We start from the raw sequence: 57,671 nt of genomic DNA, 5'->3' as shown, positions 1-57,671 counted from the left end.
CAAGGTAAAGACAAAGACAGACCATCTATATATTAAGAAGGTTTTGTTAACGTTTACATTTATATCAGGCAAAGGATGCCGCGCCAACTGGTTGCTTCTCATTCAAAAATATCTCTTGGAACGTGATTCAGGAGAACACATGATATGATGCCGTCAGCGTTAGATCAAACATTTATCGCTTAAATTTTTCAGGGCTGCCACTGTTTCCGGAATTGAACGATATAGTCTCAGAGATATGAGCACGGCATGTTCCGGTGTGAAGCCTTATTCCACCGGCATGCGGCCGGCCGGTTCGTTCTTTTCCGCGTCCGTCAGGATGGAATAGCCGAGCGCCCGGATATCTTTATTGAACCCCTTGACTGTATCCAGCGAGACCTGTTCGAGCGGTTTGCCGACCTTCTTCAGTTTTTCGATAATGGCCGGCGTGCAGGTGATGATATCGACGCCGAGCCGGTCCGCCTCATAGACGTTGAACAGTTCACGCGAGCTGGCCCAGAGCAGATTCGCTCCCTTTTTCGTCCGGCAGATCCCGACGGACTTTTTCATGTATGGAATCGGATCGCGCCCCGTATCGGCAATGCGGCCGGCAAAGACGGACACGATGTTCTCAACCTCCGGATTGAGTGCTTCGACGGCCGCCTCGACCTGTTCCGTCGTCAGAATCGCCGTGATATTCAGCGAATAGCCCTTGTCGTCCAGCCTGCGGATCAGCGGCACGGACGATTCGCCCTTCGTATTCGTAATCGGAATCTTGATGAAGACATTCGGACCGAAAGTGTGGATTTTCTCCGCCTCTTTTTCAATCGACGCAAACTAGTCGGCAAACACTTCAAAAGACAGCGGCAGATCGGGAATCTTTTCAACGACTTCTTTGGCAAAGGCCACATAATCCTGAACGCCCGCCTTTTTCATCAGGCTCGGATTGGTCGTAAACCCGGAAACAAAACCGGCCCGATAGGCGGAAAGCATATCGTCCAGCACGGCTCCGTCCGCGTAAATTTTCACTTTCAGATCATTGTCCATGATCAGTTCCTCCCAAAATAAAGTTTCTATTGGAAAAAAAGCAGAATTTGTATGGTGAAAACCAATCGCCGTTTATTCGACGTTGGTGTGCATTTTGGCGGCGTCTTCCTCGGACGTATGATCGCGCCGGCTCAGCTTCAGGCAAAGCGCGTCAAGCGTAATGTGAACTGCCTGATCAAAAAGCGAGCTGAGCAGCTGGATCGATTTTCGGTCCCGGTCGTTTTTCGTTGCACCGGGAACAACGATCGTACAGTCGGCCAGTTCGGCAAGCGGAGAATCCGGCTTGCTTGTCGCAGCGATGATCGTCAGGCCTTTTGCTTTCGCCGCTTTTGTGTCATTGACAATGTTTTTCGTCTTCCCGGAACCGGAAACCGCAAAGTAAACATCTCCCTTCGCGATGGCGGGTGAAATCGTCTCACCGATTGCGTATGAGGTATAGCCGATGTGCATCAGCCTCATCGCGAATCCCTTGGCCTGGAATCCGCTCCGGCCGGAGCCGTCGACAAAAATCCGCCTGTTCTTATTCAGAAAAGTCATTGCCCGCTCTAATTGGCTTTCATCCACCTGACGAATCACATCTTTAATTTCATTCACAATTAAATCAAGCGTTCTCAATTTTATGCCATCGCCTTTCTGAAATTTTGTGCGGCTAAAGCCATATCACCGGCCTTCGTGATCCCCGAACCGACAATCACGATTTCGGGAGAAGACTCCCTCATTTTTTCGATGCCCTCTAAATTAATGCCTCCGGCAATCGCAATTCTCCGGATAGACGGAAAATGCTTTTTAAAAGCCAGAATGTCTCCGTTCGGATCGGCAGTTGCGCCTTTATCCACCGAAGCGTGCAGACAGTAAATCGCATTTGGAAAATCGGTGATCCGATCGATCGTTTCAGGCGCACACTCGAGAAGATCGATCATCATTTCATGGCCGGTCTGCTCTGCAACCCGATAACATTTTTCAATTGTCGCGACTGATGACGCTCCCATCACGGTCAGGATATCCGCACCGCTTTGATAGCCCCGGTAAAATTCATAGTCGCCTTCGTCAATCGTCTTCATGTCTCCCAGCAAGGGGGTACCCGGCGCCGCCTTTTTCAGCACGGCAAGCGCCTGAACACCATAGTCCTTGATTAAAGAGGTCCCGGCTTCAAGAATATCTGAATAGGGGGCCAGTTTTTTAATCAATGATTCAGCCTGATCAAGGGAAACGCGGTCAATTGCAACTTGTAGTTTCAACGGTCTTTCACCTTCTCTACACATGTCATGGTTTTTCCTGACGAAGCCAGTTTCAGATAACGTCAAAGGTCTCCTCGTCGTTTGATTTTACGGGTATGATAGATTTTGTCACGTTTCCCTTTATGAATCTGTCAAGCTGCCCGCGGTCTGGAAGTCCCTCATTATCACTGATATGCTGCACCTGAATCGCACCGATCGCATTGCTGCGCTGCAAAAGTTCGCGGTCCGGGAGATGTTCGAGCAGCCCGGTAATCACGCCAACCGCAAATCCATCGCCCGCGCCGACTGTGTCAACAACGTGATCGATTTTAAAACTCGGGACAATGGTTTCAGCGAATGCGCCGTCCCGATGTCTCTTTTTGCGGTACGAGCCGGAATCCCCCAGCTTGATAATCACATCTTTGGTCCCCTTTTTTAGATAAAAATCGGCAATTTCCTCTTTTGTCTTTTTTCCGGTGAGCCGTTTGCCTTCTCTGAATCCCGGAAGAACGACGTCGCATAGACCGGCCAGCTGATTGATTCTCGCCGTCATGGCCGCTTCGCCTTTCCAAAGGGCCGGGCGAAGGTTTGGGTCAAACGTGGTCAGCAGGTGATATTCACGCGCTTTTTGGATCAGCTCCAGAGCGGCCTCGAAGGTTTCAGGGCTGAGAGCCGGAAAGATGCCCGTCATATGAAGCACTTTTACTCCCGAAAAGTCAATTCGATCAATGTCATCTGGAGACATTCCTGAGGCGGCTGATCCTTTTCTGAAATAGACGACTTCCGGATCCCCGGCATCGTTCTTGCTTTTTAACTGAAATCCCGTCGGACGGCCGGAGAGAACCGAAACTTCCCCAGTTCCGACACCTTCATGTTTCAAGAAAGACCTGATATATCGGCCGAACGGATCATCACCGACCCGGCTGATCAGCGACACACTGTGTCTAAGCCGTGAAACACCGATTGCTACATTGACTTCGGCGCCTGCGATATATCTCGTATAATGCTGTACCTCGCTCAACTCGCCCTTCTGATCCGCAACAAACATAACCATCGGTTCACCGATCGTGATTACTTCACTCATGTTTTTGCCTCCTCACAGATTAAAGCATTTAGTACTTTATTAAACTCCCTTCTAATAACCTCGGCACCGTCTATCGGGTACTCCATAACCAGCGGAATGTCTTCCGGACATGCGCGTATTGCCCGGCGCCAGTCAATCTCGCCGTCATCCAGAGGTACGGTATGCGGGCCGTCTGATGAGGATACATTTTTCAGATGGAAAACAGTCGCCCGAGCACCGACTTTTTTTAAAGCATTCTGCGGATCTTCATGCAGCCAGAGCCAGTTTCCGAGATCAAAAGTATAGCCGACAGGTATGCTTAACTTGTGTAAGAGTTCAAGAGTATCCGAAACAAAATTCAGTCGTCCGTTTGCCAACGTCTGATCATTTTCAATAGTCAGTTCTATCCGATATGAATCAACCAGACGTGCGATCTCACAGGCACCATTCTTGTCAATTCCGTCAGGTTCGCCGATGTTCAGCTTTACGCTCCGTGCGCCGATCATTCCGCCTTCCTGTAAGTATTTCTCCAGGTCCGGTGAAACGCTGCCGTCTATAAACAGTTTTTCAGGAACGGAATAGAGCACGCTCAGTCCGGTCTGCACCGCTTGCTTCCCGCATCGCTGTATATCTTCAGGTTTAACGTTTTCTGAAAAATACTCTCTGCGGCATTCAATGCCGGACGCACCGAGCCTTTTTACATCCGCAAACAGTTCAGATTGCTTTTTCGCACCGGTGTCCAGCAGTTTCTTATAAACGAGTGTATTGACGTAGAGATCTCTCACCTGGAATCCTCCTTCATGTGTATCGATTAACGAAATCGGTTTCAAAAAATGACAAAAATTAATTTGTCATTCCGTCGACCCCCTGATCACTAAATTGGCCGGAAGTTCGAACAATTCAGGCGCTCCGGTTCGTTTGCCTTCCAGGCGGTCAATCAGCAGTTCCGCCGATTTTCTGCCCATCTCGTAAGGATCCTGTTGAATGACCGTGATGCCCGGCGGAATCAATTCACCCCATCCCCAGTCATCGTAACCGTAGATGCCGATTTCTTCCGGAACGGACCAGCGAAGTTCGTGCAGAATCTGCAGGAGAATGAGCAGCACCTGTCCGTTCACCGCAAACAGTGCCATCTTTTCATCCGGATAAAGCCTTTTCAGCCGCATTAATTTTTCTTTTATTGCAGGACGATTATTTTTATCAATAATCAGCGTACTGTCGCCGCTCTGATGCAGCGCATCCTCAACCGCCCGTTGACGGATCGACCGGGTGCTGATGCTGTTAATAGCTTCGGAGACAAAAAATATCCGTGTGTAATGATTTTTTATCAGATAGGCCGTCGCCTGGAAAGTTACATCGTAGTTGTTCGACGTCACGCAATCAAACAAAAATTCCTCAATCTGACGGTCGATGAGCACAACCGGTATCCCTTCTTTATTCATTTCAGTATAAATCGTGCTGGAATAACCAGTCGGATTGATCAACAGCGCATCCACATTATGATCAATCAATGACAGAATACCCTCTTCCTCCTCTTGCTGACTGTTATCCGTGTTCAGAATCAATATGTGGTAATCGCGCTGCTTACAAATGTCATTAACACCCTTCATTAAAATAGACGAAAAGGGGTTCTCGATATCTGCCACAACGACACCAAGGAGGTTCGTCCTCTTAGATTTCAGGCCTCTGGCGATGCTGCTGGGCCGGTAGTTCAGCTCATCAATAACCTGCCCGATTCGTTTTTTTGTTTTCAGCGACATGTATTCATACTTTTTATTCAAGTATCGTGACACCGTCGTTGTTGAGACACCCGCCGCTTCGGCTACAGCGGATATGGTTGCATGTTTTGCTATTTCATTTTTCTTCATCGGCGACCACCTGGCGTCTTTCTTCAATTTCCAGAACCTTGTTAATCGATTGCTAATGTAATCATTATAGCGCTTTCATTAGTAAAATCAAGCCAATTACATCATTTTCATCATTCCCTATTTCATATTTTGCGCGTCTTCCTGCTGCCGAGCGTCTGAAATCTGCAACTGCCGGATTTTCCGGACCCTCCCCAAGGGTTAATCAATTAACACTTTGAACATCTTCATTCTGAATTATTTATTGTTCATTCTGGAATCCCTTTCATAAAAATAATTGTAACAAAAAATGACGATACACCGCATCGAAAGTATCCACTTCTGATTTTGTGATTTTAATACCATTCAAGATAAATAAGGCAGAAGCTTGCCTGCCCTTAAAAAATGTTTTCACTCCGCGGAAATTTTCCCAGTGAAAAAGCCCGGAATAAAGCATGTTTTTGAGTAGGGTTCTATTTCGCTCCCAATCAGCCTAAAAATTTTTTTGAATTTCCTCTTGCATATTTCTTCATAACTGGGTATAATATTTCTTGTTCTGATTCATTACCCCATGGCCAAACGGTAAGGCAGCGGTTTCTGGGGCCGCGATGTTCTGGTTCGAATCCAGATGGGGTAATCACACAAGGGTCCGTAATCCTAACTGTATTAAGGATTACGGGCCCTTTCTCTATAAGAATGTCACGGGCTGTGTCACGCGTGTGTCACCGTTCGTTTTTTCAGCCGGCTGCTTCAGAGTGAACTGTGGGTGATTCTTCACCTGAGTTGCCCGCTTTTTGTGACGATTTTTCATCGGGTTACAGATTCTCTTCCTTTGTTTCACCAGCTGACAACTGGACCAGTCCGTCCAGATCCTGCGCCACCTCCTGATCGCGGTTCGGATACAGGTGCCCGTAAATGCCCAGCGTGATCTTCACATCGGAATGCCCGAGTCGGTCTCGGATAAGCAGGGAATCGGCCTTTCGATGGATCAAAAGGCTCGAATGGGAATGACGAAGGTCATGAACTCGAATGCGCGGTACCCTCACCTCCTCGGCCTTGCACCGGATCTAAACTGGAGGAAATGCTGATGGACTAATGAACCCCGATACCCGATGAGAGAGGTTCATGAAAATCCATTTAGATACCCCGGAATCAGTTATAATGGGGATAACAGTTGTATTGCATAGTTGACTGAAGAGATTTTCTGCTACGATCCGGAAAATAGGGTAAGGCACAGGATGGCTGATGGAGAAGTTGATCAAGATCGCTAGGCCGTGAAGAAGCTCCATCTGGCTTAGACCTATGGTCTGATCTATCGGGACCCAAATCCATCCGACAGCTCAAGAATTTCGATGATAGATCGATCAGGACCGGCACCGGTTTACCGAGCAAATTCACTTTTTGTAAGTGTGGCAGGAAATGGGAAATAGACTAAAAAACTGTCCTAAAACGAAGTGAATCTATATGCACGGTTAATTCCTGACACAGCTAAAGTATTAAAACAATTTTATAATAATTGTAATCTTTTTTAAGTGATATTATTTTGTTAGGTCATTCACGGTTCTCTCATGCGAGCCTGATATACTTATTGCTTTGGACTCCTAATAGAGTAGGACAAGCCGAAAGACTATTATGCTAACGCTGTGCAGGGTTAATTGTTTATTATAAGCCTTGAAAAATGGCGAAGAAAAAATAGTTCATATACGGAGACAATAACATTGAATTATCATTTGGGGTTTTCATTTAAAGGCTTCGTGGTTTTTTTATTACCAATGATACCAAATATATTTTATTTTCTAATTCCTACATCAGGTGCATCGAGAAGTAATATTAATAGTCATATCATTTTAGATGTTTTGGAACACGGAAGCCAGGCATTGTTTTTCTTTATGATAATATTTGTAATAAGGAAACAGATATATAAGAATATATGTCCTTATACAGTTGGTATGGCAATCATGCTATTGTTTTATTATGTATTTTGGATTTTCTGTTTTACTGGTGAATCAAATATAATTATTCTATTGGCAATGGCAGTTCTGCCAGTAATATATTTTACATTTGCAGAGATATGGCTTAATAATTATCTGTCTATTATACCAACTGCACTTTTTGGTATCATTCATGTCATTATTACATATTTGGATTTTAGTTAAGACAAAACAATAATGATTTGATATGGAACTAAGTTAATTCACAATCTACTTAAAATACGAATTATAGAACCCTGAAACTTTAAGGTTCCATTAAAAATTATTCAAGTCATTATTTCTATTTTAATGCTAAATTGCAATAATAATTTAGCAAAATAATTGCTTCGATTTTAATGGAATAATACTTATTCTACTGTGTGAATACCATATGATCTTCAAAGAAAAGAGACGGATCAGGTATGCTGCTCATCATTTGAACCGCCTCGACAGTTAATCAAAGCTTAATGATTCGTGTGTTTAATTTAAGAAATACCTGCATTTAATCCTTGAAGAAAGGGATTGGTGAACCTCTTCTGGTGTCCTCATCCCCCCCTCGATAACTCGATGCCAGACGTATTGGGATCTGAAAGAAAATGGCCGGATATTAAGGGCTTAGGGAGAAAAGCACAACGTGAAGGCCTGTTCATGAACATTTATAAACATGGAGACAGATCGCTGAAAAATCGATAAAATGCAGATGAGCTGATGAACCACGATACTCAAACAAAAAGGTTCATGAAAAACTCATTCAGGTACCCCGGAATCAGTTATAATGGGAAAAATAGTTCTGTTGCGCCGTTGACGGGTACCATGCAACCGTCGATCGGATTTAGGAGGCTGCACCCAATCAAAAAAAGTAGAGTCGGAACTGAGAAAAACTTATCAGTCGCACCGAATCGGGTTTGAGTCGCACCGAAATGAGGGAAAGCCGCACCGAATGCAGCTGAACTTGCACCGAAAAAGAGCGGTTGCTCTGAATCAGGCCTAACTCGCACCGAATCGGGTTTGAGTCGCACCTAAATGGGAGAAAGCCGCACCGAATACAGCTGAACTTGCACCGAAACGTTAAACAGCCGGTTTCAGGAATGTGTATCGGTCAACATATCCGGTTTATCGGTCGGCGCAGTAACTTTATCGGTCGACATGCCTCGTTTATCGGTCTTTACGGCAATTTTATCGGTCAATGTACCTCGTTTATCGGTCGGCGTGTCCAAATGGCGCCGGACTCACCCTGAATCCGGCTGAATCAGCATGGCAAAAATTCATTTGTTCCACATTTTAACAGATTTTCGCTTCATTCCTATTGATGTTGCGCAGTACGACGCTACTCCGCAACAAGGTTTTTGATCTGTTGAAAATGATAGATATTCCCCCTCTGTGTGTCAGTAGGGAGGGTGAACTTTATAAGGGACGTCTTGGAACGCTTGTACCGGCAGTTTTATTTGATACCCCAGCAACACCGTACACGTTCAGCGGATTGAAGAAAATTGCCAAACGCTCGTTCAACATTTAGACAAGGAAGATCTGAAAAGGATGCGTCACATCTTAGATGAAAAGGATCTGCGCTTAAGCGAAGTCTCGCTGGATAGTTTCATTCGAGGATTTCAACTGGGGTCGGCCTTATTTTATCAAATGAGGGATTATGAAGGATTTTCTGATGAGCGTTCAAAGTGCTCAGAAAAATGGGTTCCCCTTTTCATCCAAATGAGTCATGATAATCTTTGAAATGAACCGTCTGTCCATCAATGGAGTGGCTGAATACTTAAACGATTCATAGGTATCCATTCTCGGTGGGGCGGCCGCCCCCCGCCCCAAGTGGCGTCCCTCCTCCCGGAGTGTTTGCCTCCCCCAACCTCTTTTACACAATAATTACTGTTACAACTACAGCGACTGCCATGGACGAGAAAATAAAGTCCTAGACTGTCGCTGTTTTCATTGAACTAACATTACTCGTTAGTTCAATCATATCGTTGTGCTGCAGCCCCTATCAGGATAGCGCTCGCGATAATACTGAAGAGATGCTCAGCTCGTGGGGCGGACGAGGGCTGGTTGCTGAGCCACGCAAGCGCAGCAGCTAGTGAGAACAGGTCATCACCATCCATGTCGGTACGCGCCAGACCCTCGGCCTGAGCGCGAGCGAGAAGTCGCGTGCCTGCCATGCGCATCGTGACGCATGAAGCGTGGAGTGCGGACTCCGTGTCATCCTTGGCTGCCATCATCGCGTCCACAACACCTTGATAGTTGCCCGTGAATGCAACGACGTCGCGCAGCCACGACACGAGTGCATCATCGGGTGAACCCGCAGTTTCGAGCTCACGTGCCTTTGTCGTAAACTCGTCGAAATTTGCGCGGAGCAAAGCTTCGAGCAGCGCCTCTCTCGTCGGGAAATGACGATACAGTGTGCCAAGCCCGACACCAGCTTTGCGAGCAATTTCGCGCAGCGATGCATCGACGCCGTGCTCAGCTACAACGACGCTCGCGACTGCGAGTATGTGCTCATAGTTTTTCTTCGCATCAGCCCGCATAAAATTCCTCCTTGACATATGGAGCGGTGCTCCGTATAATGATAAGCGGAACAGTGATCCGATTAAGCGAAGCACTGCTCCGATAAGTATAACTCATTTGCATGAAAGGAGAAAGTAAGATGTCTACAGATACAATGAAGGCGATTCGTCTGCATGAATTCGGCGGCCCTGAGGTAATGCGTTACGAGGAGGCGCCGATTCCCGTGCTGAAGCCAGGTGAGGTGCTTGTCCGCGTTCACGCGGTTGGCATCAACCCCCCCGACTGGTACCTGCGCGAGGGGTATAAGGATCTCCCTCCTGAGTGGCGGCCGCCGGTGCCCTTTCCCGTCATTCTGGGCTCGGACGTGGCGGGCGTCGTCGTGGCGGTAGCTGCGGATGTGCAAGGTTTCTCCGTCGGCGATGAAGTTTATGGCATGGTTCGCTTCCCTAGCTTTGGGGAGAGCGCTGCTTATGCCGAGTACGTCGCCGCGCCAGCTTCGGACCTTGCAATCAAGCCGGCTAGTATCGATTATGTGCACGCCGCTGGGGCGCCGATGGCAAGCCTCACCGCGTGGCAGTTCCTGATCGAACTGGGGCACAATGAACCGAATCCGCTTCAACCGGAGATGCATCGTCCGGTGCCGCTCAACGGCAAGACGGTGCTCGTCAATGGTGCCGCGGGTGGCGTGGGGCACTTCGCGGTGCAACTGGCTAAATGGAGGGGGGCGCACGTCATTGCGGTGGCATCGGGCACGCATGAGTCGTTTCTGAGCGGGCTCGGTGTCGACGAATTCATCGACTACACCAAGAGTCCTCCCGAGGACGTCGCCCATGACGTTGATCTCGTCCTCGATGCCCTCGGCGGTCCTACTACCGGTCGTTTCTTGCGTACGCTCAAGCGTGGCGGCGCCTTATTCCCAGTGTTCTTAGGCTTCTCCGACGCCGAGGAGGCCGCGAAGCTGGGCGTCACGGTATCGATGACCCAAGTGCGCTCAAACGGCCCGCAGCTGGCGGAATTAGGCCGCTTGCTTGATGCCGGGACGGTTCGCGTCGCCATCGACAGCACGTTTCCACTTTCCAATGCTCGCAAGGCCCATGAACGAGCCGCCAGTGGACACATTCAAGGCAAGATTGTGCTCACGGTCGTGTAGGACGACAGCATGAATGATTATCGCAGTCCTCTTGAAACACAAATGAGTTTTGAAGAAATTTGCTAACTTAATTAAGAAAAAAAGGATGAACAACAATGATTAATACTTATGAGTTATGTTCACCTAAATCCGTCTGATGTGAATGAGTTCACTGCAGACGTTCAGGCCGTCGCTTCCAGCACGAGAGCGGAAAAGGGACGCCTCTTTTATGCCTTTACTTCGGAAGACGCGCATGATACGGTAATCAAATCTGATTAAGAGCTTGATAGTGGCAAAATTCTATTTTATAAAATAATAGCACAGCCATCCGTGATAATAATATTGGCTGCATTTATTAAAAACTATATCTTTTGTGATCACTTGTGTGTACTCACCGTTTTTATCGTTGCTCATAAAATAATTAAGTTTCACTTTTTCACAAGCGATTATCACTTGTCCATTGTACTTTAAAACACGATAGATCTCCTCTAACCCACGTACATATGAAGGCCAATGGAAGTGGGTTTGAAATGCCGTGACTAAGTCAAAACTATTATCTGGAAATGACATTTTCTCTACACTCATCACTGAAAAGGAGATATCATCGGCAGCATTATTCTTTCTTGCCATTGTTATTGCTGTTTCAGAAATATCAATACCCGTTACAAGACTTGAAGGTGCTCTCTGAGAAAGATATTTTGTTGTCAATCCATTCCCTACACCTACATCAAGTATCGTTCCGTTTTGAGGTATATTGGCAAACCCAAGGCCCCATTTAACCATTGGAAAATAAGCTTTATTCCAAAGTTTCATCATTACCTTTCCCAGCCATCCCTCAGGTTTTTTAGACTGAGCTAATAGTGTTGAGAGCAGCAATAAAATCTCCTCCATGTAAGATTCATCTCGGAGTAGTATAATTTCAATTTATTATAAGATAATTAACTTCTGTTTAATACTTCAACTTCAATTTTCCAAATAAAATCAGTAGAGCTTTCTGAACAAATTTCTTGAGGATTCTAGGCGAGACGAATAATTCTTCAGAAAGGCGTTCTGTTCAAGGTTTTCAGTGAATCCAGAAGAAATAAGCTTGGTGGCAGATCGGGAGGAAAGGGCTGGAGGGTGAAAAGGCCAGCGTGAAGGCCTGTGTGTGAACATTAATACGATAGAAAACAAAGCGATGAAATCCTGATGAGTCAATGCAATATCCAAATGGAAAGAACGATGAGAAATTGCGTCAGATCACTCGGAATTAGCTATAATGAAGAAAATGATTTTGTTGCAAAAATAACGGATACTGCGGAGCGGTTCAATTGGATCCATAAGTCGATCCGAAATGCCAGAAAGCTAAACGGAGTTTTAAAAGCAGGCTAGATAAAAAACTTTAAAAGGGGATTTTTACATTGGCATCTATTTCTTTGAGCCGCTCGGCTTATGGAGAACATCCGTCACAATTCGGAGTACTGCGGATGCCTAAGTCGGCTGATAGTTGTCCGGTAGTTGTGACGATTCATGGCGGGTTTTGGAAAGCGAAGTACGGCCTTGAGGAAATGGATCCGCTTAATGAAGATTTGGTTCGCCGTGGTTACGCCGCCTGGAATATCGAATACCGCCGTGTCGGAGAAGATGGAGGAGGGTGGCCGGGGACCTTTCATGATGTTATAGATGCCGTTAATCACTTGTCTGAACTCGGGAAATATTTTCCGCTTGATCTTTCTCGTGTAGTGATTCTCGGGCATTCGGCGGGTGGGCATTTGGCTCTCTGGTTAGCTTCCCGTTTCAAAGATCAAACGGATGAAATGGGCAGTCCATTGGCAATACATGTACGGGGTATTCTAAGCCTGGCCGGTGTTTCCGATTTGCAAAAGATGTGGGAAATTGATCTTGAAAAAGGAATGAGCAGTCCAGTTGAATCTTTTCTAGGTGGAACACCGCGGGAAGTTCCGGCTCGTTACCATTTAGCTTCACCCAGTGAATGGTTGCCTTTGTATGTTGAGCAAATTTTAATCCATGGAGACCGTGACTGTGATGTTCCGATCGAATTGAGTGTTGCATATCATCGTCGGGCGATGGCACTGGAGGATAAAGTCAGATTGATTGTTCTCCCGGGAATAGAGCATTTTAAACTCATCGATCCGTCGTCTTCAGCATGGAAATCAGTGACGAATTCACTGGAAGTTTTATTGGCGTAAAGGCCGCTCATGGTTTTGAACCCCAACAAGCTGCTGTCGTATGGGAACAAATGGATAGATTCAATTGAAATTCCATTTTCAACATGAATCTTTCATTATACAGTTCTGCTGAGAAAAAGGTTATTTGATCCGTTGAAAATGATAGATATCCCCCCTCTCCTCTGGTACTGTGTGTCGTTGAGAAAGGTGAACGTTATGAAAGACGTCCTCGAAACGCTGTACCAGTGTTTCTATTTCATACCCCGGCACACCATACGGGCCAAAAACGAACGGATTTTGAAAGGACAGCTGAATAAGGAAGATTTCGTCCACATTCTCCGCTTGACGGATGCAGCGAATCTTCAGTTAAGGGAAGTCTCGTTGGATAGCTTCCTTCGGGGCTTTTAACACGAGCATTTTTTTGTCAAAAAAGATAAAACAATGTTGACATTTTGTTTTACTTTTTATATATTTAGCCCTGACATTGAACTAGTAAAGGAGAAGATGTCATGGCCTTTCTCGAATTACAAGCCATTCACAAGTCGTACTTTTTAGGAAAAGAAGAATTTCCCGTCCTGAAAGGCATTGATCTTCGATTGGAGCGGGGCGAATTTGTCTCGATCCTGGGAGAATCAGGGGGCGGCAAATCAACCCTGATGAATATTATTGGCGGACTGGATCGTGAATTCACCGGTCAGGTCATGGTCGACGGGCATCCGCTCGACCATACCCGGCAGAAGCAGCTGGATGACTACCGCCGCAGTACCATTGGCTACATTTATCAATCGTATAATTTAATCAGCCATCTGAACATCGTTGAAAATGTTCTGGCCTCTCTGGACATGACGACGCTTACCGGGAGCCAGCGAAAAGAACGGGCCGTCGCGTTACTTAAAAAGGTCGGTCTCGGCGATCAATTAAAGAAACGCCCGAATCAACTCTCCGGCGGGCAAAAACAACGGGTAGCAATTGCACGGGCGCTGGCCGGCAATCCTGAAATCATCCTTGCCGATGAACCGACAGGCGCTCTGGACTCCGGGAACACCGCAGAGGTTCTCAAACTTCTGGAGGAGATCGCAGCAGAGGGTAAACTGGTGATCGCCGTCACCCATTCCCAGGAAGTCGCCAACCACGGAACACGGATTGTCCATCTTACGGATGGAAAAATTGATGGCGACACTCGGATTAAGCAAGCCTACCCAATGCCGCAGGATACCGCGAAGGACTTTCGGGCAAAGCCGCTTTCCGCCGGAGCAAGTTACAAGAATGCGTTCAAGCACCTCACCTTTAATTTCTGGCGCAATTCGATCATTATGCTCGGAACGGCCATCGGACTTTTTGCCGTCCTGCTCTTCAGCGGACTGGGTAACGGTATCAATGCCTTCATCCAGAATCAAATCAACTCGATGGTCAACCCCGATTCGATTACGGTATTAAAGAATCCCAGCGGCAAAAAAATGAGCAGCACAGAACTGCAGCAGTCGATGCAGCAGTTCGCCAATGATCCATCCAGGCTGCTGCTCACCAGCAGCCAGGTGGACCGCCTGCGCGGCCTGAAGCACGTCAACAGAGTGGAACCAGGTTACCAGTTAAGCACATACACAGTGTCTTATAACAAGAAAAACTCTAACGGGACAGGCATCCAGACCTGGACGAAAGCGTTCTCCGGCAACACAATTAAAACCGGCCATGCACCGGGGGATAACGAGATTGTCATTAACAAGAACCAGGCGATCGCTCTGATGAGTGCCAAAACCTACAAACAGCTTCAGGGGAAAACGATAACACTGACCCTGCCATGGATCAATAAGCAAAACCAGCCGATTCAGATGACCGGTAAGTATAAAGTTGTCGGATTTTCAGACAGCGCCCAGGTCCTCCCGGCAGCAACAAACTACAATACTATGCATCAGCTGATCGAGAAATATCACGGCATTGCGGGCGCAAACTTTGTCTCCGTCAACGTCACCGGACCCACTTACGTCAAACAGGTTGCGAACACCATTCAGGGACTAAAGGATCATGGTAAATACAGCTACGGGGCCATCACGGTCGGCGATATTCTGGATACGGTCAATCAGTACGTCCAGGTTGCATCGATTGTTCTCGCAGCGATCGCCGGCATATCGATCATGGTTTCCGCCTTGATGATCATCGTGACTATGTACATGTCAGTATCTGAACGGACTAAAGAAATCGGCATCCTGCGTGCGCTGGGTGAACGAAGGAAGGATATACGCCGGCTATTTACCGCCGAGTCGATCCTGATCGGCCTATTTTCGGCAGCACTCGCTCTTATTCTGGCTTACGGCTCAAGCGTACTGCTCAATCATGTGCTGTATAAAATCGTCAAGTTTAACATCGTCCAGATTACACCGGCCAACATCATATCAACAGTAATCATCGCTCTGGCGATCTCATTTCTTGCCGCTCTTCTACCGGCAAGACGGGCTTCACGGCTTAATCCGATTGACGCTCTGTCCGCTGACTAATTTTCGGATTAAGAAACATAAAAAAAGAAAAGGCTCTTTGCCGGCATTGTCCGGCAGAGAGCCTTTAATAAATGCCGAAATCCGGTAACACAAAATCTTTTTCCTTTAAGTTCATATAGCCGGGACGGAAAAATTAAGGAAAGAATGAGATTACCTGTCAACAATAAAGATGTTTTTTATCCTATTAAAATATTGCTCAAAATACTGCAATCAGATGGAAGAAGGAATAATTAATTGAGGAAAAATATAGAAGAAAATTTACCCATCAGAATCAGATATAGATTTAAAATCATAAGAGCCAGACGATTTTAGGCCACTAGATGATCATGAATATAATAAAATTTTCATAAAAGTCAATTATTCAAGGGCCATCTTCATATTCAACGGCGATAGCGTGCAGAACCGATGACTGGATAAACCAGTTTCAGATTTGAGCAGGCATCTCTAATATCTCCCTGCCCGTCACATTCGTATGTACCACACTGTTTTTCCGTTTCTCCATGATTCGGACTCTCCCTGAACATTCTTTTGCTAGTTTAACGGACAAATTATCCACAAGCCGATATTTTATAATTTCCTAAACAATAAGAAAAGAAGAAAGACGGGACTTTTGTCCCGCCTTCTTCCTGAGGTTAAGGTGGCAATCTGATGATTTCAAACGGAATTTATTTTTTATTGATAGACTTGCCCGCAACTATTTTCTTATCGTTACTTATTAATATCTTGCCAAACTCTCATTTGACCGTTTTTTCTATTTGACCAGGCGTAATACGGAATAAATTTCATTGAAGATGGTTTCCACGAAACATTCTTATCTTCAAAATAAAGCTCTTCACTATCGTCTTCGGCTTTCTCCGCATCATTCGTTTCGAGCGATACAACACCATCTAGAAGACCAGATTCAAACTTGCTGTTAAACCTTGGAATAGCATTTAGTCTGTATGCCCACAGGGATGCGGAATTATCTGCTTCTTCGGTACAATAAATAATCGGCCCTCTTTGAATAGCGACCTTGCCCATATCATCACGAACTCTCGTATTAGCACGCATAATGTGGGTTGACATGGATAGGCTAAGTTCAACATGTGTTGTTCCTTTGGCAATGTCAATATAGACGAAGCCATCAACTTCTTTTGCCGTTATCTTTTTACCATTAATTGATAAAGTAAAACGACCTTGTGACCATGAAGGAATTCGGATACCCAACTGTGTATCTGTATCACTATCCGAATGGAGGGTATACTCAATGTCGCCTTCCCATGGGAAGTTACTTTCTTGTTTAACAGATATTCCGTTATTAAATTCAGCTTCATTTGAAATAAATTGATGCGAAAGGATCTTATTATCAATCACATTATAAATATACTGGTCAATTGAAGCTATTAATCTTGCTAGATTAGCTGGACAACATGCACACCCAAACCAATCAGCACGATGGGTTAAAACATGCGCTTCAGCCGGATTATATTTGCTAAGTTTTGGGTCAGCTTCCAGTGGGTTAACATAGAAGAAATGTTTGCCGTCAAGAGACATGCCGCTTAACGCACCATTGAATAATTCCTTTTCAATCACATCAGCATACTCGCCTTTTGCTTCTACGTCCAAAAGCTGTCGAGCAAAGAAAACCATTGATACTGCCGCACAGGTTTCGCCATAAACTGTGTCGTTTGGTAAATCATAATCGAATGTGTAAGACTCACGTAATGCATTGGATCCTACGGCGCCAGTAATATACATTCTTCTCTTAACAATATCTCGCCAAAGCCGCTTCCCGGCTTCCATAAGCGCTTCGTCATGAGTTAAACGGGCCACATGAGTGACACCTGTTAGCATATAGCCTACACGCACAGCATGACCCTCAGCGGTTTTTTGATCAACGATAGGCTCGGCCGCCTGCCAGAATGTCAGCGGGTAGGTTCGGAACCGATCTATAAGATCGTGTTCATCATCATCGCCATCTTTTGCAATTTGTTTGTTGAAGAATTGGGGATCCTGACCCCGTTCCAGAAGGAAATAATGCGCAAGATCTAAATAACGTTTTTCTTTTGTAATTTCGTACAAACGAGCCAATGCTAATTCAATTTCAGGGTGACCATCATAACCATGAATCTTTCCATCTTGAGGCCCAAAATTATTATCAATACAATCTGCCATTTTCCTGGCAATGTTTAACGCCTTTTGATTTCCAGTTGCTTTATAGTAGGCCACTCCAGCTTCGATGTAGTGTCCCATGGTATAAAGTTCATGGGACTGTTGAAGTCGCTTAAATTTTCGATCTGGCATATCAATTTGAAAAAGCGTATCCAGATACCCATCAGGATCCTGCGCATCAGCTATTAAATCAATAACACTATCTGTAATTTGTTTTAATTTTTCATCAGGATGATAATTAAATGAGTAAGCAGCAGCTTCTAGCCATTTGTAAACATCGGAATCTTGGAAGGGATAGCCGTAATGGTGTCCTTCCATCTTTCCTGCAGCAATCTTAAGATTTGCAACTGCATGACTCTCCTTATTAACACCACCTGCTTGTGGATCTTCGGCAATGTTAATATCCGCTTTATCATTCATAACCTTCCACTGATATGGCAATACTTCTTTAACGATCAGTTCACGATATTTATTCCAAAATGGTGATGTAATCTTTATCTTGCCAAGCGATAAATCTGAGTTATTAACTGTACTATCCATAAATAAAACCTCCAGAATTTATTGGTATTATTAATTGTTCGCACGACGACTATCAAGATCAACTTTAATTTGTTGTTCCATCTTTTCATACTTCGGGTAAAGTGCCATAATTGCGGCAACTACTACATAAACAATAACCGGTAACCAAATAAAGCAGAACTGGATGGCGCTAAGCGAACTCGCCGATTGCGTCTTATTTGCAACGAACCCTGCGGCAGCCATAATCTTTGAAGGAATAAAGCTTCCAAGCCCTGACCCAACCTGGATACAGAAAGCAGCGCCTACAGCCGTCAAGAAACCTGAAGCCCGAATCCCTGTCTTCCATTCACCAAAATCAACAGTATCCGCCAACATGGCAAACGGCATAGCGATAGCAATTGATGAACCAAATACACCAACGCCCCAAGCGATAATAACCAAAACAAAGTTTCCACCAACAAAAGCCATTGAAGCCTGACCAATAGCGGCGATGAGTAAACCAATCATCATGGTATGTGTCTTATTGGTAATCTTAACCAAGAAAGGAATCAGCACGGTTCCGATAATACCAACAATTTGAAGAACCTGAAAAATTGAAGTTAATTGTTCATTGCCGAGATTGTATTTAGCATAGTAGATAGACATCGTCATTCGATCAGCCTGTGAAATCCAAAAGATAACGAAGGCAACAACCAAAATGTACCAGGGTCGATTCCCAACAGTGGCTTTTAAACTATCTTTGAAAGGCACCGCTTCTGTGACCTGTGTACGTTCGTGAACATTAAAGAATGCTGTAAAAAGCAATACAATGGCAATAAGGCCAAAGATTCCTAGTGTCCACATAAAACCAACCTTGTCATTTCCTTTTCCAAAGAAAGCAACTAAAGGCAGACAAAATGTACTGGTTAAAATTGAACCAACCAAACCACCAATCATTCGAAATGAATTTGCATTAATCCGTTCCGTATGATCCGTTGTTAAGTTAGGAAGGATAGCCGTAATTGGAGTTTGAATTCCAGTATAAACAATACCAGCAGCCAAGACATAAGTAATTCCAGCATACCAAACCTTACCTGTTGACGATAAATTAGGTGCTAAGAATGCGACAAACACGGCGAGCGCAAAGGGAATCGCCAACCACAGGAAATATGGCCTGCTTTGGCCCCATTTAGTATGGGTATGATCAACGATTGACCCCCATATAGGGGCACTAACACCATCAAAGACACGAGCCACAAGTAAAATTAATCCCGCACTCGCAACCGAAATCGTTGCGACATCAGTATAGAAGTACATAATAAAGGTCGAAATTGTAACGTATAGCAAGTTACCAGCTAAATCAGTGAACGAATAGGCCACCTTTTCAAAGACTGGTAATTTCATACTTTTAGCAGATTGTCCAACATTTGCATGAGAATCAGTATGTCCCATTGTGTTCAACCTCTCTTTCGATAAGTAAATAGCAACAACAAATGTTCCAAAAGAAGTAACAGATTTTTGCATGCTCAATCAATTACAAGTTATATAGTAAGCGTTTCCATTATCAGAAAAAAGGCCTATAATGATAGAAGAGGTATCATTTTGCAACTTTAAATTTTTTTAACTAAAGGGATTGGGCCCAAAATCAGGAGATTTGGTACCGATTTGCCACTTTTACATTCAGACCTATATTTCAAATATGGAGGTCATAATATGCGCTTTTATTCGTTCACACTCGAAAAGCCAGTTATGTATTTTATGGGGGGAGAATTTACTACTTCTAACGCTTGGCAACACCATGCAAGATATCATAAAGGGGATTATGAAATAATTTTTTGCTTAAAAGGACCTATTTTTCTACAAGTGGGTTCAGAAAAATATGTTGTAAAACCGAACCAGATGATTATCATTCCGCCATTCAAACATCTGATTGGATATCAAAAATCCGAGGAAAATATTGACTTTTATTGGTTGCATTTTTTCCCGCAATCCACAGTTTCTTCCTTTGAGGCCGATGAAAAAGAGATTGTTAATAAGTTAAAATACAATAATTATGGGACTAATGATATTATTACATTGCCAATGTTGTTCAATATCGATAATTATAAAGACATGACCATTGCTTTTCATCGATTATTATCAGTGGGCGGCAAATTAAATCGTTTGGAAAAAAGAGATTTTTTAACCTCGGCGTTACTTATTGAAATCTTTGAAGCATATGTAAAACAACAAGACAGCTCCAGTGGACACGCAAAAATTGAGCATCTCAAAGAATGGATCAAGTCTAATATGTCAAATACACTGACGGTTAATGAAATTGCCGAAAACGTTCATTTAAATCGGAACTATCTTACTAAAATTTTTAAGCACGACACGGATATGACTACTCTTCAATATATAAACAAGATTAAAATTGAACTTGCCACACTTCTATTACTAAGAACTGAAATGTCTATTAAAGAAATTTCATATGCTGCTTATTTCACTACGCCCAAAATGTTTATGCGGAGATTTAAAATTGAAACTGATTTGTCGCCAACCGAATACAGAAATAAATATAATACCATTCTTAAAAACAATTCACATATAGATCCATTTATTCCTGTTCCTTCTCGTATTTCTGATTCAATAAATGATGGTGTTAGTGAGAATGTTGCCGGAGTTAAAGACTCTAAAGAAGAGACAATCAAGCCATAACAAATTACCTGATAAAACGATGACTTTATAAAAACCGCTCAGCTGTATTTTCAACGGTTGACCTGTTACCATCCAAACTCAGCCGTTCTGCCGGCTGAGTCAACGTGATAAAAAACATCCATTTTATATTTTTTCGGCTCTTAACTTCATTGCTATCGATTTAATGCATAATACAACGCCGCTGCGCGATAAAATCATTGATTATTTCACTCAAAAATGATCGATATCCCCTTTCTGTTGCGGTACTGTGCGCCGCAAAGAATTTTCATAGTAAGATGTTCCCTTATCTATTATTTCAAACGATACTCGACACCAAGTACTTTCTCTTTTTCAAGCTTTTTCCGGTTCCCGGCTTCGCTGAAACCAGCCGGAAACAAGGATGAGCAGCAGAGCGCCAAGGCCGATCCAGCAAAGGATAAAGATCATTCGTTCAAAATCCGACCCGCTGCTGAAATAGAGCACATCCTTGATCGACTCCATTCCAAAACGGACCGCTACCCAACTGCAGATCAAATTGCGGAAAAAAACTGTTGAGCAGCCTACTTGTGTGTTTCACCCACTCTTTTGTCATTAACTATTCCTGAAACTTTCTCTTTTAGATTCACAAATATTTTTAAGATCTTTATTCATTGCCTCAAACCCCGCCTGAGTGCCTTGATCAAGTGCATTTTTAAGAAAGGGTAACAATATACCGTAAAATTTTTCTTGCTGAATAAAAAGAGTCATATTGTCCGGTGCGGTTTTTAGTTCAAATGTATGCTCACCGTCAAATAAACCGGGGATCACGACATGTCCCAGCCAGGTAAATTCTTTGCACCTTTGATATTTCAGCACCTTTGGTTTGAAAACCATACCTTTTGACTCAGGCGGAACCATTTTTACTTCTATCCTTGCCCCTTCCGCCGGTGTTCCTTTTAAATATTTAATAAACGGGTTCCAGTCAGGATAATGGGCGAAGTCCGTCAGCACTTCCCATACCCTATCTGCGGGCGCTTCAATTTTTATTTCTGTCCTTATTTCCCTCAACACACTTACCTCCCCGTATCCGGCTATCTTGTGTTTAAAACTGCCCGATGGTGCAGCCGCCATTTAGCCGGGAGCCGGCTCTCGGTATCATCGATTTTAGCCGCCGCCGCACGGATCGCTTGCTGCACATGATGTTCTCTGTCATAAATCGAGTGATTAAAATCAACGGTTCGTTGCTTATAACTTTTGAAACATCGTGATTTCTCCTTCAACAATGCTATTATTGAACCTCATCGGCCGAATAGCCAGAGTTAAAAACAGGATGAATGGCACATAAGTCACATTTATAGTACAATACGAACCATAAGCGACACATTGTTCAATGGTGTCAAAGGAGCTTTCCAATGAACCCATCAGATTTACGGGTGATTAAAACCAAACGGCTGCTGAGCGAAACCATGATCACTTTGCTGCAGCGAGAAAGCTTTAAGGATGTGACGATTCAGCAGTTATGTGATGAATCGCTGACTTCCCGCAGCACTTTCTACCGGCATTATCCGGATAAATACGCATTAATTGAAGAAATGGTGAAACACTGTGCCGATGATTTCGAAAAATATATTGCCGAACGGATGCATCAGAAAAATATCATTGCCGTTGTCCGGCAGCTCGCCCACCACTTAGTGAATAACCGGAAAGCTATTTTGCCTTTACTCGATGTACACGAACAGCGTGCGGATTTAGGCAAAGCATTCCGTACCATTTTAGGAAAAAGTATCTTACAATTAATCAATGAACAGCAGCTGGAAGGCCGGATTCAAGTGCCTGCTCAGTATTTGACTGATCTTTATGTTTCCAATGCGATGACTTTTATCACATGGACATTGGTCAACGGCAAAGATGATCAGATTGTGCAGTTCATGAATCAGATTCAAAACAGCTTAATAGCCAGTCAATAAAGGAAATATCTGCTCGCAGCAATGACAGGAAAAAGACTTTTCTGTGACATCGCTCAGGCAGATTTTTATTGAACCTGATCTGATTGAAGAGGAGTGTTTCTTGATGACCGATAGGAGAATGAATTCTAAAGTTGATGAATTTCTAAGCAAAGCTAAAAAATGGAGGGCGGAATATGAAAAGCTGAGAATGATCGTTCTCGACTGCGGGTTGACCGAAGAATTCAAGTGGATGCACCCTTGTTACACCTTTGAGAAGAAAAACATCGTTTTAATACATGGATTTAAAGAATATTGTGCGCTTCTGTTTCCAAAAGGCGCCTTGTTGCAGGATACCCATGGGATTCTGACCCAGCAAACGGAACATGTACAAGCGGCGCGCCAGATCCGTTTCACCCATGTTCAGGAAATCACTGAATTGGAAAACACCCTGAAAGCCTATATTTATGAAGCGATCAAGGTTGAAAAAGCCGGTTTGGAAGTGAATTTTAAAAAGCATACAGAATACGCCCTTCCTGAAGAACTTCAAAACAAATTCGATGCAATGCCTGCTTTGAAAACTGCTTTTGAAGCCTTGACACCGGGACGGCAGAGAGCGTACATTCTTTATTTTTCTAGCGCAAAAAAATCCCAGACCCGCGAGTCAAGAATTGAAAAATATATGCAGCAAATTCTTAATGGAAAGGGATTAAATGATTAAGTATGTTAGCTTTAAGCCAGGCTCCCGGCCGTTTTTGACTGCTCCTTTGATAACTTTTATGCAGGCCATACTGAGCCGCAAATGTTTTCACCGATTTCCCGGATCCCCCCTGCCGCGTTTGCATGATTGGTTTGGTCTATAACTCTTTTGAACGAAAGGAACTGATTCACTAGGCCGGGAAAAAAGACCCGTGAAGCACAAATAAAAGCCTCTTGGAACTGGGAAGCGGAAAATCACGAACGCAAACGGTATATGTCCAAAAAGTCAACGGCTAAGTCGTTTACAAGGATCAAGGCCAGTCAGGAAGATCTTGACGAATTAAAAGATCTGATCCGCGAGAAAGAGGAAAGTTTCAAGTCACATCATGACGAGTAAATTGTTAGCGGCTGCTCCCCTTCCTATTAAAGCATAGAGGGTATTTTTTACTCCTGTGCCACTTTTCTCTGCCATCTTATGTCCTACCCTCCGCTTTTTCAGCGAACTGCTGATGATTCGTTGTGTGCCTTTGTTGCCGTCTTTTTTTGACTGCTTTTTGTCTGATCCGACGATTGAATCGTTTTTTGCTCATCGGACATCGGCAATAATGCTAACTCTCTGATCCAGAAGATTTTCTTATCCCGTTATGGATGCCGTAAATCCCCAGCGTGATCTTTCACATTTGAATGCCCGAACCGGTCGTCATTCAGAAACGGATCATTATGAAAAACACCCGTCTCAAAGCCGTTTTCTTTTTTTCTTAGCTGACCGGCCTCGAATTCAGGGACATTCACCTGGTCCCACGGATTTGATCTGTTTCATTGCAGATAACCGACAATCGTGCCGTTTACTTCCACCTGATAAGGATTCGGCGTATTTGCAAAGATCTTACTGATCGTCGCTGCAGTCAAACTTGTTTTAACCGGCGTCGAGGCGTCTGAAGACACATAAAGGATGCCGTTGGTCGCAATCTTTGTGCCGACTGTTCTTCCCGTAATTGAACCGGCTGAAGATGATGATGAGGCCGAGGCAAATCGCAGATAGCCGACAATCACTCCGTTAATTTCAACCTGATATTTATTCAGCGCAGAGGGGAAAATCTTGCTGACCTGCACTTTGGTCAGGTACGTGATCAGCGGTGCAGTTGATGTGGAAGACAGATAGATGACTCCATTTGTATTCACTGTTGTGCCGACTTTTACGGCAGAAGAACTGGACTGAGATGTCGCCGAAGATGTGGCCGCTGCCGTTCCCGAGCCGGACGAGGATAATGTCCGTAAGTAGCCGACGATCACTCCATTGTGGCTGACCTGATATTTATTCGCTGCCGATGAATAAATTCTGCTGATCGTCACCGTGGTCAGGCTCGTTTTGACCGGCGTCGAGGCGTCCGACGAGGCGTAGAGAATCCCATTCGTCGAGACCGTCGAACCTACCGTACCCGTTGTCGAAGCGGACGCAGACGAACCTGTTGAACTGCTGCCGTTCGTGCCCGACAATGACAGCGTCCGCAGATAGCCGACGATCACTCCGTTGCGGCTGACCTGATATTTATTCACTGCCGACGAATAGATTCTGCTGATCGTCACCGTGGTCAGGCTCGTTTTGACCGGCGTCGAGGCGTCCGACGAGGCGTAAAGGATTCCGTTCGTTGAAACCGTCGAACCTACTGTACCCGTTGTCGAAGCGGACGCAGACGAGCCTGTTGAACTGCTGCCGCTCGTGCCCGATGCTGACAGCGTCCGCAGATAGCCGACAATCACTCCATTGTGGCTGACCTGATATTTATTTACTGCCGATGAATAAATTCTGCTGATCGTCACCGTGGTCAGGCTCGTTTTGACCGGCGTCGAGGCGTCCGAAGAAACGTAGAGAATCCCATTCGTCGAGACCGTCGAACCTACTTTCCCCGTTGTAGTGGTTGAAGCAGAGGAGCTCGTTGTACTGCCGCTCGTGCCCGACGACAGTGTCCGCAGATAGCCGACGATCACTCCATTGTGGCTGACCTGATATTTATTCACTGCCGACGAATAGATTCTGCTGATCGTCACCGTGGTCAGGCTCGTTTTGACCGGCGTCGAGGCATCCGACGAGGCGTAAAGGATTCCGTTCGTTGAAACCGTCGAACCTACCGTACCCGTTGTCGAAGTGGAAGCGGACGAGCCTGTTGAGCTGCTGCCGCTCGTGCCCGATGATGACAGCGTCCGCAGATAGCCGACAATCACTCCATTGTGGCTGACCTGATATTTATTTACTGCCGATGAATAAATTCTGCTGATCGTCACCGTGGTCAGGCTCGTTTTGACCGGCGTCGAGGCATCCGATGAGACGTAGAGGATTCCGTTCGTTGAAACCGTCGAACCTACCGTACCCGTTGTCGAAGCGGAAGCGGACGAACCTGTTGAACTGCTGCCGGTTGAGCTTGTCGATGAGGTCGATCCGGACGCGGAGGAGCCGGAAGTACCCGATGCTGAAGAGTTGCTATCATATTTTGTCAGATCGTATTCCGAGATCAGTGCATCAAGCTTGGAAGCGTACGTTGGATCGGTGGCATACGTTCCCTGCAGCGCCTGAGTCGCATCCTGATAAGTCGGCGCATTGGACTTCCAGACCTTGGCATAATAACTCGAATTGTAGGACAGACCGTTTTTCAAGAGACTGGCATAATCCTCGAGCGACGCGGAAAGCGACGGGTATTTTCTGAAATACGCCGCAACTTCCACATACTGGCCGTTCACATATTCAGCGGTATTCATCGTCACGTACTGACCGTTATATGTACCCTTGATTCCGAACAGATTATTCGCCTGTGTGGCAAGTCCGCTCTGACCAGACCCGCTTTCCAGTATCGCCTGGGCAATCATCACTGAGGCATACAAATTGTTTGCCGAAGCAATCTGCTGCGCCTCGCTCCCGATCTCGGAAATAAACTGTTGTGTCACACTGCTCGTCGAAGCAAGACTCTGGACGGCCGTGAAATTGGCTTGAGGTGCCTGAATGGTTTGAATATTGGTATTGGCCACAGTACTCTGGCTGACTGTTTTTTCACTGCTTCCGACATTATTCGTGACTTTATTCGGTTCCGTCGGATCCACGTTATTCTGCACAGCCGCAGCAGCACTTGAAGCAGTCGATCCGGTCGTTGAAGCAGCCGTACCGCTATTTGCAGAAGTCGCAGTGGAAGAGCCGGCGGCGGCCTTTTCGGATGACGCATTCGTTGTCGTCGATGACCCCTCGGAAGCAGTTGAAGAGGAGGAAGCCGCTGTCTCCCCTGAGTTAGCTGCTGCAGACGTTTCCGTTCCGGTGGCCGATGTTGTTGTTTTCTGATTTTGCACATCATCCGATCCGTCCGAATCCGTGGTCACTTTCCCTGTTGCAACCGTCTGGGTAGTTTTCTGCTGACTGCCGGCGGCAAGGGCTACCCCCGGAACGGACAAGGTTGTCATGGCCGATAAAATCAGCAGCGGTTTTCCCAGATACCCGATTCTAGCTGATGCATTCTTTTTCTCTCCATTTTCTGACATTGATCCTGATCTCCTTTGATGCGTCTCATGCGACATATCAAAAGTTCGGTCCCATGCAGGTTGGTTTAGAGATCAGCCTGTGCCTTCGGTCCAGCTTATTTAGTTGGCCTTCCTCGCTAATGATCATGCTCCTAAGACTTAAGATATAATCCTAACTTTCGATATTAAAAGATAGACATTAATTTTAGCTTAATGTTTATTGAAAGATTCATCACAACAATGTCTCAAAAGGGTTAAATTTCGCTGCTCATCCGGCTGCCGTCCCGGTGATCAAGCTGAATACGGGGAAAACGGGATTGGAGACTTCTGATTCATAGGCTTTTCAATGCAAGGCCGCAGACTGTATGAATCGATTTTGTCGATGGTATGGCTATGATTCTATGAGCCATGGTATTCTCTCGAAATTCATTGATCCGGAAGAATTTCAGAAAGATTTTCTTAATTAATAGTTTTTGTTATCTCTTAATTTGAGTTTTAATTCGCGGTCGATGCCATGATGATCGGCACGGTTCATTAGTAATGATCTCACATAAAAAGTCACAGTGCAAGATATTCTGCTTTTCCTGTTGTCAATGCAGCAGAAGGGCTCATTTTGCCTCTATTATCTCGGTAAATCAGAAGTGGGGAAGAAATATCAGCGAAAAGCTGCAAAAGAGCGTCTATACTTAAAGATAAGGCTTTGCTCTGCAGATCCTGTAAAAATTTTTGCAACCCGAATTATTTTGTGATAAATTATCTCTGAGTTTTGTTTCCATTACCCGCATCGGCAAGGGAACTATATCCTGATTATTCCGTTCATTTTTTAGGCAATGGACGGTATTAGATTTTTTAAAACCCAGATTGTATTCTGAATAACGGTGAGAGCATATTTGTCTACCAATTAAATGATGGGGTGTCCTCTTTGCTTAAAATGACGAAAAGAGTGGAAAGCGCAGCATTTGTAAGCGGCTTTGACTCTATTTTTAAATGTCCTGTTTGCGGCTCATCGATGAAAGTTTTTGAGTCAAAAAGTCTAATTTGTTCAAACCGCCATACATTTGACTTCACGAAACAAGGATACGTGAATCTGATGACTCACTCCTTGAAAACAAAATATGACAAAGAGCTTTTTGAAGCACGTCGGAAACTTATTGAGAAGGAAGGCTTTTTTGGCCCACTCGAACAGTCCATTGCCGAAACGATAAAAAAGCAGCTGAGATCGAAAAAGGGGACAACATTTATTCTTGATACGGGATGCGGCGAAGGATCGCATTTATATAATATTTGCGATAGTATCTGCACGGATTTAAACAGTCAAATAGCAGGAGTTGGAATTGATATATCCAAGGAAGGCATCTCCATTGCAGCTAAGAATTATGCCGGCAAGATGTGGGCTGTAGCAGACCTGGCCAACGTTCCGTTTAAGGATAAACAGTTCGATGTTATTCTAAACATTTTATCTCCTGCAAATTATGGAGAATTCAACAGATTATTGAAGGCAGACGGTTTGTTAATAAAAGTCATTCCTGAGAGTGATTACTTAAAGGAATTAAGAGAGGTTGTTTTCGATGAACCTGCCAAACAATCTTATTCCAATGCAAATACAAGGGAACGTTTTAAAGAGAATTTTCAAGTTGTCAGTACTTCAAGATTGCATTATTCCAGGATTCTTGAAAAACCGTCCATTCAATCGTTGATTCGCATGACCCCTTTAACCTGGTCAATGGCACAAGAAAAAGTAAAATCTTTTTCCGAAATGGAATCAATGAAAATAACCATTGATTTAGATATTTTAGTAGGAAAACCATTTGAATAACATCAAACCGCCGCCTGCTGCAAGTCTTTTAGCCGCGATCAGGAATCCGGCGGCCGGCATCAGGGGCTCAGCGACTCTGCATGGCTTCTATTAGGTTAACCATCACTGGATGTTACCACCGGACACTCCTCTGATTTTAAAAATACGTCAAAGCCCACTTTTATTCTTAAAGATCCAGCTAACATGAGGTGATTTTGCCCCCGGAATTCCGGGGCCGGCTGCAAGGGAACGTATCCGGCCAGACAATGTGTTCACCCGCAGGCTTCCTTCTCTGATTCAATCTTTAGCTGTCTCTCCAAAATAAGATTCCGCTATGTTATTTAGCTGGGCGGCGATTTCAGAGAAAGCCGCATTTAAATCCAGTGTTTTTACACTAATTTTATTCCCGCCCATCAGGAAGTCGCAATCCGGCGTCAAGCTTTCGCCTGTCTTGGCATAGAGAAGCAGACCGGCTACATTTCCTGTGTTGCCGGCATCCTGATTCTTGACGTATGAAAAAATTTGGTACATGTTGTTCGAATGCAGTGTGCGGCTGTCATACCGCGCCTGCAACTGCATCGTACGGGCATAGTACTTTGTATCGATAATCAGCGTTTTCTCGTTATGCTTCATCGTGATATCTGTCTGCATCCTCGGAAGAAAATTCGCAACGCCGCGATCCAGATTCCATGCGATCTGTGCAGGATGAGCGTTGAGTTCCGGATAGTGGTACCGAAAATATCCCAGCACAAACTTCTCATATAAACGAGCCATGTTCTGTTCGTCCAGAAACGCGGCCATTTTATAATTGCCCTTCTCGGTGGTCAGCAGCAGCCCGTTCAGAACAAACCGGCAGATGTTCAGGAGCATCTTATAGTTGCGATTGCTCTTTTGAAAGTGGAACATACTCCATTTGATTCTGAGCGAATCCATAGTCTCAACGTTTTCAAAGAAAAGCATGATCTTTTTTAAGTTTTTTCTGCGTTCGGAACGAACGGACGGCTGGTGTAATAAAATCAGAGCGGTCGTCTTCAATACCTGATTAAAGATATTGTTCTCTGACAGCTCATCGTATTCGCATGACAGCATCGGCTTTTTCTGCAATTTATGATGGATCGTTCCGAAAAGATCAAGTTTGCCTCTCATTATAGTCAGATCTTCACATTGAGGTATATATTCGCGGTACAGCCCCTGTTTCAATTGCCGGGCGATGCCTTTAGACAGAATAGCGGCAAAAAGATCCTCTATCTTATTAAACTTCTCCGCAGCGATGCTCTCATAGTTGGATTGTCTGAGCACTTGGAAGGCATATGTAAGCATGTAATATATATTTTTGATGAGAATGCCTTTGTCGTTAGTCACGGAACACACCACGCAGAATATGCGTCCATTTCTTTACTTTCGCCGGCTCATCGAACCAGTATTCGGACAGCATGGGAATAAGATCATACTCAACGACTTCAGACATCCATGCGTCTGTGCATTCTTTCTGACCGCAGAAATAGCTATGGCCGATGCAGAATCCTCTGCCGAGAGAATCATCGGCGGCAATGACCTTATTTAACTCTTTAATCCGCTCAATCAAAGTCGTGAACGTATCATTATTAAGAGCCTGCTGATAGGTTTGGAAGCCTTCGGAATTAAATGCCGGTTCCATCTCAAAAAAGCTGAAGCGCCTGCGTAAAGCGTAATCGATCAGGGCCAGGCTGCGATCCGCCGTATTCATCATACCGATCAGGTACAGGTTCTTCGGTACGGAGAATGGCAGGCCGCTATAAGCAAGCGTGGCCTTTGTCCCGCGGTATCCCTTCTCAATCAGCATCAGAAGCTCACCGAAGATTTTACTTATATTGCCACGGTTAATTTCGTCAATAATAAAGAAAAATTCTTCTCCGGGCCGGTCTGCAGCCTCCTGGCAGAAGCGATAGAAAATGCCTTTCTGCAATTCAAAACCATCTTCGTGCGGCCTATAGCCCATGATGAAATCTTCATAAGAGTAACTCTGATGGAACTGGATGAATTCGATACGGCTGTCATCCTTTTCTCCCATCATGGCGTAAGCCAGACGTCTCGCCGCAAAGGTCTTGCCGACACCCGGCGCCCCCTGTAAAATAAGATTCTGCCTGTGCTCGAGCAATGAAATCAATGTATCATATTGATCACCGCTCATATAAACCTCTTTCAGAAAATCTTCTTTAGAAAAGGGGGCAACAGCCTGTTTCCGTTCTGCCGGATTGGCTTCGCGGATCATATCCATAATAAAATCATATTCGTCCTCAGTCAGTTTGAACAGACTCCCCTGCGGGTTGACAAAATACTCCATGTGTTCCAATTCCGGGCACGCCCTTAGTGTCGCGTAATCGATAGGCACAGATACATTTTCAATCTTTTCGAAATATAGTTTTTCTCCATCATTTTCCCGAATGATTTTCGCAAGGGCTACAACCTGTTTTACCGGATAAGACTCATAGCCGATCACAAGATCGCCGGCTTTTGCATCCAGAAAGTTTTGAAATACTCGCCGTTTATGACCATTTTCATTATACAATGTATAGCTCTGTACCTCTCCGATGCCAACATCAGAGAAGCTCCAAATGCCCGGCTTGGCATTAAGCCACCAGTAACAGGGAACATGAACAGCCCCTTGTTTTTCAGAATCTATCATTCCGCTCGCGCACCTCCCGTCAACTTTGCGATACAGTACTAAGTGATTTGACGCCGCAATCCTTCACTGTGCCATGACTCTTATCTATTTTACAACTAAAAAATGCATTAAAATACAATACGTGCCCTATTTTGCGCAGATCCGGCAACGATTTATCTCGTTTTCCCGGGAAATAATAGAATAAAAGCTGCATCGGTAAGATTCACGAAGGGAGCAGTTACGGTCCTTCGTAAGGATGCAAATTTCAAGGGTCTGAAAAGCGCTCTGAAACCTATAAATTTTGACGTCAATTTGACCGGAAAAATTTTTTGATTCTGAAAATTTTAGGATTTCTTCTAAAAATTTCTGAAGTTAACTCGTCTCGCTAAAAAGATACTGAAACGCGCTGTAAAAATGAAGCTTGTCAGGCGTTTGCGAATCATGAGAATAGTGGATACCCGCATTTGAATGATTGTTGCCGCTGAGTGACACCAGCATCACTATAAAATTAAAAAAGGTGCAGAAAGTATTGTTACACTCTCCGCACCCTAAAAGGTTAGTTTTACTTTGACGTTTACATAATATAAGATATTATATCCCGTCACTGTCGCCATTTGTATCTGTCTCAATTTTCCGCCGATGGAATACCTGTGTCTGTGCACGGCTGATGTCCACAAACTTTTGTGCTAATTCATCGGCCGTACCATTGTAGCCGCTTAATTGCAATCCGAGCTCCATTAGTGATCCAATATTACAACCGGTTATTACGGCAATCTTTTTATCAGCAATCGTACTGCTGATTTTTACCGCTTCCTTAAAGGGTGTGCCCCCCAGCAGATCGCAAAAGAATACGATTTGATCTGTGTCACGGATTGCCTGCTCAAACTTTTTCCGCAGCGAAGTTTCATCCATATCACCGGTAAAATCGATAAACCCGACGTTCGGCAGACGACCGGCCAGCAATTTAACGGTTGATTCCAGTCCGGTTGCAAAGTGACCGTGACCGGTTACAATGACTTTCACGCTCAAAGAACCCCCATCCACGAAAGAACAATGGCCAAAACAAATGTAACAAGAATTAGGATAACCGGGCTGACGTTTTTCTTTTTTGATAACCAATAAAGTAAGAATGTATAGCCTAACGGCAGCAGGTTCGGAAAGATCCGGTCAAGAAATTGTGTCTGCAGTGAAATCGTGTGTCCGGCTGTCACCGGAATATTCGTCTTTACTGAAATTTGAACATATGTTGCAATTAATCCGCCAATAACCGAGCAGCCCAGGATACTGGCAGCCCGCGACACAATCGCGGAATTCTCCCGAATTTTAGAAATGGCCCGTGTCCCGGCACTATAACCTAAATGCGCAATAGGTATCCGGGCAAGAAACATGGCAACATAAACTATGAAGAAAACCAAAGGGCCAAGGATACTGCCCTGTTTGGCAAATGATGCGGTAATACCGGCAACGATTGGTAAAATCGTAAACCAGGTAATTGCATCGCCAATGCCAGCCAATGGACCAAATAGTGCAATTCTTAAACCATCAATGGTTGATCGCTTTTCACCATGTTCCTCCAGTGAGGCCTCCAGCCCCATTAATAGCGGCGCTGCATAATTATTCGTATTAATGAATTCTAGATTGGATTTCATAGCAGTAGCCAGGCCGTCTTTATCTTTGCCATAAATTTTCTTCAGTGTTGGAGTCATAGCCAGTGTCCAGCCATCGGCTTGCATGCGTTCATAGTTCATTGCGGACTGATTAAAAATCGAACGAATGGCTAGTTTCGTAATATCACGACGTGTAAGACTATGTCGTTCCGTCATTGCAGATGTATCAGATGCCACCGCCATCATCCCCGTTTCCGCTTGCATTACTAATCATATCTTTCATCTTCTTATCTTTCTGATCACGATAGAATTCAATCAGAGCTAATGCGACACCGATCACGGCGACCGGCATTAAATTGCCGAATTTAATGAAGCAGGCAGCCGTAAATCCCAATAACAAGTAAGGCACATATTCTGTTTTCAACATGCTCTTCAGTAAGAGGCCAAACCCAACCGCCGGTAAAATACTGCCTGCAATTTCAAAACCATGGCTCAGCCAGACAGGCATTGCATTAACCAATGCCCTCATGGGTTCCTGGGCACCATAGACACAGAGGAACGCAATGATTCCGTATGATAAGGCAACAATGACAGTCGGCAGTAATGCAAGCATTGAAAATTTCCGCGTTTCTGCATGTGCTGCATAGTCATCTAATTTCTTTGTCAAAACGGAAAAAGCTGAATAGTAGAACAGAATGATATATTGCATCAAAATACTAAAGGGTAACGCCAGGCCAATGGCCGCAGCGGGTGTCTTGCCGGTTGTATAAGCAAGCACAACAGTCATTACACCAGCCATAATTGGGTTAGGCGGTTGAGTTCCGCCGACTGGAGTCAGTCCTGCAAATGCCAGCTCTGTTAAACCTCCTGCAATGATCCCTAGGGTCGGATCCCCCAGAATGATACCAGTCACCGTACATACAATCATTGGCCGGAACAGATATAAACCTTCCAGCCAGAAGTCAACTCCGGCAATAATGGCAAAAAGACCAATCAGGAGCCCCTGAATAAGCGTCACTTGCATTCTAGATCACTTCTTCCACAGGAATTTTTTTATCTTCCGGTGTTTCCTGAATATACACATTTACACCGCTTTCAACACAAGCTTTCAAATCAGCTTTATCCTGTTCGTCCATATACGTATACTTTGTCACTTGTTTTTTTCCGCTCGAAAAGTGCATATTGCCAATATTCAAATTTCTAATCGGAACACCGCCTTCAACCAGACGGCGGGCATCCTGCGGATTACGCACAATTAAAAAGATGTGTTGGCTTGCACTTGCGCGACTAATATTTTTTATCGTTTTATCAATGGTCCAAAAACGGATACCAACACCCGAGGTTTCAGCAGTCGCAGCCATTAATTGCTGTTGCAGATCATCATTCGCCGTGTCATCATTTGCGACCAGCAATAAGTTAGCGCCAACCGATGACGTCCAAACTACACCGACTTGTCCATGGACCAATCGATTATCAATTCGTGTCAAAACTATATCCGGAGAAGCCACAATCATTCATCCTCTCAATTCTTCTTACCCAGTGATGTACATGATCAGGTTGCCCACAACTGTAGCTTCACTGTAATAAACAACTTTTCGCTGTTCAATTCCATGTGTATACACATCAACGAGCGGGTCACCGACGTTCAGATTAAACAATTTTCGATTCTTTTTGCTAATTAGACCTGCTTTTGAGTGAGTAAAAAATTGAACGTCTAAGTTATATTTCTTAATAAGAAACGGAATTACATCACCATTATTAGCCAGTTCACTATGATAAATACTTGGAAAACGTTCATACGGTAAATATATCTTCTGATGAAAAACCGGATGATCATCGGCATAGAACATATTTTCAATTGCATACATATAATCATCGCTCGTCAGATCTAGCTTTTCCCGCATGTCAGGCAGTTCTTCATTCACAAGCAATTGGTAAGACAATAGTTTCATCTTAGCGATCGCTTCCGTTTGTTCAATGATTTGACGGACATTCAGATAACGTACTCCTAGATTCTCATCCTCTCTTCGTAAAACAAACGAACCTTGCCCCTGTTTTTTAGAGATATATTGCTTATTTTCCAGTTCTGTTAGTGCGCGTCTAACAGTAATCCGGCTGACGTGGTAAATCTCACCCAGTTTTTGTTCCGAAGGTAATTTACTATCCTCCGGAAGCTCCCCAGATTCAATTTGCCGAATCAAATCATTAAGCATGCTTTGATAAAGTGGAACAATATTAGCCATGAGGGTTAACCCGGCTTTCTTAACTTGTTATGTTGTTATAACAACTACATCTATTAAAACATCAATATAGCTATGTGTCAACGCTTACATATCAAAAATATTTCTTAATCGGTTCATTTGTCATAATCAGCGGCCAAATTCGCTAACGGATAATTCCTGATTAAAACCATTCAATCAGGCTAATCAAGGTTATACGAATAAAGTATCCCTAACTCGAATAAAACGATCATTCCAGTAATAATGACATGATGCTTATGAAGGCCTGATTATTTAAGAGCGATATAAAAAATGATGGGTGTACCCTTGCACAGTTTCAAGCAGGCCCGATCTGCAATAATCTGAGTTTCCTCCTTTAAAATGGCAGGCAATCCTGCTTTGTGAAATATCACAAGTAGAATAGCGAATATCGGCCGGATTCGCGGGGCTATCGGCCGAATCGAGCCTCCTTCCGGCCGAATCCAGGGGGCTATCGGCCAAATCGGGCCTCCTTCCGGCCAAATCCAGGGGGCTATCGGCCAAATCGGGCCTCCTTCCGGCCAAATCCAGGGGTCTATCGGCCGAATCGGGTTTCCCTCCGGCCAAATTCGGGGGGGCTACCGGCCGAACTGCTGTTCCGTCCATCCGGATCCGGGTCCCGTTTTACTTAGTTGAGTATTACAAAATGACTATTTAATTTTGTGCGTATCTAAACCGCGATAAATTTTTTGATCCTCATATAGATATGATGATCACAGTAAAGATAATAGTAATGATTGCGGTAACAGCAGGGTTATAATAGGATCCATTATTCGGAAACAGTGTGTCACTGACATTGATCGTGGCATGAAAGAAAACGGCAGTCAGTACGCATTTTCCGTTGTTGTTATATAACCAGATCATGAGTATGCGGGCCGTAACGGAAAACAGACACTGCCACACAATCCATGACAGGCCATGTCCGGCCTGAGCGGATTACGTGCCATATTCCCAATATTGCGCCCATAACTATGCCGATTCTTAATGCGCTCCATCGGCTGCTGAATGATTCAATGACATAATCCCATCCAGCCTGTTTCTTCACCAAGCAATAAAAAACTCAATCAAAAGGATGGGCACTGCGGAAATGAAAGATGTGCTTTGGGAAGCGGCAGTCTTAGAAATACCATCACCCAATAAGACAGCAGCAGTATGGCCGGCATTAGGAATAAGGTGGGCAGTGTCCGAAGTCGTTTAATTCCCCTGATTTTAAAAACGTTCTTAAATAATTTTCTGTGATTCCTTGGGATTTTTCCTTTCCATAGACAAGAGTCACGGCCGCCAAAAGAGGTCAAGAAAGTCATGAGAGAGCTCACCGGTAAATTCATCGCAGCTCTTTCGACAGGAATCCGGCAAAAGCACCGAACAGCCAGAAGAGTATTGAAAGCATGAAAACCAACAAGTAGAAGGCAACTGCCGATCTTTTATTTTGAATGCTGCTATCCAAGCTCTTATCCTCCACTTAAGATCTGTATACATTGTAAAACGGATTTTGCACGAATTTAGAGTAGCAGAGTCTTCACTCATTATCAATTGCAAGATTCAGCACAATATCACGCTCCCTCCCACAGCGTTTTTGCATTGATACCTCTGTCTGTTTTAACCGCACATGCAAATTATGAAATAAAAATTTCTTTCTAAAATCTTCCCTTTATTAAAAACAGCCGGAAAATAATAGGCTCCGTATTTCACCCCTGCTTTCGCCCGAGATCTGTCATTCGCAAAATCATTCGAATAAAATTTTATATTTGCTTTTTATAACGTTGCGATATATATTTAGTTATATCAGTTCGTTAGATCTGATTTTACGTTTTGGGAGGCGATCCGGATTGTATGAATTGTTCATACTGGGCGAACTGAAACAAAAACCGATGCACGGGTATCTGTTACACAGCAACATTTCAGCGGTGCTGGGACCGCTGCGTCCGATTAGCTGGGGCACATTATACCCCGTTTTACGGCGCATGGAAGACGACGGATTCATCCGCCAAATTCCGGGCGAAACGGGGACGGGACAAGGGAGGCCGCGAAAGGTGTATGAGCTTACCCCGTCAGGCAGCAGCGAATTTGAGCGGCTGATGCAGAAACCTTTTGAACACAACAACGATACAGAAGATTTGTTTCGTGTGAAATTGAGCAAGTTTCAATATGTGTCTAAAGAGCTGCAGCGGGACATTCTGCTCCAGTACAAGATCTTCCTGGAAATGCTGCTGAGCGGCGTTGAAGAATTAACGGAACGAATCAGGAAAAATCCGAACATAGATGAAGGTGAACGTCCCAACATTCTGACCGTCTCAGACTACGACATGAATGTCATGCAGGCCAAACTGACGTGGGTTGACAAGCGTTTGGCATCTGTCGAGGCTGAAAAAAATAAATAAACAGTGAAGGAGCTAGCAGGTGATATGGGTTCAAACAATGAAGTTCAAAATCAGTGGAGGCGCTGGTGGGCACTCGGCGCAATTTGTTTCGGTCTGTTCATGTCATTACTGGACGTAACGATCGTCAATGTTGCTTTGCCCAGTATTCAGCATGATCTGAATGAGTCGATTTCCAATCTCGAATGGATCATGAATGCCTACTCGCTGGTTTTTGCTGCATTGCTGGTAACTTCCAGCAGGCTGGGTGATATTTTCGGCAGAAAAAAAGTATTCATCTTTGGTGTGGCCGTTTTTACAATCGGCTCCTTTCTATGCGCCGTAGCCGGTGACATCCATATAGGAACGCTCACACCCGCTGAGGTGTTAAACATTGCCCGAGGTATTCAGGGGTTAGGCAGCTCGGCAATGATGCCGCTCTCCCTGGCGCTGATATCAAGCACATTTCACGGGCGCGAACGCGGGACAGCCTTTGGAATCTGGGGAGGCGTTGCGGGACTGGCCACCGCGATCGGACCTTTGCTCGGAGGCATCTTGGTACAGAACATTAACTGGCAGTCGATCTTCGATATCAATATTCCGATCGGTATTATCGGCATCGCCATCGCTGCCTGGGCCATTCATGATTCCAGAGACGAAGCCGCTCCCCGTCGAATCGACATTTTCGGCTTATTGACCATTACAGCAAGCATGTTTTGCCTGATCCTTGCATTGATGGAGGGCAGTTCGAAAGGATGGACATCCGGCTACATCCTGACACTGTTCGTAATTTCGGGGCTGGCCCTGCTGGCATTCATACTGATTGAACCTCGAATAAAACATCCGATGGTTGACCCGCGCTTGTTCAAGGTGCCAAGCTTTACGGGAGCGGCCATTGCCGGCTTCACGGTCAGCAGCGGCATGTACGCCTTGTTCTTCTACTTGAGCCTGTATCTGCAGAACCTGCTCGGTTTTGATGCTCTCGGGGCCGGGCTGCGTCTTCTGCCCTTGTCATTGCTCGTTCTGGTCGGCGCACCGCTGGCCGGACGCCTGACCGACAGAGTCGGCGCGAAGTGGATGATGTTCATCGGAATGTCCCTCTGCTGCGCAGGGGTCCTTCTGATGACCAGGCTCGGCGGCGCCAGTGAACCGAATCAATGGATCGTTCTGTTGCCGGGCCTGATCCTGTCCGGTATCGGAATCGGGATTGTCAATCCCCCCATGTCCGCCGTTGCAATGGAAACGGCAGAGCCAAGACTGGCGGGCATGGCATCAGGTGCCAATAACCTATGCAGGCAGGTGGGCACAGCATTCGGCATCGCCCTGCTCGGTGCGCTTCTGAACCAGCGTTATAATACTTTGATCGCAGCTAAAATATCTGCACTGCATCTGGCAGGACTCGGGAGCAGCGTTCGGCGCAGCATCATCTCCGGCATCCAGCAGGCAGGCCCCATGGCCGGCAGTCTGGGATTAAAAGGGAGTTCCGGACAGACTAATCCTTACATTCATAGTCCATTGTTTCCGTCTTTGCATACTGCCGCCAAAGGTGCATTCCTCTCTTCTACAGCCGACGTCGTCTGGCTTGCGGGCGGAATGCTCCTGATCGGCTGTATTTCGGTACTATTGCTGGTGCGCCGCAAAGACATCAGGACACACTAAGTAAGGAAGGCCGGAACCGCTCAGTCATGAAGCCATTGAATCTACTTCAATGAAACAATGCAATGATTAAAACAAAATTAAACGACTAGGCACATCAGGTGTGGGCAGTCATCGTGAATCTTCCGGCGGGCTGCCCGCTTTTTAATTCTGTGGAGCACAATTCATAAAAGCCGGAGGCTAATTCATAGCCCCCGGCGGCAGGCTGGCTGAAAGCATCATCGCAGAGGAATGGCGCCCGGGCTTGCAATTGTTCATTTGAAGGAACCTTTGGAACAATTGGCATGACTCTATGTCCCCGGGTTCTTCAATATGCTGAGCCTCAATCTTTTCATTGTGCGGTTTATAAGTATTGCTGCAAAAGTATTGAGCATAAGCGAGAGCTTCCATACCAGGCATTTCATAGGCACATATTGATCGCTTAGAGGCCGTATTTATGAACAGCCGGTTCCTTCGCATACTGTGCCATAAATAGATAACCCATGCTTTCATGATATACTTTTAAAAGAGACAACCTTTGTGCGGGGCTGCCGCTTCTCTTTGATCTTGTAAAACCGGCCACAGACTGTTTAAAAAGGCGATCAATAATAGCTCTCCGGGACCGCCGGAGAATCAGTTGCGGCGACGGAGCCCCGGCATAGGAAAATACGATGTATCGATGAGAGAGCCGTCGTTCCGTTAATGGCTATTTTGGAAAAATTCATAGGGATAATTTGAAAGCGGCCAATAACGGGGAAAGCCGGCTCTTATTGTATGGCGAGCGCCAGCCGAACCAAAAAATTAAGTACAAAAGAGGAATGCTGGTTGGTTAAGGAACATTATTATCAAGGCGAACCCATGGATTTGCTTCATACAGTTGCTTTTGAGGAAATGTACCCCATTGTTTCCTGCCTGATTCAGTTGTCATTGCCGATTAATGTTGATCGCCTTCAATGGGCCGTTGATCGCGTGGGCAGACAGCTGCCGGAAATTTTCTGCCATTACCAGCCGGTAAAAAATCGTTGGCGTGCTGCAAAAGTACCCCATACGGTGATTGTTCAACTTGAAGAAAGTCAAGATCCATTATCACAGCCCGTTGATTTTCTTAAAGATGCACAGCTTAAAATTTTTATAAAGAGTGCCCCCGAACCTATCGTTTATATGGTAATGAGTCATATATTCACCGATGGATCAGGTTTCAAGGAATTTCTTTATTTATTGGCCGACAGTTACAATCAGCAAGAAACAGCCGGTATTCATAACGAGCGTTCGAGCGAATCTCTGGTTAATGCGTTACTGAGTCATGGCTCGAAATATAAATCGAAGATGAGCCTGCCTGATCGTGCCTTAACAATTCCTTTTACCGATGAACAGGTTTCAAAAAAGTTTATTGACTATGTCGACATACCGGAAGAACAGTTTATAAAGATTCGTCAGAAAGCAAAAACAGATCATCTTACAATTAATGACGTGATTATGGCTGCGTACATCATTCAATTATCGAAAAAGACAAATTTAAGAGAAATACCGCTGCCGTGTCCGACAGATCTCAGACAGTTCCTTCCCGGCCGTTCGCTGCGCATCGCAAATTTAACAGGTGAGTACAGCCTGTTGATTTCAGTTGACCGGAAAGATGATGTATCAGTTATTGCCCGAAAAATTCATCATCAGATAGCCGATTTAAGAAAGCAGAAGGCTTTTCTGCAAGCCGCGCCGATGCTGCAATTCCTTTATCGCAAATTACCGGTTTTCTTCCTTCGCCGGCTGATTTCAAGACACTATCATGTTCAAACCGTTTCGTATACTAATTTTGGCATTCTCGACCAGCGCTTTCATTTTGAAGACAACACCATTCTCCATTGCCTGCTGACCGGAAGTTTTCGGAGCGTCCCCCAGTTTCAGGTTGCCGTTTCAACTTATGCTCAGAAGTGCACACTGAGCTTCTGCATGATCGGAAGCCTTTTAAGCAAGGCAGAAGGACATGATTTAATCAGCGGAATCGCTACTTTATTAGAAAAATGGAGCTGTTAATTGAATTTCCGCAAAATGATGAACTGTCGAAGCTGCTGAAACCCCGTTTAGCGAAAAAAATTTAATTATGGAACGGCAGCGAATCATTCAGAGACAAAAAGAAAAATTAATAGGGCAACGTGAAAAGATTGATTTTGCACTCTTGATGATTTGCATTAAAGAGGATCATTATTCCGCCATTCATTCCGGACACAAGCACACGGATCAGGCTCAGGTAAAAATGATAAATTTTATTTTAGCACGTACCTTTGATCGGCAAAGAGATAGTACGCGACAGCTTCTGGAAAATGCTTTCAATAAACAGCGAGGCGGGAACGTGTCAGATAATTCCATTGAAGCGGTCGTTCCTCGGATAACTCATTATATAAAACCGGAATATCAGAATGGGATAGGACAATCTTCCCAATGGACTAGAAATTTCTAATTGCCGCCATCAGCTTTCATATCGGTTTGATCTGTGGAATTTTTTGATTTTTGCCAGGTGTAAATCTATACGAAAATCGATAATCTTCACAAGAACAGGCGCTTTAAATTAAAATGACAATGACTGCATTTCTTGCCTTTGTAATCATCAGATTTTTATACTGCCACCTTCCAATTAACCGGCTGATGATTCTTCTTTTCTGCCGCCCTTTTTTCTGATTGTGTTCCGTTTGCATCCGGTATTATCTCTCCTTTTCCTCAGCTTCAGATGTGAGCGGCTCATAAACAAGTCCGCACCGGCTGCCAGCTGCAAACAGAGCGTTCGATAAGGAAACCCTATGAAACATTATTCCAAAATTTATAGACATTATTAAAAGTATTCTTTCCCCCAATTGCATAATTCCCGAAGAATATTTTTCAACGATTTACCCCTTGGCGTCGGTATGTATTCAACTTTTGGCGGGATGGTTGCGTAAGCGATTCTCTCAATTAATCCATCCATTTTAAGATGATGCAGTTCCTCAGATAAGACTTTATGACTGATATTGGGAATTGATTTTTTGAGCTGTCCATATCTTATCGGCTGCGATTTCAATATGTGCCATAGAATGATCGCTCTCCATTTGCTTCCAATTACCGTTATTGAAAATCCGATAGAGCACTGAAAGTCTCTCTGCCTTTTGTTTTTATCAGTCTCTGAAAAATCTTTGCTCATTCTTTATCTCTCTTTCCAATCGGTTAGTGACTTATCAAGAAGTGCGTACTTGTACTCTTGTTCAGCCTACCTTTAATGACTATATAACAACAGCATAAAAGCCATAATCTTTCAAAATAAGCGGTAGAGAAGAACATGAAAAAATACCATTTATATCAGATCGATTCTTTTACAAAAGAGAAATTTAAAGGGAATCCGGCAGGCGTCATAACCAATGCCGATGGATTATCCGAAAACGATATGCAAAGGATTGCCCGTGAACTGAATAATTCTGAAACAGCGTTTATATTCTCATCGAATAATGACACTTATGACGTGCATCTGCGCTTCTTTACCCCATTAAGAGAAGTGCCCTCGTGCGGTCACGCAACGATAGCGGCTCATTATGCACGTGCTTTGAAAAATAAACTGGGCAGCTCAAGAATAATACCAGAAAATCGGAGCCGGCATTTTACCTGTTGATGTTTTGAAAGAAAACAATCACTTTAGAATCGTAATGACACAGGGAAAAATAGAATGCGGACCATCCATTGACGAAGAAAACAAAGGAAGATATCCTTTTGTCCGTTGTATCTGCATTGTGATAAGTGTGAACGGCGAAGCAGCGGCCGGCAAACGATGCAATGTATAACGGGAATACAGATGCTGCCGGTGTGCGCGATCGGACAAGCCGGATCGGCAACGTCATCATCCGGGTCCTGCCATCATTTATTTATTTCATCAGCAAGAAATTTTTTCCTGTAATTAGCTCTTGAATTCCAAATATGGATGGCCTATACTCAGTTTTAAAGGGTGCCCTGAATATTTTGTCATTTAAGAAAATCGTGCCGTCACTATTTGTGGCAGTATCTTTATGAACTGTACACATGACGGCACCATGAACGGCGGGCGGGAAATGCTTGCTGCAGACTTACAATGAGGCAGGAATGCCGCACCATACAATTTGCTTTGATCCTTTGTGACAAAGACTCTTAATAAATCATTTCCGAGAAATGATGTCTTTTTCGTTTGTAAAAGGAGGCACGTCCTGAATGGTCGGGACTGCGGGCAAATGGAAAAGGCATTTTTATTTTCATCGTTTTTGATTTTGTGAAATGGATCGCAAAAATCAGGCTTGTCTATTTATCTGTCCGGAGATGATCGGTATGAAAATCGGATTTATCGGTGCCGGCAAGGTCGGAAAAGCGCTCGGTTTATATTTCAAAAATCACGATCTGACTTTAGCCGGTTATTACAGCCGGACTTCTCAGTCCGCACAAAAAGCGGCTCAAATTACCGGCACGAATGACTTTAAAACCATCGACGGCCTCGCGAAAGCTTGTGATCTGCTCCTGATCACGACAACCGACCATGCTCTCGAGGATATCGACAGGCAGGTTTCCGCCTCCTTATTGAATAATCAATCGACAGGCGCTCATAAAATATGGCTTCATGTCAGCGGAGCACTGGCGTCCGATTGCCTGTCGGGAATCAAAGCGGCGGGCGGCTCTGTGGGCAGTATGCATCCATTGCTCAGTTTCGGCGATGACCCGGCACAAAACGCCAGGCGGCTTGAGGAGACATGGTTCAGTATCGAAGGAATGGGGGAAGCCATGGAAGCCGTCAAAAACATACTCAATAAAACCGGCGGAGTGTACAACATGATAGCGGCTGAAAAGAAAGCGCTTTATCATGCGGGCGCCTGCGTCATTTCCAATTATCTGGTAACGCTGCTTGACTGCGGCATGAAATTGATGCAGGCTGCCGGAATGGACGAAAAGACCCTTTTTCAGGCTGTCCGGCCGCTGATCGACGCGACTCTGAAAAATATTGAAGGCGAAGGGGCAGTGAATGCACTGACCGGTCCGATCGTTCGTGCAGATTACAATACCCTATCCGTTCATCTGGAAGCGATCGCAAAAGAGTTGCCGGACGAGGAGCGATTTTACAGAAGCCTCGCACTCAGTACGGTTCAAATGATTCAGAATCAGAGATTAAACGAGAAGCAGGCAAAAATATTTCAGAAATTATTGAGAGGGAGCGGTCATAATGAACAGTAAATTCACCACACAATCTTTTTCTAAGGCGAAGCAGAAGGAAGAAAAGATTACCATGTTGACAGCCTATGATTATTCGATGGCACAGATCATCGACGGAAGCGGAATAGACGCCATTCTTGTCGGAGATTCTCTCGGAATGGTTATGCAGGGGCATGACTCGACGCTGGAAGTGACGATGGATCATATGGTTTACCATTGCGCATGTGTGTCGCGGGGAGTTAAGCATGCCTTAGTGGTCGGCGACATGCCTTTTTTATCCTATCATGTCAGCACGGAGGAGGCAGTCCGCAATGCAGGCCGGCTGATTCAGGAAGGAAAAGCGGGAGCCGTCAAGCTCGAGGGCGGAAAAAATATGGCGGGGACAGTTAAGGCAATCGTTAACGCCCAGATTCCGGTGATGGGACACATCGGCCTCACTCCTCAGTCTGTCAATATTTTCGGCGGCTTCAAGGTCCAGGGCAAACAGGAGGCAAATGCCAGGGCCCTGATTGAGGATGCCCTCGCTTTAGAAGAGGCCGGAGTCTTCAGCATTGTCCTTGAAGCCGTTCCTGAAGAGCTCGCCCGGATAATCACCGAGAAGGTCAGTGTACCGACTATCGGAATAGGCGCGGGCCGTTATTGTGACGGGCAGATTCTGGTCATCAATGATATTCTCGGCGCGTATTCCGAGTTCACTCCCAAATTCGTCAAACAATATGCACATTTGAATGCGACCATTACAGATGCTGTGGGTGAATACATTCAGGACGTCAAATCTCAGAAGTTCCCGGAAAAAAAGCATACTTATGCAATGGACGAGTCGCTTTTGAAAAAAGTGTAACGATTACCGGCTTCGTGATGAAAGTTCGCACTGGACTTTGAAAAAGCTCTCATACGGTGACCTCCCCGTGTATTAAAATGAAGCTGTTTCACAGGCCTTCTTAAAACTCAAGAACCGGAGAGAAATTTGAAAAAAAAAAGCTCTCCGGTTCTTTTTTGTGTAAAAATGCCGGCACAGGGTCCTGATGCCGGCATTATTGAATACGGATTATTTATTCGTTTGAAATAGAAAACAGACTGTTTCTCAGATACGGTTAACCTCTTCCAGCAGATCGGCATCCCACTTCCAGTCGCTGACGGCTACGGCGTCGGTGACATGATCCGGTTTGCTCGCGCCGAGAATGGCCGAGGTGACGGCCGGCTGATTCAGAATCCAGGCGAAGGCAAACTGAACCAGTTTTCGATTATATTTTTCTGCAATACGTTTATACTTCTCTACCCGTTCGAAGCTGCGATCGTTAAAGTATTGAAAGATCAATTTCTCGCCCTGGGCGGCCCGGCTCCCCTGCGGATAGCTGCTGTCACGGCTATATTTCCCGGTCAGCATGCCTCTTGCCAGGGGACTGTAGACCAGCAAACCGACATTTTCCGAGAGACAGTAAGGTATGAGTTCCTGTTCGATCTCTCGGGAGAGCAGATTATACTGCGATTGAGAAGAAATAAATGATGACAGGCCGCCGGATTCGGCAATCCTCTTCGACTTTTCAATCTGCCAGGCGGCAAAATTGGAACAGCCGATGTATCTGACTTTGCCCTGCCTGACGAGACTGGTCAGAGCCTCCATCGTTTCTTCCAACGGCGTCTGCTGATCAAAAAGATGCACCTGGTATAAATCGAGATAATCGGTTTGAAGTCTTCGCAGAGAGTCGTCGACAGCCTGCAGAATATGTTTCTTCGACAGTCCCTGCTCGTTAACGCCCCGCCCCATCGGCAGTCCGACTTTGGTGGCAAGGACAACTTTGTTCCGTCTTCCTTTAAGCGCCCTTCCGATGATTTCTTCAGAAGCGCCGGTGCCGTATCGGAACGGTTCATCCTGCCCCTTCCCGTAAAAATTAGCCGTGTCGATTAGATTAATTCCGCTGTCCAGTGCCAGATCGATGATTTTATCCGACTCCTGTTCGTCAATCCAGCGGCCGAATGCCATCGTTCCGAGAGCCAAATTTGAGATTTTCAGACCGGTGTTGCCCAGATTTTGATAATGCACGTCCACCCACCACCCCATTCATTCGTTTTCTTTATTATTTATTTTATAAAGAGCGATGTCCAGAAAAATGAATGAAAACGAATCAGCGGGATGACCGCTGGGATAGAAAATTCTCATGACCAGGCTGCCCGGCAGATCAGAGATCGCCAGAAGAGTATCTGCAATCAGTGGCTCTGCAGCAGGTGTACCCGAAATTTCTTTCCTGACAGTCACACATCGGATCGCGAAGGAATACGGTTATGGTGTCGTTGATGTATCGTAGCTTCAGGTCCGGCAACCCTTAGCCGGGTGCAGGCAGGATTCGGCCGTTCTGAAAAACATCGTTTATTGCAGAGGCCGTTCACATCTCATTCGGCGTGATCCAGGTTGCTGAGCGGCGCCAGCCTGTTTAAAACAAACGATCTCAGACGTGCCGCGCAGGGGATGCTGATCTGTCTTCTGCTAGCCTGGCCCAAAACCGTCATATTGTTGGTAAGTCAGTGCTTTCCGGTAAGAAATTCATCCATAAGACAATGGTACTTAATGTAAAATTGATCCGGAAGAACGCGGCTCTTTCACCAAACCCTTTTGGATCCAAAAAATTCCTGAAGATAGCCCCAGACAGAGACGGGGGACATAATAAGTTGATAGATTAAGATAAACAGAATAAAGCCGAGAAAATTTTTTCTGATAGAAAGATGAAGTTTCCGAAAGACAGCGTATTTTTGATAGAAATAAAGAAGGCCAAAACTGATCAGAGTGAGGGGCAGGACCAGAATGGTTAATGGGCCGACAATCCAGAAATAGCCGAAGCAGGCCAGAATCAGACCAGGGATCCAGCAAAAAGTGTACGTAAAATCAAGATATGGCATGATCAAATTAATCCCCGTCAAATATTTTGTATAGAGTTGCGGTTGATGCCAGGGTTTTATCTCCCTCAGGGCCTTCAATCATTCCCCTAGCCCACCTTGCCCGTTGTGTCACAAACTCTTTCAGTTTTGTCGGAGCATCGGTGAATGCAACTGCAAGCGGTTCAAAGTACACTTTCCATTTTTTCCGCAGCAAACGCCACGTTAAAACAATATCTTCACCGATTGCATCGGGCCAGCCGCCAATCTCTCTGATACATTCCGTTCTGTATAAACTGAAAGCCCCCTGGGCAACTAGCGTTCCTTGATAGAGGCCCTGCAGACGCTTGATTGAGGCTATGCCAAGAAAATAATCCCATTCTTGGATTCGTGTCCAAATTGTTTCCCGACTGTTCCGGACCAACATGGACCCTGCAACAGCACAAACCTCGGGCGGGCTGCTTTCCAGGCGGGCAACAAGGAAGCGTACGGCAGAACGGTGGAGCAGGGTGTCCGCGTCCAGCGTAATCACAAGCGGCGTCGTCACGTGGACAAGGCCATGATTCAAAGCATTAAATTTCCCCGGTATCTTTTCGTGAAGAACAAATACATTTATTCCCAGTTCTTTCTCCGCACGTAATACTTCGTCATCAGTACGGTCAGAGGAGTTATTGTTAATCACAATGATGGTCATTTCCCCGTCATAGTCCTGTCTGCTTACATAACGTAGCGTATTCAATATCGTGTCTTCTTCGTTATGCGCCGCAATCAGCAAAGTCACGGGATCGGCCGGATGAATATTTTTGAATGCCGGCTGGCGGTCAAACAGGAGACTTGCAATCAGGAACGCATTCATATACCCCGGGACATACGCAATTCCGGTAATGACGAAGAGCGCACCGGGAAATGTGATAATCTGTGAAAGATCTTCCAACCATGGCAGTGAGATATAAATAGAGAAAGTGACCCAGCATATAGATAAGAGATGGCTGATCCAGAACTTAGCTGTTATGGAGAAATATAATCGATGAACTCTTTGTGGCGGCACATTCGGTATTAGGTCTGGCTGCATCCTATTCTCCCGGCATCATGATTTCTTTTTCAACAATTATAACATAGCAGCGGGGGGCTGATTGCCTATAGCATAGTGGCCGATAGAAATTAGATGCGGCAATTAATCCAATGTTTTCAGCCTATCCAGCTCTCCCGGCCAACCAGCGCGGTTTTGCCGTGCCGACTTCACAGAACGGCAGCTTATAAGAAGAAAGCTGAGCGAGTGAGCGCCTCGGCTCTCCTCTTTAAATAGTTCCGGCAACAGGCGGCTCATTTTCAGGATCCAACCGATTGAGCTTTTATTCCGTCAGCTGGTCATGGACAAACGCCAGCCATTCTGCCAGCTTCCCGGCACCGATTTGTCCCGGAGCGGACGCTGTCTCCGCGGACCCGAAAGTCAGTGCCGAACCGAACAGTTCCCCTGTCAGCCGGCTGATGGCACCCTTCCCCGACATGGAAACAGTAATGAACGGCCGATCGGCAAATGTCGTTTTCATCAGATTCGTGACTTTTAAAAGTTTTAAAACATCGGCGCTTGTCTGCGGCATAACGGCAATCTTCGAAATATCGGCACCCCTTTCCTGCATCGCGCAGAGCCGGCGGATCATTGTCTCTTCGCTCGGCGTCCGCTGGAATTCGTGATTGGACAGAATCACAGCTACTCCGGACCGGTGAGCCGTTTCGACAAGTTCACGAACCACCGTGTCGCCGCTGTTTAGCTCCACATCGACGAGATCAATCAGACCGCTCCCGATCATCCTTTTATTCAACGCAGCATAACGGTCGGAGCCAACCTGCCGATTTCCTCCTTCTTTCGCTGTACGAAACGTAAACAGAATCGGAAGATCCGGCAGCAGCCGACGGATCGCCGACGCCGTGTCCATTACTTCGCTCTCTTCACCCGCAGCATCGAGAAAATCGGCACGCCACTCAACCAGATCCGCAGGCACTCTTTTTAGTATGGCGATTTCCCGCCGGAGATCCGGCAGATCCCGGCCGATGATCGGAACGGCAATCTTTGGAACTCCGGCACCGATCTCTATGTTTTTCACTTTTACAGTCCGCATCAGGCTCCACCCTCTCTGGTCACTTAGTAGCCGCTATGGCTCCGTAAACCGGAAGGCTCAATCTGATCCGTTTTCCGCCGATTCGAAAGTGCCTTTCCTGAATGCCTGCGGCGTTTCCCTGATTATACCATCATATCACGGCGAAGCTCTTCGCGGAGCCGCCGCAGATCAGTCGCTCCCGCGAGAACTTTTACGAATTCCCGCAATAATCTGCCGGAAAACAGGCAATGCCGCAGATTTCAAGCCGTGGATGTAAGCCCCCGCCTCTTTAAGATATTGCCCTTCGATACACTTTTCAACGATATTTTTGAACATATTTCCAAGGGTGGACATATAGCAACTGCGTGTCCAAAGATGACCGCCCAAGGACTTGTCCTTTCTAATTTCCAGATGGCTTCACGCATTTAAGACGGACCTGATATGGGCGTTCGAGCCCGTTTCGCCGCGTATGTATATAAAAAAAGTGCGACAGGATTTCCCGGCGCACTCATTTTTCATTGCAGACTGGCCCTTGAGGCAGCCTCTTTTTATACGGATATTCTGAATTTGTTCATTGATTTTGCTGATAGAGGCGAACAACTGCTTTCGTTACGGCATCCGTTTCATCCAGATGGCTGATTTCGTGCAGAACCCAGAGCACGCCATGCTCTTTCAGCTCTTTCTGAAGTTCAACCGCTTCGCTGTCCGTCTCCGCATCGAATCGCAGACAGGCGGCAATCGCTCCCGCAAGATGTTCAAAAGAAAGCCCGAGTTTCTCAGCCTCTCTTGCCGGTTTAACCAGTCGGTCTTCAGGTCCGAGTTTTCGTATCGGCGAACGCCCGACACGAGTCACATCATCATTGAGTTTAGGGTTCTGAAAGCGCTGAAGGATTTTTTCGATATACTTTTCGTGCACTGCAGGTTCAAACCGATAACGTTTGATCAGATAGGCGCCGGTTTCTTCGATGGTTGCCTTGACCTGCCCGTAAATGGTCGGATCGAGCAGCGCCTCATGAATCTTCTTCTTCCCGGCCAGATAGCCCAAATAGGCGGTGACCGCATGTCCGGTGTTTACGGTAAACAGTTTTCTTTCGATATAAGGCGCAAGATCGGAAACGATTTGCATCCCCTTTACCGGAGGCACTTTCTCCGCCGTTTCGACAATCCACTCGTGATAAGATTCGACCAGGACATCGAGCAGTTCCTCATTATGCTGAATCGGAACAATGCGGTCAACTGCGGAATTGAGAAAATACACCCGCCCTTCAAGCTTATCCAGAGTCCCGATATCCAGAGCCTTCAGGACTTCTTTCTTCAAAAGATCGGTTGCATTGATCTGATTTTCGCATGCAATGATATAGACCTTCTCATCTGACGTTTTCAGCCGTTCCGTGAGCCCGCGTGCGATCAGCGGAGCGATGAAAGGCAGAACTTTAGGGCCGATCGCCGTCGTAATATAGACTGCCTGCCCGATCGCTGCGACAACCTTTTCCGGATCGGTCTTATTATTAATACCGGAGACATTGCGGATATCGAAGGTCTCCTGATTTTCCTCAGCCGTTCTGACCTTATAGGTCCCCTTTTCATTCAATGCATCGATGATCGGTTCGGCAATATCGACGAAGGTGACATGATAGCCCGATTGAGCAAAGAGCGCTCCAATGAACCCTCTTCCGATATTTCCGGCACCAAAATGCACAACACGGTCCATAAAATCATCAGTCCTTTGTAAATTTATTGAGCAGAAATTGATAGAATGTCTCTTCCATTTTTGTACGGATAACCCTCTCATTGGCTGAGGCAAAAATCAGCGTGCTTTCTCTGTCTTCGGCCAATGATGAGCTGATCGTGCTGACCACTTCCTGCTGGACCAGCGTCAAATGTTCCGGAACGAGAAGCAGCAGAAAATTGCTGACATTGACGTTTCGGCCGTCCATCCCTTTTAATGTAACGGGGCGGTCCGAATGGGCGATTTGAAAGGACAGCGTTTGAATCGACTGATCCCGGCAATGGAACAGAGCCATATTGGTGCCCGGAATGCCGAGCCCCGCCATTTTCTCCCGGGCCAGTAATTTTTGATACACGGCCTCTGCGTCACGAATCAGATGGCTGCGAAAAATTTGATCCACCGCCGGCTTTATGACAGTTTCCATGCTGTCCGCATTCAGAATGCGCATCACCGAAAAATTTTTTAAAATTTTTCTGATCGCCTGTTCCGCCGCGTCAATCTGATCGATCAGGTCATAAAGAGAAGACGGCTTTTTCTGCGGCGAAAACGCAGTCCCCTTTTTATTCTGTGATAAATAGACGGGTCTAATCTTTTTTTTTGTCGATTGTCCGATTGCCTCATGAATCTCGGCAATGTTTTCTTTACTCAGCAGCGGATTAACAAAGATGCAGGGAATTTCCTGCCTCGGCAGATGCACGGTTGAGAGAATCAGATCAAAATTCTTTAGATCCATCTGCCCCATTTTCTTGATCGAAGCAATCGTCACCGATAGAAGTTCGGGCATCTCCTTTTCCAGGCGTGTAGCCAGCATTTTCGACGCGCCGATGCCGGTCGGGCAAACGACCAGCGTCCGGACTTCCATGATCTGCTTTCTTTGTTCCAGCGCCGATCCGAAATGAAGGACCACGTAGGCAACCTCATCATCCGGAAAGGCAATGTGTTTAAAAACTTCTTCGAGGCAGCTGCCGGTCACAGAGAACAGCGCGGGGTATTGCTTTCTGACCTGCTCGGTCAGCGGATTGAACGAACCGAGATTCTTTCTTATTCTGAACAGCGACGGTTCAAGATGAGCCATCAATCCTTGGAAAAGCGAGAAATCGCCTGTCAGATCTATGTTTAGCTGCCGAGAAACATGCTGAATCAGTTTTTTTACGGCTTTGCCCGTGATCACGCTGTCGTAATAGACGGATTCCGCATCCTGCAGATGCGAGCCTTTCAGAATAACCGTAAGAAAAGTTTTTTCCGGTTCGGAAAGCGTGATCGACAAGCGCTCGGCAAAGACACGGCTGATTTTTTCTATCAGGGGCAGCGCTTCCCTCTCATCGGACCGTTCATGCTCAGCGTCATCCTTTGTCAGGAAAAAGCCCGATTCAAACCTTTGCAAAGTAATGCACACCTGAATCATGAACCCCACATAATCACTGTCCGCCAGCTCGGCATACATTTTCCCGATATCCTCTTTAATCGCACGTTCGATTTCGACCAGATAATCCGCTTTGAAGTAATGTAAAATCAGTTTATCCGATTCCCGGTCCGTCCCGGAAAGCTGAAAGATCGCTTCAATCAATTCTTCATTAAAGTAGAACAGGAAGAAGCTGCCGAGTGCTTTCCTTTTTGCACTTTCGGAGCCTTCCAATTGAACGCCGACGCCACGCTTCCTGCTGATTTCCAGATCAAAATCTCCGATCCAGTCCGCAAGTTCATCCAGATAAGCGTGGAGCGTTGTGACGGACACACCCAGATCCTTGGCGAGCGGTCCGGTTTTCATCGGGCCGCGGGCCCCGAGCAGATTCAGCAGCAGCAGGAGTTTCCGTTCTTTAACCGAAAGATCCAGCGGCTGAACCTTCGAGAGCGTCTGAACAAGTTTAAAAATGGCTTCGTCGGATCCGTCAATGTACAGACTGCCGTTCTCTCTTACCTGCAGTTTCAGGCCAAAATGCGCCAGACTGCTTTCTAATTTTTTCAGGTCGCGGTGAATCGTACGAACGCTGACCTGAAGATAGGTCGCAATAGATAATGATGTGTGTCTTCCGCCCGTTTTAATCAACAGTTCCAAAATCGTTTTTTCTCTGTTGGTAATAAACATCGGACCAACCCATTTCTTTTTCCTTTACTCTCACACTTTTTTGATGCATCGAAAGTCAGCCATTTTGCATGATTGTATCATTAATGACCGCTATCAGTTCATCTGCCGTCTTAGCCCCGGCCATTTTCCGGACGCTGGCAATATCGGCACAGGCAACGGCAATTTTAGAGAGAATGTTCAGATGGCCGTTGTTTTTCCCGGCTATTCCGAAAACAAGACGAACCTTGTTCCCGTCAAAATCAACGCCGTCCGGGACCTGAACGATAATGACTCCTGAAGAAAGCACTTCTTTCTTCACTTTTTCAGTGCCGTGGGGAATGGCAATTTCATTTCCCATATAAGTGGACATTTCCCGATCACGTTCAAGCATTCCCTGAACATAGGACGGATTGACATAACCGCCGTCAACCAGTGCCTGCCCCGCAAAGCGGATGACTTCCTCTTTGCTGGAAAAAGATTTGTTCAAAAAGATGTTTTCTTTTTTCAGTACATTTTCATCAGCCAATATATTTTCAGAAGTTGTTTCCTGCTTTATGTCTTCCTTCTGTGTCCTTTTCTTCAGCCGATCAATCAGTTCGTCATATTCAGGACTGCTCAGAAAATTGTCTACCGACACATGATATGCGTCGGGTGCGGTTTCTTTGGCACGATCCGTCAGTCCGGACTGCGTGATGACGATCTGAGCATCTCCCGGTATGGAACTGACCGAAGCATTCGTTACATCAATATTGAGCCCGGCGGCTTTCACCTTTTTTCTCAGCAGAGAGGCACCCATGGCACTTGAGCCCATGCCGGCATCGCAAGCGAAAACGATTTTTTCAATTTTATTCGGATCAATCGTTTGACCATTTGCCAGCATCCCTGATACACGGCTCTTTTTGCCTTTCAGACTCTCCATCTTCCTGGTTGCTTCGCTGAGATCGCCGGCTTCGCCTTTATCCAGTTTCAGTATAAAGGAAGAAATCAGGAAAGATACAGCAAAGGCTACCAGAACATCGGCTATGTTGGCCAGAAAAATCGGCAGAGATTTCGGCGTAACCATCAGGACCGCGATGATGCTGCCCGGAGATGCCGGTCCGACCAGCCCGCCGTGCAGCGTCACCAATGTGAAGACGCCGCTCATGCCGCCGAGAATCGTTGCGATAATCAGCTGCGGTTTCATCAGAACATATGGGAAATAGATTTCATGAATACCGCCGAAGAAATGGATAATGGCTGCGCCGGGTGCCGTTTCTTTGGCATTCCCTTTCCCGAAGAACCAATACGCCATCAGGACGCCCATGCCGGGGCCGGGATTCGCTTCGAGCAAAAACAATACGGAATGGCCGGCCGTTTTGACCTGCTGCAGCCCGATCGGCGTCAAAACGCCGTGATTAATCGCGTTGTTCAGGAACAGGACTTTGCCGGGTTCAATGAAGAGGCTCGCCAGCGGGAGCAGTCCCATATTAATCAGCCAGCCGACGCCGCCGGCAAGAGCGTTGCTCGCTACATCGACAATGGGACCGAACGCAACGAACCCGATAATTGCCAGAATAGCCCCTAAGATTCCTGCCGAGAAATTATCGACGAGCATTTCAAAGCCCGTTTTAATTTTTCCCTTAACCAGTTGATCGAATTTCTTAATCAGATAACCGCCGAGCGGTCCCATAATCATGGCACCGAGGAACATTGGAACGTCGGTGCCGACGATAATGCCCGTCGTTGCGATTGCGCCGACAACCCCTCCGCGATGGCCGTTGACAATCTTGCCTCCTGTATAGCCGATTAATAACGGAAGCAAATAATTGACAAAAGGATTGACCAGTTCAGCCAGTGCTTTATTGGGCAGCCACCCCGTCGGAATAAATAATGCTGTAACAATACCAAAAGCAAGAAATGCGCCGATATTCGGCAGAATCATTGAGCTGAGAAAATTGCCGAATTTCTGAACGCCTGTTTTTATACCGTTGCCTTCCGGCATAACATTCAACCTCCTTCGTTTGTATGAACGTTGACCAATCGTCGTTCTCTCCGGATCTAAGTTTGCATCGTTATTCTTTCCGATCCAGGTCCGCATTATTTTAAGCTGTCTGTAAAGGAGGGGACCCTTGCCTTTCCCCTCCGTAAAATCGGATACAGATCCGGAATGTTGCCAGGCGCCCGGATAACAGCGCTTTCATCTTTCTATCTATCCTTGCCTGATTCCTCCTCCCTGTCTTCATTATAGTGGCGCCCTCCCGGCGTTCACAACACTTACTAATCATAACTTTGTCACGGATCATCTGACAAAACTTAATCTATTGATCGGAAGTTGGCCGATCCTTAAAAAAACGGCCATGCTTTTTTAGGCGGCCTTCTTCAAAAAATCACGGTGCCCGTGATCGCTTCTGCCGCTAAAAAAGCGTCCGACCGGACGCTTTTTTCTTTATCCTAAGTGAAACTAGGCCTCTGGCTTCGCCTAAAGGCTTGTCAGCCGGCAAGTGTTCTTTATCCCTGAATTTTCATTTTCTGAAGATCGCTTTCTTCCGGTTGGCCGGCAGTCTGCACGAGCGGCAGGGTCCTGACCGATTGAATCAGTTCATCCAGCTTGCCTTCGATCCGGTACAGCAGATAAAAGGTTACAACGGCAGGAAAACCGACATCTTTAATCATAGCGAACCACATGTCCATCCGACAGCCCTCCTTTCAGGAAAAAGTCGCGAACAGCTCCTTGCCTGCTTTCAGTTTCAGAAAAAGCCGAAGAGACTTTTGCTTTTCTCTCCGGCTTTGGATAATGTCCGATTTTCTGCCCGTTCGATCAGGCAATCGGGATAGGCGTTGTAATACTTTCCGAGATTCGTGCCGATTTCGCCTGAGTCAGCTCACCGCTTGCCGATATGAAAATATTCTGTGCAAGGATCTCAGCCATGGCGGCTTTGATGGCTGCAGGATCGGCCGGTTCAACCGGATCATTAAGCGTCAGTGTCACATTCCTGCCCTGCTGGTTGAGAAAAACCAGATTCAGTCTTTTCATTAGGCTGCCTCCTATTCTTAAAAATTTTCGATCCGATTACCGGGTCAGGCCGTAATCTTGGCCGTATCGTTGCGTTCGACCGAGATCAGCGCGTGCTGCTGCAACGGTCCGAGCTTTTGCGCGATCGCAAGCAGCGCATCGTACGAGGCGTTCGGCTTGATGTTTCTGAATGATTTGGTTACATAAGCCGGTTCGCCTTTTTCGTTCAGTCCGTTGTCGAATGTCAGGACCATGGCCGATTCCGTGATTGTACTGGTCGCCATTCTCTATCACCTCCTACATCCAATAAGTAGCAAGGCAGAGTCCTGAATGGTGAGACGGATCGGAAAGCTTCAGAAATACGGGGCAGTTCGGCCTTGATGCCCGGCCCTGTGGAAATAAGAGAAACGGAAATAGTTTGGCCCCGGCCGCTGCACAATGTGTTAGAATAAGATTATTCATAAAACCAAGCGTGACGGACGGATTATTTTGAAGTCCGATTTTCATCTTTTGGGGGTGCAATGATGAAAAAGCAAATAGCCACCGGCCGGGCGCCAAAAGCAGTCGGTCCTTATTCTCAGGCTGTCAGCACGGGCGGCTTTCTGTTCGTTTCCGGACAGATCCCGCTTGATCCCGAAACAGGAAAGATTGTCGAGGGTGCCATTGAAGAGCAGGCGGATCGGGTTTTTCAGAACATCCGCGCAATCCTGAATGAAGCGGGACTCGGTTTCCCGGACGTTGTCAGTGCCACGGTCTATCTCGCCGACATCGGAGATTTCGCGGCCGTTAATGAAGTCTATGCCCGCTATTTTTCCGAAGGCGTGCTGCCTGCACGGTCCGCCGTTCAGATCGGTGCTCTGCCGAAACAGGCAAGCATTGAGATCTCGTGTGTCGCTCAGGAAAAGGGATAAACAGAAACATTTTTCTTTTCTGCCGGACCGCAGCATCAGATAACCGTCTCGTCAGGATCGTCAGCATGATCAGCAACAGTCATCTTCCGTTATCCGATTAGACCGATTGTCACGGCTTCTGAACCCGGCAGCTGCTGTTTCAAATAAAATCCGCCCGGAAAACATCGTTGTGTTTCCCGGACGGATTTTTCTGTCTGAATGAAGAAGCCGTGCTCTTACTCTCCGGCTCCAGCCAAATATTCCGTTTTATCTTATCATTTTTTAAAGAAGGCTTTTCATCGTTTCCGCGACATGTTCCGGCGTGAAGCCGTACTCCGCCGTCACACGGCTGCCCGGCGCCGACGCGCCGAAGCGGCCGATCGTCACCAGCGCCCCGGCCGTCCCGACAAACTCGCGCCAGCCGAGCGGCGACGCCATCTCGATGCCGACCCGCGCCCGGACGTCCGGCGGCAGCACCCGGTCCCGGTACGCCTGCGGCTGCTGCCGGAACAGATCCCACGACGGCAGGCTGACCACCCGCACCGGATGGCCGGCCCGCTCCAGAAGCGCCTGCGCTTCGGCGGCCAGCGCCACCTCCGACCCGGTCGCGATCAGAATCCCTTCCGGTCGGCCGCCGGCCGCTTCCGAGACCACATAGCCGCCCCGGCGCACCCCTTCAGC

49 protein-coding genes, 1 tRNA gene and 4 pseudogenes are annotated in these 57,671 nt (G+C 45.9%); 19 read left to right on the top strand and 35 right to left on the bottom strand.

The genetic code is table 11. The features are described 5' to 3' along the window. Window positions 1-264: 264 nt before the first annotated feature. From OYT88_RS05250 to OYT88_RS05225, 6 genes and pseudogenes are all read right to left on the bottom strand, one after another. A pseudogene (locus tag OYT88_RS05250) lies at window positions 265-1,023 on the bottom strand (transaldolase). Window positions 1,024-1,095: 72 nt separating this feature from the next. Next, window positions 1,096-1,638 (bottom strand): 6-phospho-3-hexuloisomerase, encoded by a 543-nt coding sequence (hxlB, locus tag OYT88_RS05245; RefSeq protein ID WP_274398379.1) that lies wholly within the window; start codon window positions 1,636-1,638, stop codon window positions 1,096-1,098. A gap of 2 nt (window positions 1,639-1,640) precedes the next feature. Beyond that, window positions 1,641-2,261, bottom strand: a complete 621-nt coding sequence (locus tag OYT88_RS05240; RefSeq protein ID WP_274398378.1) for an orotidine 5'-phosphate decarboxylase / HUMPS family protein — start codon at window positions 2,259-2,261, stop codon at window positions 1,641-1,643. Window positions 2,262-2,313: 52 nt separating this feature from the next. Then, window positions 2,314-3,324: a sugar kinase gene (locus OYT88_RS05235; RefSeq protein WP_274398376.1), complete on the bottom strand. Its 1,011-nt coding sequence runs from the start codon at window positions 3,322-3,324 to the stop codon at window positions 2,314-2,316. Next, window positions 3,321-4,088 carry a sugar phosphate isomerase/epimerase family protein gene (locus OYT88_RS05230; protein ID WP_274398375.1) on the bottom strand — a complete coding sequence of 256 codons (768 nt, stop codon included), beginning with the start codon at window positions 4,086-4,088 and terminating at the stop codon, window positions 3,321-3,323. Before OYT88_RS05230 ends, OYT88_RS05235 begins: the two co-directional genes overlap by 4 nt. A 66-nt stretch (window positions 4,089-4,154) precedes the next feature. Beyond that, on the bottom strand, window positions 4,155-5,171 hold the full coding sequence (locus tag OYT88_RS05225) for a LacI family DNA-binding transcriptional regulator (protein WP_274398374.1): 1,017 nt from the start codon (window positions 5,169-5,171) through the stop codon (window positions 4,155-4,157). Between the two features lie 541 nt (window positions 5,172-5,712). Here OYT88_RS05225 and OYT88_RS05220 point away from each other — a divergent pair. After that, a tRNA-Gln gene (locus OYT88_RS05220) sits at window positions 5,713-5,784 on the top strand. Window positions 5,785-5,962: 178 nt separating this feature from the next. On the opposite strand, the gene OYT88_RS05215 is transcribed toward OYT88_RS05220, so the two are convergent. Beyond that, a complete protein-coding gene (locus OYT88_RS05215; RefSeq protein WP_274398373.1) occupies window positions 5,963-6,193 on the bottom strand; it encodes a tyrosine-type recombinase/integrase in 231 nt (76 codons plus the stop codon). A 672-nt stretch (window positions 6,194-6,865) separates the two neighbouring features. On the opposite strand from OYT88_RS05215, the gene OYT88_RS05210 reads away from it, so the two are divergent. Together OYT88_RS05210 and OYT88_RS21065 are read left to right on the top strand one after the other, a co-directional pair. Further along, the gene (locus OYT88_RS05210; RefSeq protein WP_274398371.1) at window positions 6,866-7,303 is read left to right on the top strand and encodes a hypothetical protein; all 438 of its coding nucleotides are present in this window, start codon (window positions 6,866-6,868) and stop codon (window positions 7,301-7,303) included. A 1,293-nt stretch (window positions 7,304-8,596) separates the two neighbouring features. Next, entirely contained in the window at window positions 8,597-8,845 is a 249-nt protein-coding gene (locus tag OYT88_RS21065) for a hypothetical protein (protein WP_527194296.1), read from the top strand. Window positions 8,846-9,078: 233 nt separating this feature from the next. On the opposite strand, the gene OYT88_RS05205 is transcribed toward OYT88_RS21065, so the two are convergent. Then, a complete protein-coding gene (locus tag OYT88_RS05205) occupies window positions 9,079-9,645 on the bottom strand; it encodes a TetR/AcrR family transcriptional regulator (RefSeq protein WP_274398370.1) in 567 nt (188 codons plus the stop codon). A gap of 119 nt (window positions 9,646-9,764) precedes the next feature. Here OYT88_RS05205 and OYT88_RS05200 point away from each other — a divergent pair, with 119 nt between their 5' ends. Further along, a complete protein-coding gene (locus tag OYT88_RS05200; protein WP_274398369.1) occupies window positions 9,765-10,775 on the top strand; it encodes an NADP-dependent oxidoreductase in 1,011 nt (336 codons plus the stop codon). Between the two features lie 279 nt (window positions 10,776-11,054). Here the strand turns inward: OYT88_RS05200 and OYT88_RS05195 are convergent, their stop codons facing one another. After that, a complete protein-coding gene (locus tag OYT88_RS05195) occupies window positions 11,055-11,645 on the bottom strand; it encodes a class I SAM-dependent methyltransferase (RefSeq protein WP_274398368.1) in 591 nt (196 codons plus the stop codon). 509 nt (window positions 11,646-12,154) lie between these two features. Here OYT88_RS05195 and OYT88_RS05190 point away from each other — a divergent pair. Both OYT88_RS05190 and OYT88_RS05185 read left to right on the top strand, forming a co-directional pair. Continuing rightward, a complete protein-coding gene (locus OYT88_RS05190; protein WP_274398367.1) occupies window positions 12,155-12,943 on the top strand; it encodes an alpha/beta hydrolase family protein in 789 nt (262 codons plus the stop codon). A 488-nt stretch (window positions 12,944-13,431) separates the two neighbouring features. Next, window positions 13,432-15,414, top strand: coding sequence for an ABC transporter ATP-binding protein/permease (locus OYT88_RS05185; protein WP_274398366.1), 1,983 nt, complete (start codon window positions 13,432-13,434; stop codon window positions 15,412-15,414). A 708-nt stretch (window positions 15,415-16,122) separates the two neighbouring features. Here OYT88_RS05185 and OYT88_RS05180 read toward each other — a convergent pair. Continuing rightward, entirely contained in the window at window positions 16,123-18,105 is a 1,983-nt protein-coding gene (locus tag OYT88_RS05180) for a glycoside hydrolase family 127 protein (protein ID WP_274398365.1), read from the bottom strand. 30 nt (window positions 18,106-18,135) lie between these two features. Next, window positions 18,136-19,515 carry an MFS transporter gene (locus OYT88_RS05175; protein WP_274398364.1) on the bottom strand — a complete coding sequence of 460 codons (1,380 nt, stop codon included), beginning with the start codon at window positions 19,513-19,515 and terminating at the stop codon, window positions 18,136-18,138. A gap of 261 nt (window positions 19,516-19,776) precedes the next feature. Between OYT88_RS05175 and OYT88_RS05170 the strand changes: the two genes are divergently transcribed. Beyond that, on the top strand, window positions 19,777-20,760 hold the full coding sequence (locus OYT88_RS05170) for an AraC family transcriptional regulator (RefSeq protein WP_274398363.1): 984 nt from the start codon (window positions 19,777-19,779) through the stop codon (window positions 20,758-20,760). 330 nt (window positions 20,761-21,090) lie between these two features. On the opposite strand, the gene OYT88_RS05165 is transcribed toward OYT88_RS05170, so the two are convergent. Then, the gene (locus OYT88_RS05165) at window positions 21,091-21,240 is read right to left on the bottom strand and encodes a hypothetical protein (protein WP_274398362.1); all 150 of its coding nucleotides are present in this window, start codon (window positions 21,238-21,240) and stop codon (window positions 21,091-21,093) included. A 90-nt stretch (window positions 21,241-21,330) separates the two neighbouring features. Next, window positions 21,331-21,789, bottom strand: coding sequence for an SRPBCC domain-containing protein (locus OYT88_RS05160; RefSeq protein WP_274398361.1), 459 nt, complete (start codon window positions 21,787-21,789; stop codon window positions 21,331-21,333). A gap of 341 nt (window positions 21,790-22,130) precedes the next feature. Here OYT88_RS05160 and OYT88_RS05155 point away from each other — a divergent pair, with 341 nt between their 5' ends. The 3 genes from OYT88_RS05155 (at window position 22,131) to OYT88_RS05145 (ending at window position 23,757) form a co-directional block, all read left to right on the top strand. Next, entirely contained in the window at window positions 22,131-22,685 is a 555-nt protein-coding gene (locus OYT88_RS05155) for a TetR/AcrR family transcriptional regulator (RefSeq protein WP_274398360.1), read from the top strand. Between the two features lie 103 nt (window positions 22,686-22,788). Next, on the top strand, window positions 22,789-23,382 hold the full coding sequence (locus tag OYT88_RS05150; RefSeq protein WP_274398358.1) for a YdeI/OmpD-associated family protein: 594 nt from the start codon (window positions 22,789-22,791) through the stop codon (window positions 23,380-23,382). 252 nt (window positions 23,383-23,634) lie between these two features. Then, window positions 23,635-23,757: a hypothetical protein gene (locus OYT88_RS05145; RefSeq protein ID WP_274398357.1), complete on the top strand. Its 123-nt coding sequence runs from the start codon at window positions 23,635-23,637 to the stop codon at window positions 23,755-23,757. A 419-nt stretch (window positions 23,758-24,176) separates the two neighbouring features. On the opposite strand, the gene OYT88_RS05140 is transcribed toward OYT88_RS05145, so the two are convergent. Then, window positions 24,177-26,882 carry a glycoside hydrolase family 73 protein gene (locus OYT88_RS05140; RefSeq protein ID WP_274398356.1) on the bottom strand — a complete coding sequence of 902 codons (2,706 nt, stop codon included), beginning with the start codon at window positions 26,880-26,882 and terminating at the stop codon, window positions 24,177-24,179. Window positions 26,883-27,792: 910 nt separating this feature from the next. Between OYT88_RS05140 and OYT88_RS05135 the strand changes: the two genes are divergently transcribed. Further along, a complete protein-coding gene (locus OYT88_RS05135; RefSeq protein ID WP_274398749.1) occupies window positions 27,793-28,677 on the top strand; it encodes a putative RNA methyltransferase in 885 nt (294 codons plus the stop codon). Window positions 28,678-28,953: 276 nt separating this feature from the next. On the opposite strand, the gene mcrC is transcribed toward OYT88_RS05135, so the two are convergent. The 8 genes from mcrC to OYT88_RS05095 all read right to left on the bottom strand — a co-directional run bounded on the left by mcrC (window position 28,954) and on the right by OYT88_RS05095 (window position 36,612). Next, entirely contained in the window at window positions 28,954-30,018 is a 1,065-nt protein-coding gene (gene mcrC, locus OYT88_RS05130; RefSeq protein ID WP_274398355.1) for a 5-methylcytosine-specific restriction endonuclease system specificity protein McrC, read from the bottom strand. Continuing rightward, entirely contained in the window at window positions 30,011-31,321 is a 1,311-nt protein-coding gene (locus OYT88_RS05125) for an AAA family ATPase (protein ID WP_274398354.1), read from the bottom strand. The genes mcrC and OYT88_RS05125 overlap by 8 nt, the downstream gene beginning before the upstream one ends. A 570-nt stretch (window positions 31,322-31,891) precedes the next feature. Next, the gene (locus tag OYT88_RS05120) at window positions 31,892-32,323 is read right to left on the bottom strand and encodes a PTS sugar transporter subunit IIA (protein WP_274398353.1); all 432 of its coding nucleotides are present in this window, start codon (window positions 32,321-32,323) and stop codon (window positions 31,892-31,894) included. Window positions 32,324-32,325: 2 nt separating this feature from the next. Next, window positions 32,326-33,171: a PTS galactosamine transporter subunit IID gene (gene agaD / locus OYT88_RS05115; RefSeq protein ID WP_274398352.1), complete on the bottom strand. Its 846-nt coding sequence runs from the start codon at window positions 33,169-33,171 to the stop codon at window positions 32,326-32,328. After that, window positions 33,134-33,931: a PTS galactosamine transporter subunit IIC gene (gene agaC / locus OYT88_RS05110; protein ID WP_274398351.1), complete on the bottom strand. Its 798-nt coding sequence runs from the start codon at window positions 33,929-33,931 to the stop codon at window positions 33,134-33,136. Before agaC ends, agaD begins: the two co-directional genes overlap by 38 nt. 1 nt (window position 33,932) lies before the next feature. Continuing rightward, window positions 33,933-34,415: a PTS galactosamine transporter subunit IIB gene (gene agaB / locus OYT88_RS05105; protein ID WP_274398350.1), complete on the bottom strand. Its 483-nt coding sequence runs from the start codon at window positions 34,413-34,415 to the stop codon at window positions 33,933-33,935. A gap of 24 nt (window positions 34,416-34,439) precedes the next feature. Then, the gene (locus tag OYT88_RS05100) at window positions 34,440-35,150 is read right to left on the bottom strand and encodes a GntR family transcriptional regulator (RefSeq protein WP_274398349.1); all 711 of its coding nucleotides are present in this window, start codon (window positions 35,148-35,150) and stop codon (window positions 34,440-34,442) included. Between the two features lie 1,339 nt (window positions 35,151-36,489). Then, window positions 36,490-36,612 carry a hypothetical protein gene (locus OYT88_RS05095; protein WP_274398348.1) on the bottom strand — a complete coding sequence of 41 codons (123 nt, stop codon included), beginning with the start codon at window positions 36,610-36,612 and terminating at the stop codon, window positions 36,490-36,492. Between the two features lie 382 nt (window positions 36,613-36,994). Here OYT88_RS05095 and OYT88_RS05090 point away from each other — a divergent pair, with 382 nt between their 5' ends. The 4 genes from OYT88_RS05090 to OYT88_RS05075 all read left to right on the top strand — a co-directional run bounded on the left by OYT88_RS05090 (window position 36,995) and on the right by OYT88_RS05075 (window position 41,612). Then, window positions 36,995-37,546, top strand: a complete 552-nt coding sequence (locus tag OYT88_RS05090) for a PadR family transcriptional regulator (RefSeq protein ID WP_274398347.1) — start codon at window positions 36,995-36,997, stop codon at window positions 37,544-37,546. A 24-nt stretch (window positions 37,547-37,570) separates the two neighbouring features. Next, window positions 37,571-39,181: an MFS transporter gene (locus OYT88_RS05085; protein WP_274398346.1), complete on the top strand. Its 1,611-nt coding sequence runs from the start codon at window positions 37,571-37,573 to the stop codon at window positions 39,179-39,181. A gap of 801 nt (window positions 39,182-39,982) precedes the next feature. Next, entirely contained in the window at window positions 39,983-41,188 is a 1,206-nt protein-coding gene (locus OYT88_RS05080; protein WP_274398344.1) for a hypothetical protein, read from the top strand. 67 nt (window positions 41,189-41,255) lie between these two features. Continuing rightward, window positions 41,256-41,612, top strand: coding sequence for a hypothetical protein (locus tag OYT88_RS05075; protein WP_274398343.1), 357 nt, complete (start codon window positions 41,256-41,258; stop codon window positions 41,610-41,612). Between the two features lie 103 nt (window positions 41,613-41,715). Here OYT88_RS05075 and OYT88_RS05070 read toward each other — a convergent pair whose 3' ends face one another. Then, window positions 41,716-41,847 (bottom strand): hypothetical protein, encoded by a 132-nt coding sequence (locus tag OYT88_RS05070; RefSeq protein WP_274398342.1) that lies wholly within the window; start codon window positions 41,845-41,847, stop codon window positions 41,716-41,718. 134 nt (window positions 41,848-41,981) lie between these two features. Next, window positions 41,982-42,326, bottom strand: coding sequence for a winged helix-turn-helix transcriptional regulator (locus OYT88_RS05065; RefSeq protein ID WP_274398340.1), 345 nt, complete (start codon window positions 42,324-42,326; stop codon window positions 41,982-41,984). Window positions 42,327-42,461: 135 nt separating this feature from the next. Here OYT88_RS05065 and OYT88_RS05060 point away from each other — a divergent pair, with 135 nt between their 5' ends. From OYT88_RS05060 to panB, 3 genes are all read left to right on the top strand, one after another. Then, a complete protein-coding gene (locus tag OYT88_RS05060) occupies window positions 42,462-42,788 on the top strand; it encodes a PhzF family phenazine biosynthesis isomerase (protein ID WP_274398339.1) in 327 nt (108 codons plus the stop codon). 683 nt (window positions 42,789-43,471) lie between these two features. Next, a complete protein-coding gene (locus tag OYT88_RS05055) occupies window positions 43,472-44,365 on the top strand; it encodes a Rossmann-like and DUF2520 domain-containing protein (RefSeq protein WP_274398338.1) in 894 nt (297 codons plus the stop codon). Then, window positions 44,355-45,185: a 3-methyl-2-oxobutanoate hydroxymethyltransferase gene (gene panB, locus OYT88_RS05050; protein WP_274398336.1), complete on the top strand. Its 831-nt coding sequence runs from the start codon at window positions 44,355-44,357 to the stop codon at window positions 45,183-45,185. The genes OYT88_RS05055 and panB overlap by 11 nt, the downstream gene beginning before the upstream one ends. A 243-nt stretch (window positions 45,186-45,428) precedes the next feature. Here the strand turns inward: panB and OYT88_RS05045 are convergent, their stop codons facing one another. The 10 genes and pseudogenes from OYT88_RS05045 to OYT88_RS05000 all read right to left on the bottom strand — a co-directional run bounded on the left by OYT88_RS05045 (window position 45,429) and on the right by OYT88_RS05000 (window position 56,384). Then, entirely contained in the window at window positions 45,429-46,388 is a 960-nt protein-coding gene (locus OYT88_RS05045; RefSeq protein ID WP_274398335.1) for an aldo/keto reductase, read from the bottom strand. A gap of 554 nt (window positions 46,389-46,942) precedes the next feature. After that, a pseudogene (locus OYT88_RS05040) lies at window positions 46,943-48,287 on the bottom strand (glycosyltransferase family 2 protein). A gap of 280 nt (window positions 48,288-48,567) precedes the next feature. After that, complete coding sequence (gene aroD / locus OYT88_RS05035; RefSeq protein WP_274398748.1) at window positions 48,568-49,338, bottom strand: type I 3-dehydroquinate dehydratase; 771 nt, start codon at window positions 49,336-49,338, stop codon at window positions 48,568-48,570. A 264-nt stretch (window positions 49,339-49,602) separates the two neighbouring features. Continuing rightward, window positions 49,603-49,728 (bottom strand): annotated as a pseudogene (locus OYT88_RS05030) (IS200/IS605 family transposase); the annotation flags it as partial. Window positions 49,729-49,885: 157 nt separating this feature from the next. Next, window positions 49,886-51,025: a mannitol-1-phosphate 5-dehydrogenase gene (locus tag OYT88_RS05025; RefSeq protein WP_274398334.1), complete on the bottom strand. Its 1,140-nt coding sequence runs from the start codon at window positions 51,023-51,025 to the stop codon at window positions 49,886-49,888. Between the two features lie 7 nt (window positions 51,026-51,032). Then, a complete protein-coding gene (locus tag OYT88_RS05020) occupies window positions 51,033-53,129 on the bottom strand; it encodes a BglG family transcription antiterminator (RefSeq protein ID WP_274398332.1) in 2,097 nt (698 codons plus the stop codon). Window positions 53,130-53,184: 55 nt separating this feature from the next. Further along, window positions 53,185-55,089, bottom strand: a complete 1,905-nt coding sequence (locus OYT88_RS05015; protein WP_274398331.1) for a PTS mannitol transporter subunit IICBA — start codon at window positions 55,087-55,089, stop codon at window positions 53,185-53,187. A gap of 569 nt (window positions 55,090-55,658) precedes the next feature. Then, window positions 55,659-55,778 (bottom strand): annotated as a pseudogene (locus OYT88_RS05010) (YvrJ family protein); the annotation flags it as partial. Between the two features lie 127 nt (window positions 55,779-55,905). Next, window positions 55,906-56,121, bottom strand: a complete 216-nt coding sequence (locus OYT88_RS05005; protein WP_274398329.1) for a DUF2922 domain-containing protein — start codon at window positions 56,119-56,121, stop codon at window positions 55,906-55,908. A gap of 44 nt (window positions 56,122-56,165) precedes the next feature. Continuing rightward, window positions 56,166-56,384 carry a DUF1659 domain-containing protein gene (locus OYT88_RS05000; RefSeq protein WP_274398327.1) on the bottom strand — a complete coding sequence of 73 codons (219 nt, stop codon included), beginning with the start codon at window positions 56,382-56,384 and terminating at the stop codon, window positions 56,166-56,168. A gap of 237 nt (window positions 56,385-56,621) precedes the next feature. Between OYT88_RS05000 and OYT88_RS04995 the strand changes: the two genes are divergently transcribed. Next, window positions 56,622-57,011, top strand: a complete 390-nt coding sequence (locus OYT88_RS04995; RefSeq protein ID WP_274398325.1) for a RidA family protein — start codon at window positions 56,622-56,624, stop codon at window positions 57,009-57,011. A gap of 261 nt (window positions 57,012-57,272) precedes the next feature. Here the strand turns inward: OYT88_RS04995 and OYT88_RS04990 are convergent. Continuing rightward, window positions 57,273-57,671: transketolase-like TK C-terminal-containing protein (locus OYT88_RS04990; RefSeq protein WP_274398324.1), on the bottom strand; the 399-nt coding region annotated here is incomplete at its 5' end.

It is taken from the genome of Sporolactobacillus sp. CQH2019 (genome assembly GCF_028765345.1).
Lineage (GTDB): Bacteria > Bacillota > Bacilli > Bacillales > Sporolactobacillaceae > Sporolactobacillus.
Note: the sequence above shows the minus strand (reverse complement) of the source record. Positions and strands in the feature narration are given on the sequence as shown.

Coding starts and splice junctions, on each gene's coding strand:
- OYT88_RS05150 (WP_274398358.1), top strand. CDS start 22,789: ATGACCGATAGGAGAATGAATTCTAAAGTTGATGAATTTCTAAGCAAA.
- agaD (WP_274398352.1), bottom strand. CDS start 33,171: ATGCAAGCGGAAACGGGGATGATGGCGGTGGCATCTGATACATCTGCA.
- OYT88_RS05025 (WP_274398334.1), bottom strand. CDS start 51,025: ATGGACCGTGTTGTGCATTTTGGTGCCGGAAATATCGGAAGAGGGTTC.
- OYT88_RS05085 (WP_274398346.1), top strand. CDS start 37,571: ATGGGTTCAAACAATGAAGTTCAAAATCAGTGGAGGCGCTGGTGGGCA.
- OYT88_RS05070 (WP_274398342.1), bottom strand. CDS start 41,847: ATGCAAACGGAACACAATCAGAAAAAAGGGCGGCAGAAAAGAAGAATC.
- OYT88_RS05075 (WP_274398343.1), top strand. CDS start 41,256: ATGGAACGGCAGCGAATCATTCAGAGACAAAAAGAAAAATTAATAGGG.
- OYT88_RS05185 (WP_274398366.1), top strand. CDS start 13,432: ATGGCCTTTCTCGAATTACAAGCCATTCACAAGTCGTACTTTTTAGGA.
- OYT88_RS05200 (WP_274398369.1), top strand. CDS start 9,765: ATGTCTACAGATACAATGAAGGCGATTCGTCTGCATGAATTCGGCGGC.
- OYT88_RS05060 (WP_274398339.1), top strand. CDS start 42,462: ATGAAAAAATACCATTTATATCAGATCGATTCTTTTACAAAAGAGAAA.
- OYT88_RS05065 (WP_274398340.1), bottom strand. CDS start 42,326: ATGAGCAAAGATTTTTCAGAGACTGATAAAAACAAAAGGCAGAGAGAC.
- panB (WP_274398336.1), top strand. CDS start 44,355: ATGAACAGTAAATTCACCACACAATCTTTTTCTAAGGCGAAGCAGAAG.
- OYT88_RS05225 (WP_274398374.1), bottom strand. CDS start 5,171: ATGAAGAAAAATGAAATAGCAAAACATGCAACCATATCCGCTGTAGCC.
- OYT88_RS05155 (WP_274398360.1), top strand. CDS start 22,131: ATGAACCCATCAGATTTACGGGTGATTAAAACCAAACGGCTGCTGAGC.
- OYT88_RS05205 (WP_274398370.1), bottom strand. CDS start 9,645: ATGCGGGCTGATGCGAAGAAAAACTATGAGCACATACTCGCAGTCGCG.
- OYT88_RS05195 (WP_274398368.1), bottom strand. CDS start 11,645: ATGGAGGAGATTTTATTGCTGCTCTCAACACTATTAGCTCAGTCTAAA.
- OYT88_RS05135 (WP_274398749.1), top strand. CDS start 27,793: ATGACGAAAAGAGTGGAAAGCGCAGCATTTGTAAGCGGCTTTGACTCT.
- OYT88_RS05140 (WP_274398356.1), bottom strand. CDS start 26,882: ATGTCAGAAAATGGAGAGAAAAAGAATGCATCAGCTAGAATCGGGTAT.
- OYT88_RS05000 (WP_274398327.1), bottom strand. CDS start 56,384: ATGGCGACCAGTACAATCACGGAATCGGCCATGGTCCTGACATTCGAC.
- OYT88_RS05055 (WP_274398338.1), top strand. CDS start 43,472: ATGAAAATCGGATTTATCGGTGCCGGCAAGGTCGGAAAAGCGCTCGGT.
- OYT88_RS05180 (WP_274398365.1), bottom strand. CDS start 18,105: ATGGATAGTACAGTTAATAACTCAGATTTATCGCTTGGCAAGATAAAG.
- OYT88_RS05100 (WP_274398349.1), bottom strand. CDS start 35,150: ATGGCTAATATTGTTCCACTTTATCAAAGCATGCTTAATGATTTGATT.
- OYT88_RS05170 (WP_274398363.1), top strand. CDS start 19,777: ATGCGCTTTTATTCGTTCACACTCGAAAAGCCAGTTATGTATTTTATG.
- agaC (WP_274398351.1), bottom strand. CDS start 33,931: ATGCAAGTGACGCTTATTCAGGGGCTCCTGATTGGTCTTTTTGCCATT.
- OYT88_RS04995 (WP_274398325.1), top strand. CDS start 56,622: ATGATGAAAAAGCAAATAGCCACCGGCCGGGCGCCAAAAGCAGTCGGT.
- OYT88_RS05145 (WP_274398357.1), top strand. CDS start 23,635: ATGTCCAAAAAGTCAACGGCTAAGTCGTTTACAAGGATCAAGGCCAGT.
- OYT88_RS05235 (WP_274398376.1), bottom strand. CDS start 3,324: ATGAGTGAAGTAATCACGATCGGTGAACCGATGGTTATGTTTGTTGCG.
- OYT88_RS05125 (WP_274398354.1), bottom strand. CDS start 31,321: ATGATAGATTCTGAAAAACAAGGGGCTGTTCATGTTCCCTGTTACTGG.
- OYT88_RS05015 (WP_274398331.1), bottom strand. CDS start 55,089: ATGCCGGAAGGCAACGGTATAAAAACAGGCGTTCAGAAATTCGGCAAT.
- OYT88_RS05020 (WP_274398332.1), bottom strand. CDS start 53,129: ATGTTTATTACCAACAGAGAAAAAACGATTTTGGAACTGTTGATTAAA.
- OYT88_RS05165 (WP_274398362.1), bottom strand. CDS start 21,240: ATGGAGTCGATCAAGGATGTGCTCTATTTCAGCAGCGGGTCGGATTTT.
- OYT88_RS05175 (WP_274398364.1), bottom strand. CDS start 19,515: ATGGGACATACTGATTCTCATGCAAATGTTGGACAATCTGCTAAAAGT.
- OYT88_RS05005 (WP_274398329.1), bottom strand. CDS start 56,121: ATGAAAAGACTGAATCTGGTTTTTCTCAACCAGCAGGGCAGGAATGTG.